At 66.5% G+C, this 57,440-nt stretch carries 52 protein-coding genes and 2 pseudogenes (2 of these 54 cut by a window edge); 26 read left to right on the plus strand and 28 right to left on the minus strand.

Annotated elements, in window-relative coordinates; genetic code table 11:
- From DPV79_RS03410 to DPV79_RS03420, 3 genes are all read left to right on the plus strand, one after another.
- Positions 1-578 carry the 3' portion of a hypothetical protein gene (locus DPV79_RS03410; RefSeq protein WP_208866700.1) on the plus strand. The gene continues 211 nt to the left of window position 1, outside the view, so only the last 578 of its 789 coding nucleotides appear in the window; the start codon falls outside the window, past its left edge; the stop codon is at positions 576-578.
- Positions 579-781: 203 nt separating this feature from the next.
- Positions 782-1,762 carry a helix-turn-helix domain-containing protein gene (locus DPV79_RS03415; RefSeq protein ID WP_113044781.1) on the plus strand — a complete coding sequence of 327 codons (981 nt, stop codon included), beginning with the start codon at positions 782-784 and terminating at the stop codon, positions 1,760-1,762.
- 145 nt (positions 1,763-1,907) lie between these two features.
- Entirely contained in the window at positions 1,908-3,473 is a 1,566-nt protein-coding gene (locus DPV79_RS03420) for a GMC family oxidoreductase (RefSeq protein WP_059863580.1), read from the plus strand.
- 93 nt (positions 3,474-3,566) lie between these two features.
- On the opposite strand, the gene DPV79_RS03425 is transcribed toward DPV79_RS03420, so the two are convergent.
- The gene (locus DPV79_RS03425) at positions 3,567-4,547 is read right to left on the minus strand and encodes a helix-turn-helix domain-containing protein (RefSeq protein ID WP_059489722.1); all 981 of its coding nucleotides are present in this window, start codon (positions 4,545-4,547) and stop codon (positions 3,567-3,569) included.
- A gap of 184 nt (positions 4,548-4,731) precedes the next feature.
- Here DPV79_RS03425 and DPV79_RS03430 point away from each other — a divergent pair, with 184 nt between their 5' ends.
- The 6 genes from DPV79_RS03430 (at position 4,732) to DPV79_RS03455 (ending at position 10,589) form a co-directional block, all read left to right on the plus strand.
- The gene (locus DPV79_RS03430) at positions 4,732-5,265 is read left to right on the plus strand and encodes a 2,4'-dihydroxyacetophenone dioxygenase family protein (protein WP_021157568.1); all 534 of its coding nucleotides are present in this window, start codon (positions 4,732-4,734) and stop codon (positions 5,263-5,265) included.
- A gap of 18 nt (positions 5,266-5,283) precedes the next feature.
- On the plus strand, positions 5,284-6,588 hold the full coding sequence (locus DPV79_RS03435; protein ID WP_113044782.1) for an MFS transporter: 1,305 nt from the start codon (positions 5,284-5,286) through the stop codon (positions 6,586-6,588).
- 1 nt (position 6,589) lies between these two features.
- Positions 6,590-7,711: a 2,3-butanediol dehydrogenase gene (locus tag DPV79_RS03440; protein WP_113044783.1), complete on the plus strand. Its 1,122-nt coding sequence runs from the start codon at positions 6,590-6,592 to the stop codon at positions 7,709-7,711.
- Positions 7,689-8,411: an SDR family NAD(P)-dependent oxidoreductase gene (locus tag DPV79_RS03445; RefSeq protein ID WP_113044784.1), complete on the plus strand. Its 723-nt coding sequence runs from the start codon at positions 7,689-7,691 to the stop codon at positions 8,409-8,411. Before DPV79_RS03440 ends, DPV79_RS03445 begins: the two co-directional genes overlap by 23 nt.
- A 174-nt stretch (positions 8,412-8,585) precedes the next feature.
- Positions 8,586-9,677: a porin gene (locus tag DPV79_RS03450; protein WP_113044785.1), complete on the plus strand. Its 1,092-nt coding sequence runs from the start codon at positions 8,586-8,588 to the stop codon at positions 9,675-9,677.
- 372 nt (positions 9,678-10,049) lie between these two features.
- The gene (locus DPV79_RS03455; RefSeq protein ID WP_021157562.1) at positions 10,050-10,589 is read left to right on the plus strand and encodes a cytochrome b; all 540 of its coding nucleotides are present in this window, start codon (positions 10,050-10,052) and stop codon (positions 10,587-10,589) included.
- Positions 10,590-10,638: 49 nt separating this feature from the next.
- On the opposite strand, the gene ansP is transcribed toward DPV79_RS03455, so the two are convergent.
- The 3 genes and pseudogenes from ansP to DPV79_RS03470 all read right to left on the minus strand — a co-directional run bounded on the left by ansP (position 10,639) and on the right by DPV79_RS03470 (position 16,434).
- Entirely contained in the window at positions 10,639-12,129 is a 1,491-nt protein-coding gene (gene ansP / locus DPV79_RS03460) for an L-asparagine permease (RefSeq protein WP_048021232.1), read from the minus strand.
- A gap of 436 nt (positions 12,130-12,565) precedes the next feature.
- A pseudogene (locus DPV79_RS03465) lies at positions 12,566-15,436 on the minus strand (TOMM system kinase/cyclase fusion protein); the annotation flags it as partial.
- Entirely contained in the window at positions 15,433-16,434 is a 1,002-nt protein-coding gene (locus DPV79_RS03470) for an FHA domain-containing protein (RefSeq protein ID WP_059863575.1), read from the minus strand. The gene DPV79_RS03470 and the pseudogene DPV79_RS03465, both read right to left, overlap by 4 nt.
- 1,079 nt (positions 16,435-17,513) lie before the next feature.
- Between DPV79_RS03470 and DPV79_RS03475 the strand changes: the two genes are divergently transcribed.
- On the plus strand, positions 17,514-19,025 hold the full coding sequence (locus DPV79_RS03475) for a DNA-3-methyladenine glycosylase 2 family protein (RefSeq protein ID WP_113044786.1): 1,512 nt from the start codon (positions 17,514-17,516) through the stop codon (positions 19,023-19,025).
- A 67-nt stretch (positions 19,026-19,092) separates the two neighbouring features.
- A complete protein-coding gene (locus DPV79_RS03480; protein WP_113044787.1) occupies positions 19,093-19,743 on the plus strand; it encodes an alpha-ketoglutarate-dependent dioxygenase AlkB in 651 nt (216 codons plus the stop codon).
- A 156-nt stretch (positions 19,744-19,899) separates the two neighbouring features.
- Here DPV79_RS03480 and DPV79_RS03485 read toward each other — a convergent pair whose 3' ends face one another.
- Positions 19,900-20,298 (minus strand): nuclear transport factor 2 family protein, encoded by a 399-nt coding sequence (locus tag DPV79_RS03485; RefSeq protein WP_208866702.1) that lies wholly within the window; start codon positions 20,296-20,298, stop codon positions 19,900-19,902.
- An 82-nt stretch (positions 20,299-20,380) separates the two neighbouring features.
- Between DPV79_RS03485 and DPV79_RS03490 the strand changes: the two genes are divergently transcribed.
- Positions 20,381-21,322 (plus strand): LysR substrate-binding domain-containing protein, encoded by a 942-nt coding sequence (locus DPV79_RS03490; protein ID WP_060049878.1) that lies wholly within the window; start codon positions 20,381-20,383, stop codon positions 21,320-21,322.
- 29 nt (positions 21,323-21,351) lie between these two features.
- On the opposite strand, the gene DPV79_RS03495 is transcribed toward DPV79_RS03490, so the two are convergent.
- From DPV79_RS03495 to DPV79_RS03545, 11 genes are all read right to left on the minus strand, one after another.
- The gene (locus DPV79_RS03495; RefSeq protein WP_113044788.1) at positions 21,352-21,789 is read right to left on the minus strand and encodes an Lrp/AsnC family transcriptional regulator; all 438 of its coding nucleotides are present in this window, start codon (positions 21,787-21,789) and stop codon (positions 21,352-21,354) included.
- The gene (locus DPV79_RS03500) at positions 21,786-22,715 is read right to left on the minus strand and encodes a homocysteine S-methyltransferase family protein (RefSeq protein WP_113044789.1); all 930 of its coding nucleotides are present in this window, start codon (positions 22,713-22,715) and stop codon (positions 21,786-21,788) included. The genes DPV79_RS03495 and DPV79_RS03500 overlap by 4 nt, the downstream gene beginning before the upstream one ends.
- Positions 22,716-22,819: 104 nt before the next feature.
- Positions 22,820-23,989: a trans-sulfuration enzyme family protein gene (locus tag DPV79_RS03505; protein WP_048021219.1), complete on the minus strand. Its 1,170-nt coding sequence runs from the start codon at positions 23,987-23,989 to the stop codon at positions 22,820-22,822.
- 43 nt (positions 23,990-24,032) lie between these two features.
- Complete coding sequence (locus tag DPV79_RS03510; RefSeq protein WP_021157540.1) at positions 24,033-24,728, minus strand: ABC transporter permease; 696 nt, start codon at positions 24,726-24,728, stop codon at positions 24,033-24,035.
- A gap of 13 nt (positions 24,729-24,741) precedes the next feature.
- Positions 24,742-25,419, minus strand: a complete 678-nt coding sequence (locus tag DPV79_RS03515) for an ABC transporter permease (RefSeq protein ID WP_059586411.1) — start codon at positions 25,417-25,419, stop codon at positions 24,742-24,744.
- A 71-nt stretch (positions 25,420-25,490) separates the two neighbouring features.
- The gene (locus tag DPV79_RS03520) at positions 25,491-26,270 is read right to left on the minus strand and encodes a transporter substrate-binding domain-containing protein (protein ID WP_113044790.1); all 780 of its coding nucleotides are present in this window, start codon (positions 26,268-26,270) and stop codon (positions 25,491-25,493) included.
- 31 nt (positions 26,271-26,301) lie between these two features.
- The gene (locus tag DPV79_RS03525; protein WP_021157537.1) at positions 26,302-27,099 is read right to left on the minus strand and encodes an ABC transporter ATP-binding protein; all 798 of its coding nucleotides are present in this window, start codon (positions 27,097-27,099) and stop codon (positions 26,302-26,304) included.
- 78 nt (positions 27,100-27,177) lie between these two features.
- A complete protein-coding gene (locus DPV79_RS03530) occupies positions 27,178-28,608 on the minus strand; it encodes an aldehyde dehydrogenase family protein (RefSeq protein ID WP_113044791.1) in 1,431 nt (476 codons plus the stop codon).
- Positions 28,605-29,684 carry a homoserine dehydrogenase gene (locus DPV79_RS03535; RefSeq protein WP_113044907.1) on the minus strand — a complete coding sequence of 360 codons (1,080 nt, stop codon included), beginning with the start codon at positions 29,682-29,684 and terminating at the stop codon, positions 28,605-28,607. Before DPV79_RS03535 ends, DPV79_RS03530 begins: the two co-directional genes overlap by 4 nt.
- Before the next feature lie 151 nt (positions 29,685-29,835).
- A complete protein-coding gene (locus tag DPV79_RS03540; protein WP_113044792.1) occupies positions 29,836-30,333 on the minus strand; it encodes an Lrp/AsnC family transcriptional regulator in 498 nt (165 codons plus the stop codon).
- Positions 30,334-30,364: 31 nt separating this feature from the next.
- Positions 30,365-31,045, minus strand: a complete 681-nt coding sequence (locus DPV79_RS03545; protein WP_113044793.1) for a hypothetical protein — start codon at positions 31,043-31,045, stop codon at positions 30,365-30,367.
- A gap of 36 nt (positions 31,046-31,081) precedes the next feature.
- Here DPV79_RS03545 and DPV79_RS41950 point away from each other — a divergent pair, with 36 nt between their 5' ends.
- Entirely contained in the window at positions 31,082-31,297 is a 216-nt protein-coding gene (locus DPV79_RS41950) for a hypothetical protein (protein WP_133295612.1), read from the plus strand.
- Here the strand turns inward: DPV79_RS41950 and DPV79_RS03550 are convergent.
- Positions 31,273-32,193, minus strand: coding sequence for a LysR family transcriptional regulator (locus DPV79_RS03550; protein WP_042973576.1), 921 nt, complete (start codon positions 32,191-32,193; stop codon positions 31,273-31,275). The genes DPV79_RS41950 and DPV79_RS03550 overlap by 25 nt on opposite strands.
- A gap of 132 nt (positions 32,194-32,325) precedes the next feature.
- On the opposite strand from DPV79_RS03550, the gene DPV79_RS03555 reads away from it, so the two are divergent.
- The 11 genes and pseudogenes from DPV79_RS03555 (at position 32,326) to dctA (ending at position 42,276) form a co-directional block, all read left to right on the plus strand.
- Entirely contained in the window at positions 32,326-33,276 is a 951-nt protein-coding gene (locus tag DPV79_RS03555; protein WP_027790148.1) for a ketopantoate reductase family protein, read from the plus strand.
- Complete coding sequence (locus DPV79_RS03560) at positions 33,273-33,665, plus strand: VOC family protein (protein ID WP_059553860.1); 393 nt, start codon at positions 33,273-33,275, stop codon at positions 33,663-33,665. Before DPV79_RS03555 ends, DPV79_RS03560 begins: the two co-directional genes overlap by 4 nt.
- Before the next feature lie 2 nt (positions 33,666-33,667).
- On the plus strand, positions 33,668-34,126 hold the full coding sequence (locus DPV79_RS03565; RefSeq protein WP_048021204.1) for a MaoC family dehydratase: 459 nt from the start codon (positions 33,668-33,670) through the stop codon (positions 34,124-34,126).
- Positions 34,126-35,346, plus strand: coding sequence for a CaiB/BaiF CoA transferase family protein (locus DPV79_RS03570; protein ID WP_021157527.1), 1,221 nt, complete (start codon positions 34,126-34,128; stop codon positions 35,344-35,346). The genes DPV79_RS03565 and DPV79_RS03570 overlap by 1 nt, the downstream gene beginning before the upstream one ends.
- Positions 35,346-36,179, plus strand: coding sequence for a shikimate dehydrogenase (gene aroE / locus DPV79_RS03575; protein WP_113044908.1), 834 nt, complete (start codon positions 35,346-35,348; stop codon positions 36,177-36,179). Before DPV79_RS03570 ends, aroE begins: the two co-directional genes overlap by 1 nt.
- Before the next feature lie 19 nt (positions 36,180-36,198).
- On the plus strand, positions 36,199-36,642 hold the full coding sequence (aroQ, locus tag DPV79_RS03580; RefSeq protein WP_021157525.1) for a type II 3-dehydroquinate dehydratase: 444 nt from the start codon (positions 36,199-36,201) through the stop codon (positions 36,640-36,642).
- 205 nt (positions 36,643-36,847) lie between these two features.
- Positions 36,848-38,275 carry an MFS transporter gene (locus DPV79_RS03585; RefSeq protein WP_059586403.1) on the plus strand — a complete coding sequence of 476 codons (1,428 nt, stop codon included), beginning with the start codon at positions 36,848-36,850 and terminating at the stop codon, positions 38,273-38,275.
- 144 nt (positions 38,276-38,419) lie between these two features.
- Positions 38,420-39,622, plus strand: coding sequence for an MFS transporter (locus DPV79_RS03590; RefSeq protein ID WP_113044794.1), 1,203 nt, complete (start codon positions 38,420-38,422; stop codon positions 39,620-39,622).
- A gap of 69 nt (positions 39,623-39,691) precedes the next feature.
- Positions 39,692-39,973, plus strand: a pseudogene (locus DPV79_RS03595) (helix-turn-helix domain-containing protein); the annotation flags it as partial.
- 17 nt (positions 39,974-39,990) lie between these two features.
- Positions 39,991-40,914, plus strand: a complete 924-nt coding sequence (locus DPV79_RS03600) for a LysR family transcriptional regulator (RefSeq protein WP_027790154.1) — start codon at positions 39,991-39,993, stop codon at positions 40,912-40,914.
- Positions 40,915-40,947: 33 nt separating this feature from the next.
- On the plus strand, positions 40,948-42,276 hold the full coding sequence (dctA, locus tag DPV79_RS03605; RefSeq protein WP_113044795.1) for a C4-dicarboxylate transporter DctA: 1,329 nt from the start codon (positions 40,948-40,950) through the stop codon (positions 42,274-42,276).
- A gap of 24 nt (positions 42,277-42,300) precedes the next feature.
- Here the strand turns inward: dctA and DPV79_RS03610 are convergent, their stop codons facing one another.
- The 3 genes from DPV79_RS03610 to DPV79_RS03625 form a co-directional block, all read right to left on the minus strand.
- Positions 42,301-43,083: a substrate-binding domain-containing protein gene (locus DPV79_RS03610; protein WP_042973569.1), complete on the minus strand. Its 783-nt coding sequence runs from the start codon at positions 43,081-43,083 to the stop codon at positions 42,301-42,303.
- A gap of 54 nt (positions 43,084-43,137) precedes the next feature.
- The gene (tcuC, locus tag DPV79_RS03615) at positions 43,138-44,433 is read right to left on the minus strand and encodes an MFS transporter (protein ID WP_113044796.1); all 1,296 of its coding nucleotides are present in this window, start codon (positions 44,431-44,433) and stop codon (positions 43,138-43,140) included.
- A 337-nt stretch (positions 44,434-44,770) separates the two neighbouring features.
- The gene (locus DPV79_RS03625; protein WP_048021188.1) at positions 44,771-45,304 is read right to left on the minus strand and encodes a winged helix-turn-helix transcriptional regulator; all 534 of its coding nucleotides are present in this window, start codon (positions 45,302-45,304) and stop codon (positions 44,771-44,773) included.
- Positions 45,305-45,535: 231 nt separating this feature from the next.
- On the opposite strand from DPV79_RS03625, the gene DPV79_RS03630 reads away from it, so the two are divergent.
- Together DPV79_RS03630 and DPV79_RS03635 are read left to right on the plus strand one after the other, a co-directional pair.
- A complete protein-coding gene (locus DPV79_RS03630) occupies positions 45,536-46,630 on the plus strand; it encodes an NmrA family NAD(P)-binding protein (protein ID WP_113044797.1) in 1,095 nt (364 codons plus the stop codon).
- A 69-nt stretch (positions 46,631-46,699) separates the two neighbouring features.
- On the plus strand, positions 46,700-47,218 hold the full coding sequence (locus DPV79_RS03635) for a hypothetical protein (protein WP_113044798.1): 519 nt from the start codon (positions 46,700-46,702) through the stop codon (positions 47,216-47,218).
- Positions 47,219-47,396: 178 nt separating this feature from the next.
- Here DPV79_RS03635 and DPV79_RS03640 read toward each other — a convergent pair whose 3' ends face one another.
- From DPV79_RS03640 to DPV79_RS03675, 8 genes are all read right to left on the minus strand, one after another.
- Positions 47,397-48,686, minus strand: a complete 1,290-nt coding sequence (locus tag DPV79_RS03640; RefSeq protein WP_113044799.1) for an acyl-CoA dehydrogenase family protein — start codon at positions 48,684-48,686, stop codon at positions 47,397-47,399.
- A gap of 173 nt (positions 48,687-48,859) precedes the next feature.
- The gene (locus DPV79_RS03645) at positions 48,860-49,534 is read right to left on the minus strand and encodes a TetR/AcrR family transcriptional regulator (protein ID WP_208866703.1); all 675 of its coding nucleotides are present in this window, start codon (positions 49,532-49,534) and stop codon (positions 48,860-48,862) included.
- Positions 49,535-49,698: 164 nt separating this feature from the next.
- The gene (locus DPV79_RS03650) at positions 49,699-51,183 is read right to left on the minus strand and encodes an NAD(P)/FAD-dependent oxidoreductase (protein WP_113044801.1); all 1,485 of its coding nucleotides are present in this window, start codon (positions 51,181-51,183) and stop codon (positions 49,699-49,701) included.
- An 11-nt stretch (positions 51,184-51,194) separates the two neighbouring features.
- Positions 51,195-52,436, minus strand: coding sequence for a thiolase family protein (locus DPV79_RS03655; RefSeq protein ID WP_113044802.1), 1,242 nt, complete (start codon positions 52,434-52,436; stop codon positions 51,195-51,197).
- Positions 52,437-52,461: 25 nt separating this feature from the next.
- Positions 52,462-54,015: a class I adenylate-forming enzyme family protein gene (locus DPV79_RS03660; protein WP_113044803.1), complete on the minus strand. Its 1,554-nt coding sequence runs from the start codon at positions 54,013-54,015 to the stop codon at positions 52,462-52,464.
- A gap of 42 nt (positions 54,016-54,057) precedes the next feature.
- Positions 54,058-55,188 carry a saccharopine dehydrogenase family protein gene (locus DPV79_RS03665; RefSeq protein ID WP_027790166.1) on the minus strand — a complete coding sequence of 377 codons (1,131 nt, stop codon included), beginning with the start codon at positions 55,186-55,188 and terminating at the stop codon, positions 54,058-54,060.
- A 173-nt stretch (positions 55,189-55,361) separates the two neighbouring features.
- Complete coding sequence (locus DPV79_RS03670) at positions 55,362-56,033, minus strand: c-type cytochrome (protein WP_113044804.1); 672 nt, start codon at positions 56,031-56,033, stop codon at positions 55,362-55,364.
- Positions 56,034-57,440: the 3' portion of a flavin monoamine oxidase family protein gene (locus DPV79_RS03675; protein WP_113044805.1), read on the minus strand. Its footprint extends 75 nt past the window's final position; the window shows 1,407 of its 1,482 coding nt (coding positions 76-1,482); the start codon falls outside the window, past its right edge — the gene reads right to left on this strand; it ends in the stop codon at positions 56,034-56,036.

Below are 57,440 nucleotides of genomic sequence, written 5' to 3' on the forward strand. Positions count from 1 at the left end.
GCTACTACTACGACGCGCATCGCAAGCCGATCCCGTTGCAGGGCCGCCGTGAGCCCGATGGCCGCATGACGCTGTGCGAAGCATCGCCGCCCGCGTCGAACGCCGACTCGCCGGTCGTACCGGCCGCGTCGCCGTCGCGGCCGAAGCCCTGCCCGATCGCGCTGAACGTCGCCGGGAAAACGGCAACCGGCACGTGGGACGACGGCCGCAAGACGCTGCCGATCACGCTGGACGAAGTCGGCCGGCTGAACGACACCGACGACCAGCACCCGCAGCTGGACGGCAACGTCGATATCCCGATGTGGTATCGCACGAAGACGCACATGCTGGTCGGCGTCTACGCGCTGTCCGACAAGTGCGGCGTGGCGATGCAGTCGCTGCGGGCCGTGAACATCGCGACGGGCCGCGTCGACCGCACGATCGCGCTCGACTGCGACGCGGGGATGGTGATGACGTCGATCTACGCGAACGTCACCGACGCGCGGCGGGCCGGCCAAGTTAGCGTCGAGTACCGAGGCGGCAAGATGGGCTACGAGCAGGACGTGTCGCTCGGGCTGCCGTCGTCTTCGTCGAAGTAAGCCGGCCACGCTTAGCCCAAAGCCGCATCCGTGTCTTGACTCGCACGGCCGCTTTCGTTGATCCGAACGGACATCGATCGCGCAATCGCCCGCCGCGCCCCGCTGCAAGCGCGTCACGCGCGTGCCCCGGGTCTTTCACGGATTGACCACGCGCTCCGGCGTACCCGAGACTGCGCCGCTCAGGCGGTCATCGGGAGAACGTCATGCCGGACACCAGCACGGAGATCGCCACGATCTCGACGCGCGCCGTGCGCGGCCACGAACGCGTCGACTACTGGGTCGACCATGTCGCTCGCACGCTCGTGCGGATCGAATGCAGCGGCAAGTCGTCCGAAGGGATCGATGCGTCGCTGCGCAAACGCGATCTCGGACTGTTCCGCGCGTGCGACATCGTCGCGAACCGGCACGCGGTCGTGCGCACGCCGCACAACATCCATGCGGACCAGCGCGACGCCGTGTTCATCTGCCTGATGCACGCAGGGCAAGGCTACACGTTCCAGGACGTCGACTGCATGCAGCACGGGCCCGGCGACCTCGTGCTCTACGACACGTCGATGCCGTACGGCCACGGTTTTCCCGCCGACATGGCGATGACCGTGCTCGACGTGCCGCGCGACGTGTTCGAGGCGCGCGTCGGCCCGTGGCGCTACCGCAGCCTCGTCAAGATCGACCGTGACGACGGCGTCGCATCGTGGGCCGTGCGGCAGGTGTATGCGCTGCTCGCCGCGCCGCAGGAGCCGACGCCCGGTGCGCGCGAACGGCGCGCCGCCGCGATCCTCGATCTCGTGCAGTCGATGCTGCGGCTGCGCGACGGCGACGCGTCGCCGACCAGGTCGATCGTCCACACGCTGTCGCGCGCAAAAGCGTTCATCGACAGCCATCTCGCCGACGATGATCTCGACAGCCGGTCGGTGAGCCGCGCGATCAACCTGTCGCCACGCCAGCTCTCGCGCGTCTTCGAGCTCGAAGGAACGCCGCTCACGCGCTACATCCTTGCGCGGCGGCTCGAACGCTGCCGCGCCGACTTACGCGACCGGTCGCTGAAGCACTTGACGGTCAGCGAAATCGCGTTCCGCTGGGGCTTCAACAACAGCGCGCACTTCAGCCGCACCTATCGCGCGCGCTTCGGCGAGACGCCGAGCGAGTCGCGCGCGTCGGCGCCGGCGCCGGCCGACGCGCGCTAGCCCGCCACCGTCCACCCGCCGCCGTGTCCCGGCGAGGCAAACACCCCGTCCGTCCCGGTCAAACGGGGCCGCATGGCGGCCGCTAAGCTGGCTTCCTGCGCGGCGGCACTCGTTTCGCCGCCCGACAGCAAGGAGAAGAAGCGGGATGGAGACGTACGACCATATCGTCGTCGGCGGCGGCTCGGCCGGCTGCACGGTCGCGCACCGGCTGGTGAAGGCCGGCAGGCGCGTGCTGCTGCTCGAGGACGGCCCGAAGGACGACAGCCTGTTCATCCGGATACCGGCGACGTTCATCCGCGTACTCGGCACGCGCCGCACGGTCACGTTCGAGAGCGAGCCGCAAGCCGGTGCGGCGGGCCGCAAGACCTACGTGCCGCAGGGCCGCACGCTCGGGGGCGGCAGTTCGGTCAACGCGATGCTGTACGTGCGCGGCACGCGCGACGACTACGACGACTGGGCCGCGCTCGGCTGCACGGGCTGGGGCTGGGACGACGTGCTGCCCGTGTTCAGGCGCGCCGAATCGCACCTGCGGCTCTCCGAGCCGTTTCACGGCACCGACGGGCCGCTGAAGGTCGGCGACACGCGCTTCAGGCATCCGCTGAGCCTCGCGTTCGTGAAAGCCGCTCAGGAAACCGGCATCGCCTACAACGACGATTTCAACGGCGCCGCGCAACATGGCGTCGGGTTCTACCACACGACGATCTTCGACGGCCGGCGCGGCAGTACCGCGGCCACCTATCTCGCCGACGCGCTGCGGCATCCGAACCTGCGCGTGCTGACCGGCTGCCGCGTGACGCGCATCCTGTTCGACGGCCGGCGTGCGACCGGCGTCGAATGGCGGACGGCAAGCGGCGCGACGGGTTCGGCCGCCGCGCGCGCCGACATCGTGCTCGCAGCCGGTGCGCTTAGCACGCCGAAGCTGCTGATGCTGTCGGGCATCGGGCCCGGCGCGCACCTGCACGCGCACGGCATCGACGTGCGGCACGACAGCCGCGACGTCGGCGCAAATTACCAGGATCATCTCGAAGTCTCGATCTACGGCCGCAGCCACGCGCCCGTGAGCCTGCTGGGCGAGGATCGCGGGCTGAAGGCATTGCGGCACGGGCTGCAGTGGATGCTGTGCCGCACGGGCCTGCTGACGTCGAACGTCGTCGAATCCGGCGCGTTCGTCGACACGACCGGCAGCGGCCGCCCGGACATCCAGTTCCACGTGCTGCCGACGCTCGTCGGCGACGTCGATCGCGAGCCGCTGCCCGGCCACGGCCTGTCGATCAACCCGTGCCTGCTCAGGCCGCGCTCGCGCGGCTCGGTGCAACTGCGCGGCAACGATCCGGCCGCGCCGATCCTGTTCGACAGCGGCGCGCTGTCCGACCCGGCCGATGTCGACGGTCTCGTGCGCGGCGTCGCGCTCGCGCGGCGGATCATCCGCGCGCCGTCGCTCGCGCGCATCGTGCGCGAAGCCGAGACGCTGACCGAGTCGGCACTCGCCGACTACGTGCGGCGCCGCGCGAAAACCGTCTATCACCCGGCCGGCACCTGCCGCATGGGCAACGACGAACACGCGGTCGTGACGCCGCGCCTCTCGGTGCAGGGCGTCGACGGCTTGCGGATCTGCGATGCGTCGGTGATGCCGCGGATCGTGTCCGGCAACACGAACGCGCCGACGATCATGATCGCGGAGCGCTGCGCCGAATTCATGCTGGCGGAATGACGCGGCGCGGCGCATCTGCGCCGTCGTTCACTGCGCGAAAAAAAACGGCGCGTGGGACACGCGCCGCCGCTCCATCCGCATCGACTGCCGGTATCAGCGGCCGGCCGCGTGCGCCGCATCGCGCAACGCCATCGGCGACGCGCCGTAGCGCTCGCGAATCGCCCGGCTGAAGTGCGCCTGGCTCGAGAAGCCCCAGCGAAACGCGATCTCGCCGATGCTCGTCTTGCGCAGCCGCGCATCGGTCAGCTCGCGATGCGCGTGCGCCAGCCGCTCCGACCAGATGTGCTGCGTGATCGACTCGCCTTCGGCCGCAAAGAGCCGGCTCAGGTGGCGCAGCGACAGCCCGACCGCGTCGGCAACCGCCTGCGGCCCGAGCTCCGGGTCGCCCAGGTGCGTCGCGACGTACTGCTTCGCGGTCAGCAGGTACGACAACGACGCGCGCGACGCGCCCGCGCCGTTCACTTCCGCGTCGACGAGTTCCGCGATCAGCGTGCGCGTGTGCTCGGCGAATCGCGCGGCATCGCGCTCGAGCGGGTCCTTCATGAACCGCTCGACGCTCGCGCGCAACGTTGCGCCGAGCATCGCGCCCGCGCCCGGCTTCGGCGCGATCCGCAGCGGCAGCGCCGCCAGTTCCGCATCGAGCCGGTCGTCGAGCGTCGTGACCGGGATATCGATCAGCAACTGCCGCATCGGTGTCAGGAATCCGAACAGATAAGGCACACGCGTGTCGTAGACGACGACATCGCCGGCTTCCGCGAGCAGGCACCGGTCGTGCTGGATGAAATACGCACGCCCGCTCAGGATCTGGCACGCGAACAACGACTCCTTCGGCAACTGGCGCACCAGCGCGGGGCTGCGTTCGATCACGTGATCCTGGCCGCTGATGTCGGCGATGCCGAGGCCCGGCAGCGCGATGTCGGTCTTCTCGACCTCGAGCCCGGCCGGCGACAGCGACGAGCAGCGCAGGCCGACCAGCGTCTCTGCATTGAACGCGTCCCAGTACGCCATCCGGTCGCGCACCGGCACGTCGGCCGTCGAGCCTCGCGTGCGTGAAAAAACGGTCGAATTCGTCACGTCGCCTCCTGCTGGCGCCCGTCGTGCGGAGCGCCATGCATTGCGGAATTGGGGGATGGATCGTTTAAACGTCGTGCGGTGCGATGTCCGGCCCGATCAAGCAATTCGTCCAGCCCAGTCAAGAGCGGCGCGCACCTGCTGGCTAAAGTCGAGCCCACGACACTCATACACAAGGAGACGAACCGTGGTCGACCAAGCCGTAGCCGAATTCTGGCAAAACATCCCGCCGATTGCCAATCCGTTCAAGCCCGATGCGCTTCCGGAAGCCTACATCGCGAACGCGGCCACCGACGACGAGCGCTATTACGTTCCGTTCACCGAAACGGTTTCGTCGCGGCCGCTGTGGATCTCGCCGTCGCAGAACAAATGGTGCGACATCCTGATGGCAAAGGAAGCCGGGCTCGTGAACCGGCACTATCACCCGCACGAGGTGTTCGCTTACACGCTGTCGGGCAAGTGGGGTTACCTGGAGCACGAATGGACCGCGACGCGCGGCGATTTCGTATACGAGACGCCGGGCGAGGGCCACACGCTCGTCGCATTCGATCACCCCGAGCCGATGCGCGCGTTCTTCATCGTCAAGGGGCCGCTGATCTGGCTCGACGACGAAGGCCAGCCCGACGGCTATTTCGACGTGCACTCGTACATCGCGATGTGCAAGGCGCACTACGAGAAGGTCGGCCTCGGCGCGCAAGCGATCGAGAAGCTGTTCCGCTGACGCGCGGCGAGGCTCACCATGACATCCCCTTCCTCCTCCAGGCCCGCCTGGACGTACGAGAACAGGCTGCTGCTGATCCTGTTCATGACGTTCGGCTTCGTGTTCTTCGACCGCCTCGCGCTGTCGTTCCTGTTCCCGTTCATGTCCGCCGAGCTGCACCTGACGAATGCGCAGCTCGGCATGGTGTCGTCCGCGCTCGCGCTCACGTGGGCGCTGTCGGGCGCCGCGACCGGCGCGTGGTCCGACGCGCGCGGCACCCGCAAGCCGCTGCTGATCGCCGCCGTGATCGGCTTTTCCGTGTGCTCGGCGCTGTCGGGGCTCGTCGGCGGTTTCGCGAGCCTGATCGCGTTCCGCGCGCTGATGGGCATCGCCGAAGGCCCGGTGCTGCCGCTCTCGCAGTCGCTGATGGTCGAGAGTTCGACGCCGAGCCGCCGCGGGCTGAACATGGGCCTGCTGCAAGGCTCTGCCGCCGGCCTGCTCGGCGCGATGATCGGCCCGCCGGTCGTGATCGGCATCGCGACCGCGCACGGCTGGCGCCACGCGTTCTTCGTATCGTGCATTCCCGGCTTCCTGATCGCGTTCTGCATCTGGCGCTGGGTGCGCGAGGTGCCGCCCGGCGGCGCACGGCATGCGCAGGCCGACACCGTCGGCGCACCGGCCGCGGGCGGCGCGGCGATCAGCCGCTGGGCGCTGCTGAAGGAACGCAACATCCTGCTTTGCGTGCTGATCAGCTGCTTCTTCCTCACGTGGTTCGTCGTGGTCATCTCGTTCGCGCCGGTGTTCCTCGTCGACAGCCGCCACCTGTCCCCTGCCGACATGGGCGTCGTGATGACCTGCCTCGGCGCCGCGTGGGTGTTCTGGGGTTTCGCGGTGCCTGCGATCTCCGACCGGATCGGCCGCAAGCCGACGATGATCGTGTTCGCGCTGATCGCCGCCGCGTGCCCCGTCGCGATGATTCACGCGAATTCGCTGTGGGCGCTCTGCGCGCTCGTGCTCGCGACCTACACGGGCCTCGGCTGTTTCACGCTGTTCATGGCGACGATCCCGGCGGAAACGGTGCCGCCGCGCGCGATCGCGAGCGCGCTCGGGCTGATCATGGGCGCCGGCGAGCTGATCGGCGGCTTCGTCGCGCCGACCGTCGCCGGCTTCGCCGCGGACAAGTACGGCCTGCAGTTCGCGATGTGGACGTCGGCCACCGGCGCGATCCTCGCGTGCGTGCTGTCGTTCGGCCTCGTCGAAACCGCGCCCGCCGTGCTGCGCAAGCGCGCGCTCGCCGGCACGGCCGCGAACCGTCTCGATACACAGAACCTCGGAGGACGCTGACATGCGTGCACTTCAATGGCATGGCCCGCGCGACGTCCGTCTCGTGGAAATCGATACGCCGCGCCCCGGGCCGGGCGAGGTGCGCATCGCGGTCGCGTATTGCGGCATCTGCGGCAGCGACCTGCACGAATACGCGGACGGCCCGCACGCGATTCCGGTCGAAACGCCGCATCCGCTGTCGCGCCGTACCGCGCCGCTGACGCTCGGCCACGAATTCTGCGGCACCGTCGTCGAAGTCGGCGAAGGCGTGACGACGCTGAATCCGGGCGATTGTGTCGCCGTCGAGCCCGAATATCGCTGCCACCAGTGCGCGTACTGCCGCTCGGGGTCGTACAACCTGTGCGTGTCGATGGGCTTTGCCGGGCTGATGGGCGACGGCGGGATGGCCGACTTCGCGGTCGTGCCCGCCTACATGCTGCACCGGCTGCCCGACGGCGTGAGTCTCGAGCAGGCCGCCGTGTTGGAACCCGCGGCCGTCGCGCTGCATGCGCTGCGCCGCGCCGAGCTCCGGCTCGGCGACACGTGCGCGGTATTCGGGCTCGGGCCGATCGGCCTGCTGCTGATCCAGCTCGCGAAGCTGCAAGGTGCGACGACCCTCGTCGCGGTCGACGTGTCGACCGAGCGCCTCGCGGCCGCCGCGCGCTTCGGCGCGACGCACACGTTCAATGCGCGCACGCTCGACGCGTCCGTGCTGCGCGACGCGATCCACGAGGCATCGGGCGGGCTCGGCGTCGACGCGAGCTTCGAGGCGGCCGGCTTGCCCGCCACGTTCGAGGCGGCGATGCAGGCGCTGCGCAAGGGCGGCCGCGTCGTGATGGTCGGCCTGATGCCGCAGGCGGGCTTCGACGCGTTCCGCGCGGTCAACGACGAACTGACCTTCACGGCGAGCGTCGGCTACCGGCATGCGTACGAGGACCTGCTGCGCATCGTCGCGTCGGGCGCGCTCGATCTCACGTCGATCGTCACGCGCACCGTGTCGCTGGAGGACGCCGTCACCGACGGCTTCGACGCGCTGCTCGCCGATCGTACGCAGATCAAGATCCTGGTTTCCCCCGCGCAGCGGCATGCGCGCGCCACCCACGCCGTCGAGAGTGTCCAACATGAGTCGCCAGTGGTTATTTGAGGGGAAAACCGTCGTTGTAACCGGCGGCACATCGGGCATCGGCGCAAGCACGGCGTGGCGTTTCGCTGAAGCCGGCGCATCGGTCGTTGCGCTCGGGCTCGACGCTACCGGCCCGCATGCGCCGGTGCATCCGCGTGTCCGGTGCGTTGAGCTCGACGTGACCGACAACGCGGCGCTGACGCGCACGATCGCCGCATTGCCGCGGCTCGACGTGCTCGTCAACGGCGTCGGCATCAGCCGGCACGCCGACGAATACCGGATGGACCAGTTCGAACTCGTGCTGAACGTGAACCTGACGTCGGTGATGCGCGCCTCCGACGCCGCATTGCCGGCGCTGTCCGTACAGGGCGGCAGCATCGTCAACGTCGCATCGATGTACACGTACTTCGGCAGCAAGGACCGCCCCGCGTACAGCGCGAGCAAGGGCGGCATCGCACAGCTCACGCGCTCGCTCGCGCAGGCGTGGGCCGATCGCGGCATCCGCGTGAACGCGGTCGCGCCCGGCTGGATCGACACGCCGCTCAGCAGCGGCCTGATGGCCGACACGCTGGCGTCTCGACGCATCCTCGAACGCACGCCGCTCGGGCGCTGGGGCACGGCCAACGAAGTCGCGGACGTGATCCTGTTCCTGTGCTCGCCCGCTGCGTCGTTCGTGACAGGCGCGGTCGTGCCGGTCGACGGCGGGTATTCGACGGTCTAGCGCGCGCTCGACAGGCATAGGCGGGTACGCGGTTCCAGTGGATGCCTGCCGCGCACCGGCTCGCTCCGGTTGCCACCGAACCGGGAATCGCCCGGCTCGGGTTTGTTCATATCAATCAGTAGTCCAATCAAAAATATCCGGCCTGACCGGAAACATGTGAGGAGCACATTGGAGATGACGAAAAAGACCCTTGTGGCGCTCGCGGCATGCGCCCTTCCCGCCGTGTCGTTCGCGCAGAGCAGCGTGACGATGTTCGGGCTGATGGATGCCGGCATCAGCTACGTCAGCAACGAAGGCGGCCACGGCAACGCGAAGTTCGACGACAACATCTTCTTTCCGAACCTGCTCGGTTTCGAAGGCAAGGAGGATCTCGGCGCGGGCACGCGCGCGATCTTCCGGCTCGTGGACCAGTATTCGCTCGGCAACGGCTCGATCATCGGCGGCGGGCTGTTCGCACGGCAGGCCTACGTCGGGCTGGAGAACGACCGTTACGGCAAGCTCACGCTCGGCAACCAGTACGAGTTCATGGTCGATGCGCTCGCCGCCAGCGGCAACGAGATCGCGCAGGATCTCGTCGGCCTGTACGGCTTTCGCAACGGGCCGTTCGACAGGCTCGCGTTGCCGAACAACCCCACCGGCGCATTCGACTGGGATCGCGTCGCGGGCAGCAATCGCGTCGCGAATTCCGTCAAGTACACGAGCCCGTCGCTGTCGGGCCTGACCTTCGGCGCGTTGTACGGCTTCGGGAACGTCGCGGGGTCGGTCGGTGCGAACAACACGGTCAGCGTCGGCGCGAGCTACGACAACGGCCCGTTCGGCGCGGGCGCGGCCTATACGAACCAGAAATACGGCGCGTCGGCGGGGCTCCCGCCGACCAGCGTGCGCAACTGGGGCGCAGGGGTGCACTACACACTCGGCACGGTCACGGGGAAAGCGCTCGTGACGACCGTACGGAACTCGGCGAACGACGCCGGCGCGTGGTCGGCGGAAGCCGGCGCGTCGTGGCATCCGTCGCCTGCGTGGGTGGTCGGCGCGAGCTACACCTACATGAAAGGCAACGACACACTCGACAATGCGCACGCGCACCAGTTCCTGGCGGCCGTCCAGTACTGGCTGTCGAAGCGCACGATGGTGTACGTGGCAGGCGTGCATCAGCGCGCGAACCACGGCAGCAATGCGCAGATCAACGGCGTGATGGACGCGAACGGCGCGTCGAGCGGCGCACTGCAGTCGATCGCGCGGGTCGGATTCAGTACGCGGTTCTGACACGCAAGGCGGCCGGCCGCGCGACCCGCGTGGCCGGCCCGAAGCTTTCGTTGCGGCACACGCTCGACTGCAACGACTTCGGTACGACGAGGGTCGGCTTCACGTAGAAGCCATCGCGCGCATCGCAGCCGCGCCCCCGGGCCTGTCGCCCGACCGGCTGGCAAGCGCATCGAACGTATCGAGGCGCACTCGCCGCAACCGACCATACGCCGCAGAACTGGGTGCGGGAATACGAGCTACAAGCGAAACACGGCGGTCGACACATGCAACGGGAATAAATCCGGGCCGGCTCCGGTATATCGGAGGTCGCCACGCCGTTCGCGCCCCGGACGTGCGGGCGGGCGAACCCCACCCGAAACAGCGAGACCGCTCATGTCACAGCCCAACCACCCCACCTACGCACGCTTCGCGATCGCCCTGCACTGGTCGATCGCGATCCTGATCCTGTCGAACCTGTCGATCGGGCTCTACATGGATACGTTCCCGCACAGCTCGCCGCAGTTCAACGGCATCCTGTTCTATCACGCGTCGATCGGCAGCCTGATCTTCATGCTGACCGTGCCGCGCCTCGTGTGGCGCGCGACGCACACGCCGCCGCCGCTGCCTGGCAGCGTTCCTGCATGGCAGGCGCGGATCGCCGGCGCACTGCACGGCGTGCTGTACCTGCTGCTGTTTCTCGTGCCGCTGACCGGCTACGTGCACCGCCTCGCCGGGGCGCATCCGGTCAGTTTCTTCGGCATCGCGGACCTGCCGATGCTTGTCGGCCGCGACGAACCGTTGCGACTCCTGACCGACGCGCTGCATCGTGCACTGGTGCTGACGCTCGGCTTGCTGCTGGCCGTGCACGTCGCGGCCGCGCTGAAACACAAGTTCGTCGATCGCGACGGTGTTGCCGCGCGGATGGGTATTTGAGCGGACGCGCCGCAATCGAGCCGGCTCCCGCCGCTTGTCGCGCATCCCGTCAGTCGCCGTCCTTCTCGAGCACGTTCTGCGTGAGCGCGACCGATGGAATCGTCGGCTTGAGCGACGCGCGGTGCGCACGGCCGCTCAGCCACTTCCAGCCGGCCACGAGCAGCAGCGCGACGAGCGGGATCGACGCGATCGTCCACGTGCCGTTCGGATAGTCGAATGCCATCAGGACCAGCACGCCGAGCAGGAACAGCAGCGTCAGCCATGACGTCACGGGCGCACCGGGCATCCTGAACGACACGTCGTCCACCTCGCCGCGCGCGACCGCCGCGCGGAACTTCATCTGGCACACGACGATGAATGCCCACGTACTGATGATGCCGAGCGACGCGATGTTCAGCACGATCTCGAACACGCTCGACGGCACCAGGTAGTTGAGCAGCACGCCGACCACGTAGATCGCGACCGTCACGAGAATGCCCGCGTACGGCACGGATTGCCCGCTCATCTTCCCGAGGAACGCCGGGGCCGAGCCGCCCATTGCGAGCGAACGCAGCACGCGCCCGGTCGAATACAGTCCCGAGTTGAGACTCGACAGCGCCGCGGTCAATACCACCAGGTTCATCACCGAGCCGATGCCGGGCACGCCGAGCGCGCCGAAAAACGTGACGAACGGGCTCTGGCCCGCCTTGTACGCGCTCCACGGCAGCAGGCAGACCAGCAGGACGACCGACGCGACGTAGAAGATCGCGATGCGCCAGATCACGTTGTTGATCGCGCGCGGCAGCACCTTGCGCGCGTCCTTGCATTCGCCGGCGGCAGTGCCGACCAGTTCGACGCCCGCGAACGCGAACACCACGCCCTGCACCAGCACCAGCGCCGGCATCAGCCCGTGCGGGAAGAACCCGCCGTTGTCGGTGATCAGGTGCATGCCCGTGTCATGGCCTGCGACATGCCCGCCGGTGCCGAGGATCGCGCTGCCGATCACGAGAAACAGCACGATCGCGGCGACCTTGATCAACGCAAACCAGAATTCCATCTCGGCGAACCACTTCACGCCGATCAGGTTCATCGTCGCGACGATGCACAGTGCGGCGAGCGCGAAGATCCACTGCGGCACGCCCGAAAACGGCGCCCAGTAATGCATGTAGAGCGCGACCGCGGTGATGTCGACGATGCCGGTCATCGCCCAGTTCAGGAAATACATCCATCCGGCGACGAACGACGCCTTCTCGCCCAGGAATTCGCGCGCATACGACACGAAGCTGCCGCTGCTCGGGCGATGCATCACGAGCTCGCCGAGCGCGCGCAGGATCAGGAAGGAAAACACGCCGCACACCAGATAGACGATCGCGAGCGACGGCCCGGCAGCCTGCAGGCGCGCGCCCGCGCCGAGGAACAGGCCGGTACCGATTGCGCCGCCGATCGCGATCATCTGCACCTGTCGATTGCCGAGGGTCTTGTGATAGCCGGCCTCGTGGGATTCGAGCCAGTTCCGTTTGCTGGTGTCGCCGGTCGGCGCGGGTTCGGGAATCGATGCCATGACTGCATCCTCATGTGCTTGCGTGATCTCGTTCGGACCGTACCGCGATCCGGGCCCGTCGGCGCCCGCAGCCGTGCGACGCGCCGTCACGCCGCGCATCGAGGCCGCTGCGCGCCGGACATGGCGCGCGGCACCGTCAACCGCGAACGTATGCAGCCGTAATTCCGTTCACAAACGCTATGCAAATTTCGACTGTCCCGGCATCGAATCGCGCATGCGGCATGGATGGAAAGCATTTTGAAATACGTCAGGATTTCGAAAGACGAAAGCGGGAGCACGAGATGAAACTACGCCACGCCCGACGTCGCGCCCGGCACCCGGCGCCGCTGGCTGACGACCGGTCAGGTCACGGAAACAGCCGTGCCGGATTCAACTTCGCTTCGCTGCGTGGCCGGGTGCACCACCCAGGTTCCACCGGCACCGGGTAAAGCCGTCGTGCACCAAAACGCAGCCAGAAATGAGCGACGCCAAACGCATGCGCACCGGCGCCGCGAGCGGCTCACGCAACCCGCGCGCGGCCGACGCGCGCATGGTTGCCGCGCCGCAGGTCGGGCGGCATCGACGCATACGCCGCATCGCGAATCAACGCATGGCGGAACGAATAGACCACGCGATCGCGCCGATGTTGCGCGTACAGGATCCGTTCCTCGAGCAGCAACTGCAGGTGCGCGTCGAGCGTCGCGCGATCATGCGGCGAAGCCGCGACGAGCAGTTGCGCATCGACCTCGAGCCCGATCGTCGCGGCGAGCTGCGCGGTGTCGCGCGCGTCGTCGATCCGGTCGAACGCTCGACCGAGCATCCCGCCGAGACTGAGCGGAAGCGGGCGGGGTTCCGTCGTCAGCAGCCCGGCGAGCGTGTCGTCCGCGCCGCCCATCGTCAGCTCGCGCGCGACGGCCTCGATGAACAGCGGAATGCCCGCCGTGCGCCGGGCGAGCGGGTCGAGCCAGAGCGGATCGAGCTCGCCCGGGCCCAGGCATGCCGACATCAGGCGCTGCGCGTCGTCGCGCGGCAGGCGGCGCAACACCAGGCGCTTCGTCGCGCCGCGCCAGCGCGCGAGCTTGTCGGGGCGCGACGTGAGCACGATGCCGAGCGCCGCCGCGCGCGGCGAGCGCCGCAGGTACGCAAGAAAATCCTCGGTCGTGCGGTCGATCCACTGGACATCCTCGACGACGAACAACACCGGCGCGCCATTGCCGAGCGACACGATCAGCTGCTCGAGGACGTCGAACAATTCGAGGACGTCGAACAATGCGTGTTGTTCGCGCGCACTCGACCATGGGGCCCTCGTCCCGTCGCAGGGCACCCCCAGCCAGGTCGCGAGTGCGGCACGGGCCGCCGCGTGATCGCATTCGAGCGGCGCGATCATGGTGTCGATCGCCGCGAGCGCGAGACCCGCCGGGTCGTCGGCGTCGATATGCCAATGCGCGGCGATGAATCGCAGGACCGGAAACAGTGCGTGATTCTCCCGCTCGGGCAGGCACCCGCAATACGCGCACGCAGAACCCTCGCCCCGGACGGCCTCGCACAACTCGTGTACGAGGCGCGATTTGCCGAGCCCCGCGTCGCCGACGACCAGTCGAGGCACACCGTGTGGCACAGGCTCGCCGCGCACCACGCGACGATGTCGTGCCAGCGTTTCATGCCATGCGCGCAACAGCACGTCGAGTTCGCGCGCGCGGCCGATCATCGGTGCCCGCATGCCGGCGTCGAGCGAATCGAACGGCGTATCGGCGCGCCGCTCGCCGAGCAATTCGTGAACCGGCTGCGGCACGAGGCCCGCCCGCGCGAGCCGCAACGGCGTCGGCCGACAGTCCGCATGCCGTTCGAGCGCCAGCCGCGCATCGTCGCTGATCAGAATCTGTCCGGGCCCGGCAAGCCGCAGCAACCGCGCAGCCGCGGCAGGCGTCGATACGCCCGACATATGCGACGCATGGGCGAGAACCTGCCCGACGTGAATCGCGGCAGCCACTTCGACGCGCCAGCTTGCGCCACCGGCGTCGCCGCCGGCCGCCGCGGGCACCGGCAGCCGTGCGCGCCCGGCCACCCGCACCATGTCGAGTGCCGCGCGCGCCGCGCGACGCGCCGGCCGATCGATGTCGCCTTGCAGGCCGAAGTGGAACAGCAGCGTGTCGCCGAGCCGTGCGTCGACCTGCGCGCCGTAACCGACGGCGATATCCGCACACTTCGTCTGCCATTGCTCCTCGTAGCCGTCGAGCAAGGCGTCGTGATCGACTTCGGCGCGGCGTCGCCGGCTTTCCCCGGTGATCGTCACACAACAGCACAGCGTGGTGATCTGACGGTACCCGCCCGCCGTTGCGATCGGCTCGCCGTGCGGCGCGAACGGGCGCGGATGCGTCGGTCCGCTTGCGCGGCCGGCATCGAACTGGCCGACGAGCGCCGCGAAGTTGAGCGCGCGAAAAGGTTCCGCGAGTTCGTCGGCCGACGCGGCGCGCTGCTCCGGATTCTTGCTCAGCGCGCGCCGCAATACCGCGCCGAGCGGATGCGATGCGATCGGCGGAGGGAACGCGACATTCACCGGGCTGAGCTGCTGATAGAGAATGTCGGCCACGCTCGCGCCGCGCATGACGACCTCGCCCGTCAGGCATTCGATCACGACCAGGCCCCACGCATACAGGTCGCTTCCTGGCGTCGGCGGCTCGTTGCGCAATTGCTCGGGCGCGCAATAGGACGCCGAACCAAGCACCTCGGTCGCCAGCGTCAGGGTCTGGCGCCCGATGTCTTCCGCGCCCGGCAGCAACGCACCGATGCCGAAATCGAGGAGCTTCGCGTGCGGCCCGTCGTCGGCCATCGCGATCACGATGTTCTGCGGCTTCAGGTCCCGATGCACGATGCCCCGGCGATGCGCGGCCGCGAGCGCGTCGAGCACCTCCGCCATCAGCCGGCCCGTGTCGACGGCCGACAGCGGCCCCTGTGCCGCGAGCCGGTCGCGCAAGGTCCGGCCCTGCACCAGCTCGAATACGGCGAACAGCCGGCCGTCGGGCGCTTCCCCCTTGTCCAGCAATGCCACGATGTTCGGGTGCCGCAGCGCCTCGCACAGGCTCGTCTCGCGCTGGAAGCGCGCACGCTGGCGCGCGCGCTCCGTCGCGGTCCGCGCGGCGTGATCCCGCATCAGCTTGATCGCGACGGCTTGTCCCGTTTCGCAGCAGGTCGCGCGAAACACCACGCCATTACCGCCTTCGCCGAGCAACGAACCGAGCCGGTAACGCCGCTTGCCGGCCAGTTCCGCAAACGGCGCGAAGGGCGCGCGGGGCACCGCCGGTGCCGAGACCGGTTCTCTCGCGTTCATGAGCAATGGACTGCCGGGGCCGGCGCCGGACGATGCACGCCGATGCGCGGCTGAGCGGGCGGCACCGACTCGCATTCGAGATGCGCGCCGCGCATGACGCGGAACGGGAAATCGCCGAACCTGACGCTGCCGCGCCGGCGCTCGACGAGCTGGCTCGCGCCCAGCCCCGGCAGGGCCGCGAACTGGCTCCGGGCGCGGTGAATCTGCACGTTGACATGAGACGTATCGATGCCGAGCATGCGCGCCAGCCGGTCGAGTTCGATCCAGCCTTGCGTGGCGGCGTCGTAGCCGGCCTGCATGTCGGCCGAACGTGCACGGGCAAGCGTGACGAGACTGTAGTGATGCGCGCGCTCGCCGAGATCGACCACACCGCCGCGAACATGCAGCAGCATGCGCACATGCTCTTCGTCCCGGCTGACGAGGAATTCGAGCAGTTGTGCCGGCACGGCCGGATCGGCGGGCGCGGCGAGCCTCATCGTCGAACCGTTGCGCGCGAGTGCCAGGCGCCACGTGGCGTCGCCGGTCGATACTTCGTCGCCGTCGTGGAGCGCGCGCGGCGGCAACGTGTCGTCGCACAGCCATTCGCCGGCCGGCGACCGGACGATCGTGACCGGCTGCGCGGCGCGTGCGGCCAGGATCTGACGCGGCGCGAGCACGATCGGATGCGCAGCACCTCGTATCGGCCACAGCGTATCGGCCGGATCGTCGAGCGCTTCAACGCGCCACGGCGCGATGCCGGCCCTGCCGAACCGGATCACGTCACCCGGCTGCAGTACCGCGTGATCGCCGTGGCGCAACGGCACGCCGGACAGCGACGTGCCGTTGCTGCTGTGATCGTGGAGTTCCCACAGCCCGCCCACCCAGCGGATATGGGCGTGAACACGGGACACCGACGCATCCCGGATGACCGTATCGCAACGCGCGGCGTCCCGGCCGAACACGTGATACGCGCGGAGCAGGCACGCTTCCCCGGAAGAATCGTTCATGAGTATCGCCATGGCTGCCCCGTATCGAATCCGCCCGGGTCGCTCGAGTGACGCATCGAGGCCCAGGCAAACGATTGCTTCAATGAACGCGAACGATGTCGCCCGTTCGCCGCCTCGTTACCCGTTTCTTCGTCAGCTTCCTTTCGGATCGTTGCTCATCCGGCACGCGTTGTTTCGACTGATTGAATGGCCGGCTGTATTGTTGTCTTTAAATCGAGCAACCTGATGAAAATCCTGCCAAATAAAATCATGCATCGCAATCGAAACGCTCAAATTATTCCTTGATATTGCAATGCTTTACATTTTCGACCGATTTTCAGGTCGCATATAAAGGGGCGTAAATTTGAATCACCCACAGAGCCCCGCCAGGCTTATGCGGAGCGGAAGCAGTCACATTGAATGACGAGGCGAACTTAAATACCTTTGCCGGCACGGATGTTTTGTTTGATTAAAAGGAAATAAATTAAATAGTTTCTTCCGCTTAAATAATTCCATCCGATGTTTTGGCGGATTGCATTAAAAGAGTTACTGCGGGGTTAAGGTGTCGCATCCGATATTTCGGCGGGTGTCGGCGGGCAAGCGGGTACCGGCACGCCGCCGCGTCACGATCGATTGCCGGCAACGGCTGGAAGCAGGCAAGACGTCGACGATCCCATCGCCGTGATCGCCCGGCCAGAAGGTCGATGGAACGCATCGGCAACAACCGCCGCTGCAAGCGGCAGGCTCGCAAAAAACGGGGCCGCTATCGCCCGTGCAACTCACGGCTTGATCATCCGGCCTGCGCGTAGCGACACTTTGTCGGGAAGAAGTCGCGCGGCAACTCCGATTCTTGCGATGGAACGGGAATGCGCCATCGTGAGGGCCGGTCCGTTTTATGAGCGCACCGCACTGCCTCACGCACGATCCAGCTTCCCGATCAACTTGAAGTCAAGCGCATACCGCGCTCCGTGAGGTTGGCGGGGCCGAACCGCGCAATCATTCCCCGCCGTCCCGGACGCTCGAGATGCCCGGTGTTCGGCGGCGCAAAGCCGACAGACCACATGTCCGAAAATGGCGCACGTCGCGGGCGCCCGGGATATACGATGTCACCCATGCCTACCCCCATCGACACCCCCGACAGCGACGCCTGCTACCTGGCGCTGAAGGCGCACGACGCGCGCTTCGACGGCTCCTTTTTCGCGGCCGTCACCAGCACCGGCATCTACTGTCGTCCGGTGTGTCGCGTGAAAACGCCACGTCGCGAGAACCTCCGCTTCTACCGTCACGCGGCAGAAGCAGAAGCGGCCGGTTTCAGGCCCTGCTTGCGTTGCCGCCCCGAATTGGCCCCGCGCGCCGCATCCTGGAGCACGGAGGACGCTTCGCGCATCCTGGCCCTGCAGGCCGCAAGGTTGATGGATGAACCCGACGCATGGCGGCACATGACCTCCGCGCGCCCGACCTTCGGGCAGTCGAGCGGCGGCTTGATGCCGCGCATTGCGCAACGGCTGGGCGTGACCGACCGCCATCTGCGCCGCATTTTCGACGCACACTTCGGCGTGTCGCCGCTTCAGTACCTTCAAACACGCCGGCTGTTGGCAGCCAAGCAGCTGATTGCCGACACCCGATTGCCGATGAGCCAGGTGGCGGCGTCCAGCGGCTTTTCCAGCGTCCGACGCTTCAACGATGCATTCTCGCGCCACTACGGCCTGAATCCCAGCGCCTTGCGCCGGGCCAGATCCACGTCCGATGGACAAGGCGTGACCGTGCGACTCGGCTGGCGACCGCCCTATGACGTACAGGCAATGGTGGGCTTCTTGCGCCTGCGCGCGTTGCCCGGCGTGGAGCAGGTCGCGGGCCTGGAATACACGCGAACGCTGCGGCTTGTACAAGGTGCGCAGGCGCGCAGCGGCTGGTTGCGCGCTCGCTTCGACGAAGATCGCGCGCAGGCCATGCTGACGATCAGCGATTCATTGGCCGCCGCCCTGCCAGCGCTGATCAACCGTGTGCGCGCCGCGTTCGATCTGGACGCCGACCCGATCGCCATCCACGCGGCTCTGCACGCCGCGTTCCCGTTGGGCGAAGGCTTGCGCGTGCCGGGCGCACTGGACGGCTTCGAGCTGGCGGTGCGCGCCGTGCTGGGCCAGCAGGTCACCGTGGCCGCTGCACGCACACTGGGCGCGCGACTGGTTGCGGCCTTCGGCGATCCGATCGAAACGCCTGTCGCGGGTCTGGATCGTCTCTTTCCCACGCCTGCTGCCCTGGCGGCCGCCACCGGCGACGAGCTCGGCCGCCTGGGCATCACGCGGCAACGACAGACCGCGCTGCATGCGCTGGCGCACGCCGTGCAGGACGGGCGCATCGCTTTGCATCCCGGCGTAGACGTCGCTGCGACTTGCGCCGAATTGTGTGCGTTGCCCGGCATCGGCGACTGGACGGCGCAGTACATCGCCATGCGCGCGCTGCGTTGGCCCGACGCCTTTCCCGCCGGCGACGTCGCGTTGCAAAAAGCCCTGGGTGTGGGTAGCGCCCGTGCCGCGGCACAAGCCGCCGAGAAATGGCGGCCCTGGCGCGGCTATTCGGTGTTGCGTGCGTGGCATGCAATGAATCACGGTGCTTCTGCCTGACGACGACTCATATCGACATCTTTCCCGGCCGCGTGACTCGTCACACCGGAAGCGATCAACTTGCACGATGAATTCAATCACACGGCTCCCGAGCACGGTACCTGCTCAGAGCGATTTGTTCGGAAGCAGCGACGCCGAATTCTCGATAGACGAGTCCTTTCGATCGGCAAGGCGTTTCGATCTCGACGCCCATTCCTGGATCGACATCGTGCCCGGATGGATTTCGGGGGCTTCGCTGCTCTATGAGCAGTTGCGCAACGGCGTTCCGTGGCTCGAGCACGATCGGCGCATGTTCAACCAGGTGTTCCGCGAGCCGCGCATGACGGCGGTCTACAAGCATGTCGCCGACGTGCCCGACGCGCGCCTGCTGGAGGCTGTGCGCGCGCTATCGCGTCACTACGGCGTGGAATACGACGGCATGTGGATGAACCTCTATCGCAACGGGCAAGACAGTACAGGCTGGCATCGCGACCACGGGTCGTGCCGAAAGCTCGACTGCATCGTGCCCGTCCTGACGCTCGGCACGATACGCCGGTTCCTGATCAAGCCGATCAAGGGCGGCCGCTCCATGACCTTCAAGCCGTCTTCCGGAGACCTGGTGGTGATGGGAGGGCGCGCGCAGCAAGACTGGGTGCACTGCGTGCCCAAGGAACCGGAAATCGACGGCACGCGGATCAGCGTCAACTTCATGAGCTCGGCGCAGGGCGTGAGGGATTAGCACACGAAGCTGCCGAGATCTGGCGGTGTGACGCCTCTCGATACCAAGGCAATCCGCATGGGTATTCATCCGGGCCGCGTGCGCGTGGATGCCGCCGGAAGCTTGTCGGCGACCTCCCCGCAAACCAGCCTTCGGTATTGAGCAACATCGATTCCGCTACGCGTACTTGTCGCCGACCGTACTACGAATCGGATGGGTGTCGTAGACGATGATCATCCGTTCGATGAGGCCCGCGATGTCGAACTCGAACACGTCGACGCACTCGAAGCGCGCCGCCGAGCCGTCTTTCAGGCCCCAGTCGTAGATGAAGTAACCTGTCGCACGTCGAGCCCCGCTCGCGCTGACGCAGATATCGATCGGTGTAATCTTGCTTTCTCCCGACGCGGCAGCGACCTTCGAAAAGAAGGGCTCAGGGTGCATCCAGCCGAGAAATGGCGAGAAAATCTGCGCGTCCGGCGTAAATAGCGCGCAGATGGCACCGATATCGCCTCGCTCCAGTTCCCGAAGGTACGCGCGAACCTGTTCCGTATATAGTGATCCCGACGTTGAGTCCAAGATTATCCTCCGATCATTCGTCGACAACCCCGTTCATTCGCAAGAACAGGGCATCCGGTAGACGCACGATAGCGACGCACCGATGACCGAACAATCGAAAAATATGCAATCCGGGTATGCAGCGCATGCATATCCGCTGGCTGACCTGACGCGGCCCCTCCCACCGCTGGCAGCGATTCAGTCATTCGTCGCCGCGGCGCAGCTTGGCAGCGTCAGCAAGGCTGCGGCTCATCTATGCCGTACGCAAGGCGCGGTGAGCCGCCAGATACAGCAGCTGGAAACGCATTATCGATGCGCGCTCTTTGTGCGCCATGTATCGGGGCTGACGTTGACGGCGGAAGGAAATGGACTGCTGACGGTCGCGGTCAACGTGCTCACGCAATTGGTTCAGCACGCGGACATCCATGCACGGACGACCTCGGTTCTCACCTTGACGTTGCCGTCCACGTTCGCCATTCGCTGGTTGCTCCCGCGGCTGCCGGACATTCATCGCGCCATGAGCGGGACGGAGCTTCGTATTTCGACATCCGCGGACGATACGCCAGATTTCACTACGTCCGACGTCGATGCCATCATTGTGCGAGGCACGGGACAGTGGACCGGTATGGAAGCGCTACCGCTGTTTTCCGAGACGCTCACGCCGATGTGCGCGCCCGCATTGGCAACATCACTGCGATCCGTTGCCGACCTTGCGCATGTCGATTTGCTCCATCCCGGGCCCAGCCACGCGGAGTGGAGATGCTGGCTCGATCATGTTGGGGCGCTCCAGATCGATGCGGAACGTGGACTTGTATTCGATACCCTCGAATTGACGCTCGCGGCATCGGCGGAAGGACACGGAATTGCAATCGGCGACCCACGAATGGCACGAGACCGGCTCCGTGCCGGATCGCTGGTGACGCCGTTTGAGGAGGTGGTTCACGACGGCCTCTCCTACTTCCTTGTATATCCGTCCCAACGTGCGGCACAACCGAAAATTCGAGCCCTCGCCGACATCTTGCTGCGGCTTGCGCGAGAAGACTGACCTGCTCTTTTCCCGTCGCGCCGGTTTGGTCAACGCTTGTGGACAACCGAGTCGAGCACGAAGCTGGTCGTCATGTTCTGCACACCGTCCATCGCACTGATCGTCGCCCAGATGTCGCTGATGCGCTCGTGTGTGGCGGCCTCTATCTGTACGAGCAAATCGACCTCGCCGCTGAGCACCGCGCAATCGCGCACCTCGGCGATCCGCTCGAGTGCGGCAAGCACGTCCGCACCGCGCATCCGGTCCTTGCGGTAAACCAGCATCACGGCGCGCACCGGCACGACCTCGTCGGGCAATGCGAGCCGCACCGTATAGCCTGCAATGATGTTCAGCGCTTCGAGCCGGTCGATCCTGTTCCGGACCGCCTGCCTGGACAGACCGATCCTGTCGGCCAGCACCGCGAGCGGAATCCGCGCATCGGCACACAACGCGTCGATTATCTTCTGGTCCAGGCTGTCGATCTTCATTCGCCGAACCCGGTATGCCGGGCACCGCGTGCATCGACCGCGTCGCGTAATGCCGCGATGTGGCCGGGGCCGATTCCGCAGCATCCGCCGACGATCTGCGCGCCCAGCGCGAGCCACTGCTCCGCCCATCTTGCATAGCCGGGCGGATCGATGTCGCCGCGCAAACCGTGGAGTTCCTCGTTCGCACGCGCATCGGCGCGCTGAGGCGGAAACGCGTTCGCATAGGCGCCGATCACGAGCGACGTTCCCGTTTGCGCAAGCCCGCGCTGCACCGTCTCGATCGCCGCGCCCATCGCCTCCGGCTGGCTGCAGTTGAACAGCAGCGCGGTCGCGCGCGCGGACACGGCGGCGTCGATCGCTTCGTCGAGCGTCTGCCCCGATCGCAATACCGGCGTGGCGCCTGCTTCGACGTCATCGCGCAGCGTGAACGAGACCCAGAGCGGCTTCGGATTCTCACCCAGCGCTCGCCGGACCGCGCCGATCTCGTCGGTCAGGCTCTGCGTCTCGGCCAGCCACAGGTCGACGTAGGGATCGAGCCCATCGACGAGCGTCGCCAAGATAGCATCGGCGCGCGCTGCGTCGAACAGGTCGGGGCGGTAGGAACCGCCCGTCGGCGGAAGCGATCCTGCGACGCGCACGGGCCGCCCTGCGCGGTCCGCCGCTTGCCGAGCGAGTTGCCCGGCAAGGGCCGCGAGCGCGACTCCGTCACGACGGAACCGCTCGTCGCCGATATGGAACGGCACGACCGCATAGCTGTTCGCGGTGATCACGTCGGCACCCGCCGCGACGAATGCGTCGTGCGCAAGGCTGACGTAATGCGGCGCTTCCATCAGCGCGAGTGCCGACCACTCCGGCTGCCTGAACGGCGCCCCCATCCGCGCCAGTTCGCGCCCCATGCCGCCGTCGAGTACTGTGATGTCATGCATAGTCCGTGCTCCGTCGTTGCAATCCGCGCATCTCGTGCCCGAATCGATTCAAAGGTTGGCGCGACGCGCGCGAGTCGTCGATCGAGCGTGCGCGCTGGTCCGTGTCAGATCTGCTCCAATGCTTGCGCGACATCGCTTTTCAGGTCGTCGATGTGCTCGATGCCGACCGAATAGCGGATGAAATTGAGCGGAATGTCGGCAGCGCGCATTTGCTCCGCCGACATCGTGCCCGCCCACATGGATGCCGTATGGATCGCGAGCGAATCGACGCCGCCGAGATTGCCTGCATTCAGGGGCAAGCGCAGCGCCTCGACAAAGCGCTGCGCTTCGCCGTAGCCTCCCCGCACGCCGAACGCCACCACACCGCCGAAGCCGCGCATCTGCCGGCAAGCGAGTGCATGCTGCGGATGGCTGCGCAGGCCCGGATAAAACACGCGTTCGATCTTCGCGTGCGCTTCGAGGAATTCGGCGAGCGCCTGGGCGTTCGCGTTGATCCGCTCGACCCGCATCGGCAGCGTGCGCAGCCCGCGCAGCAGCAGCCACGCGTCCATCGGGGACAGCACCGAGCCGAGCGTGATGTGCGTATGCCAGATCTGCTCGGCGAGCACGCGGCTCGTACAGATCACGCCGCCGGTCAGGTCGTGATGGCCGCCCAGATACTTGGTCGCGCTGTGCACGACGATGTCGACCCCGAGCCGGTGCGGCTGCTGGTTGACCGGCGACGCGAACGTGTTGTCCGCGAGCGTCAGGATGCCGCGCGCCCTTGCGATTTCCGTCACCGCGGCGATGTCGGTCACGAGCAGCAGCGGATTGACCGGCGACTCGAGCACGATCAGCCGCGTGTTCGGCCGGATCGCACGATCGAACGCGCCCACGTCGGTCTGGTCGACGAACGTCACCTCGACGCCGAACCGGCGCAGCATGTCGTCGAGCATTTTCGTGGTGCTCATGTAATGACGCGTCTGGCCGACGACGTGATCGCCGGCCTTCACGACACTGAGGATCGCGGTCGCGATCGCGCCCATTCCGGATGCGGTGACGAGCGCGGTCTCGGTGCCTTCGAGCTCCGCCATGACCGCCTTCACGCGCTCGTGAACCGGATTGCCGTAGCGGGTGTAGTTGCGCGGATGCTGCGGCACGCTCGACATCTCCGCAAACTCCTCGCTGCCGGCTGCCTTGAACACCGCCGAATAGTGAATCGCCGGCGCGACCGACTTTTCGTCGGTCACGTCGCGGTCCGCAGCCAGCGCCAGCGTTTCAAGCTTGTATCCCATGTCGTCCTCGGATCGTTCGTTGTGTCGCGTTATGCAGCGTCCGTCACGCACGCGCGCTGCCCAGATGGCGATTCAGCAGACCTTCGACACGTTTGAGCACGGTCGAAAGTACCGCAGTGATACCGACGTACACGATGCCGGCCAGCATCAGCGCGTCGGTCGTATAGGTTTCGATGGAGATGCGGCGCGCGACACCGGTCAGGTCGAGCACGGTGATCGTGCTGGCCAGCGCGGTCGACTTCAGTTGCAGCACGATCTCGTTGCCGAGCGTCGGTGCGACGATGCCGATCGCGCGCGGCACGATCACGAACCAGGTGAGCATGAAGCGGCTCATCCCGAACGCGAGCGCGGCTTCCTTCTCGCCGGCGGGGACGCCGGCAATCCCGCCCCGGATGTCTTCGGCCATGTACGCCGCGAGATTGAGCGTCAGCGCGCACAACGCACACGAGAACGATCCGCCGACCAGCAGCCACAGAGGCGACGCACGCACGACCGAGAACTGCGCAAGCCCGTAATACAGCACGAAAATCTGCACCAGCAGCGGCGTGCCGCGAAACACCGACATGAACAGGCGGCTCGGTGTCGACAGCCACGGGCGTGCCGACGTGCGCGCGACCGCCAGCGGCACCGCGAGCGCGAATGCAAGCGTGCACGACAGCACCAGCAGTTCGAGCGTGATCCATATGCCGCGCGCGATGTCCGGGCCGGACTGCACGATGAGGGAAAGAAAGTCGTTCATCGCATGGCCCTCCTCAGGTGCGTTTTGCGTAACCGCGGCCCGCGATGCGCTCGAGCCACGCGAACACGGGGTTGGATGCGGCGAGAAAGCCGAAATAGACGATGCCGACCGTCACGTAGAAGACGAATGGCTGCTTGGTGAACTGCGCGGCGATGTTGGCCTTGCGCAGCATGTCCTCGAGCCCGACGATCGACACCAGCGAGGTGTCCTTCAGCAGGTTCTGCCACATGTTGTTCAGGCTCGGCAGGCAGATGCGCCACGCCTGCGGCAGGCGCACATGCCACAGTGTCTGCGCGCGTGTCATTCCATACGCGCGCGCCGCCTCGATCTGTCCGGCCGGCACCGCGATGAACGCGCCGCGAAACATCTCCGACGCGTAGGCGCCGAACACCACGGCGAGCGCGATCACGCCGGCGGAAAACGGGCTGATGACGATGGCGCCATCGAATTGCGCGTTGAGCAGATGCGACAGCCCGAAGTAGCAGATCAGCAGGATCAGGAACTCGGGAATGCCGCGCAGGAAATTGGTCAGCGCATAGGTCGCATGTCTGAGCCACCCCAGGCTCGACAGCTTTGCCGATGCGCCGGCGATGCCGAGCAGCATGCCGACGCACAGCGCGGCGACCGCGAGCTCCAGCGTGACGAGCGCGCCAGCCGCGATCTGCGCGCCGTAGTTCACCAAGATGTCCATCGTTATATCGCTCCTTGTGAGCCCGATTCGCGCGGGCCGCCGTCCGGCGACCGCGCGGTCCCGATGCGCGGTTATTGCGGCGCGATGCTGAACGGGAAATAGCGCTTGTTGGCTGCGGCGAACGTGCCATCGGCCTGCACCTGCGCGATGCCTTTGTCGAACAGCGCCTTCAGCGGCGCGTCGCCCTTGCGTACCGCGATCGCCGTACCGTCGCCGAAGATCTCCGCATCGGCAATCGGCTTGCCGACGAAGTCGAAGCCTTCCTTCCTGCCGGCCTTCGTCAGCCAGTCGTACGCGACCGTGTTGTCGGCGAACACCGCATCGACGCGCCCGGCCTCGAGATCGAGCCAGGCCTCGTCGAGCGTCTGATAGACCTTCACGTTGACCCCCGACTTGCCCGCCGGCAGGCGGCGGCGCAGATAGGATTCGTGCGTCGAGGCCGTCTGAACGCCGATCGTCTTGCCGCGCAACGTGGCGGCGTTGTCCGTGATGCCCGAGCCCTGCTTCGCGACGAGTTGCACGGGTGCCGTCGTGAAAATGCGCGTGAAGTCCACCGACTGCTCGCGCTCCGGCGTCTTCGACATCTGCGCGAGCACCGCATCGATCTGTTTCGCCTTGAGCGCCGGAATCAGCGCGTCGAAATCCATCGTCACCCACTGGCACTTGACCTTCATCGTGTCGCACATCTTCTTGCCGATGTCGATCTCCATGCCCTGCAGCTTGCCGGATGCATCCTTGTATTCGAACGGTGCGTAATCGGCGAGCGTACCGATCCGCACGACCTGCTCGGCATGCGCGATCGATCCGAGCAGTGCCGCGCCCACGCACAGCGACTGAAGCAGCTTCTTCATGGTTTCCTCTCCGGTTGACAACGAATCCGCATCAGATGATGCTGGACAGAAACTTCTGGAAACGCGGCGATTTCTGGCTCGCGAACACCTCATCGGGACTGCCGTCTTCCTCGATTCTTCCCTGGTGGACGAACACGACGCGGTTCGCGACTTCGCGTGCAAACCCCATCTCGTGCGTGACGACGAGCATCGTGCGTCCCTCGTCGGCCAGCGAGCGCATCACCTTCAATACTTCGCCGACGAGCTCGGGATCGAGCGCGGACGTCGGCTCGTCGAACAGCATCACGTCGGGGTCGGTCGCGAGTGCACGTGCAATCGCGACGCGCTGCTGCTGGCCGCCCGACAGCTGGTTCGGATAGTGTTCGCACTTGCCGGCGAGCCCGACCCGTTCGAGCATCGCGATCGCCTTGTCGCGTGCGTCGCGCTTCGGCACGCCGAGCACGCGCGCCGGCACGAACATCACGTTCTGCAGCACGGTCATGTGCGCCCAGAGATTGAACTGCTGGAACACCATCGCGAGCTTGCGGCGCACGCGCATCACCTGCTGAGCGTCGGCCGCGACGAGCGCGCCGTCGCGGCCCGCCGGCTTCAGCGCGAGCGTTTCGCCGTTCACGCAGATCCGGCCGCGGTCCGGCATTTCCAGCAGGTTGATGCATCTGAGGAACGTACTCTTGCCTGACCCGCTGCTGCCGAGGATCGATACGACCTCGTGATTCCTCGCGGTCAGCGAGATGCCCTTCAGCACCTCGACACCGCCGAACGACTTGTGAATATCCTCGACCACCAGCGCGTCCGCCGCCGGTTTGCATGCAGGAATTGCTGCTGGCATCCTCGACTCCTTCTTCGATACGTTGCTCACCACACCGCTTCGGTTCGCGCCGGCCCGCCAGGCGCCGGCGCTTGCGCATCAGCTCGACAGCCGCCGGTTGCGCCTGAAGCACACCACCTTCGGCTGTGTCATTTCCGTCATCGCGAACCGAACGCCTTCGCGGCCCAGCGACCCATGCTTGAATCCGCCGAACGGCATGCCGTCGAAGCGGTAATCGGACGAATCGTTGATCATCACGCCGCCCGCCTGCAGTCGCTCGGCCGCGCCGAGCGCCACCTCCAGCCGGCTGGTGAACACACCTGCATGCAGGCAGCTCTCCGACGCGTTGGCCGCATCGAGCGCCTGCTGCAGGTCGGTGAATTTCTCGATCGTCACGACCGGCGCGAACACCTCGTCGGTCCATACGCGCGCGTCGTGCGGCACATCCGCGAGCACCGTCGGTTCATACAGCGCCCCGCGTCGCCGATGACCGCTCAGCACCGTCGCACCGCACGCGACCGCTTCGTCGACCCAGCGTTCGACGCGGATCGCCTGTTCCTCGCCGATCATCGGCCCCATGTCGGTCGCATCGTCCAGTGGATCGCCGACGACCATCCTGCCGGTCAGCTCGACGAAATACCGGACGAACGGTTCGTATGCCGCCTCGGCGACGAAGATCCGCTGTGTGCCGATGCAGTTCTGTCCCGCCGCCCAGAACGCACCCGACACGCAGGATTCGGCGGCATCCTTCAGGTCGCAGTCGGCCATGACGATCACCGGCGCATTTCCACCGAGATCCATCGCGACCTTCTTGAGTCCCGCATCGCGCGTGATGGCTTCGCCGGTCTGCGGGCCGCCGGTAAAGGTCACCATCCGGATCCGCCGGTCGCGCACCAGAGCCGACGCGATATCCGCGCCGCCGTGCACGATCTGCAGCGCGTCGCGCGACGCCCCGGCTTCCCACAGAACATCGACGAGCGCCTGCGCGGACAGCGGCGCGAGCAACGAGGGCTTCAGGATGACCGCATTGCCGGTCGCGAGCGCCGGCCCGAGCTTGTGTGCAACGAGGTTCAGCGGGTCGTTGAAGGGCGTGATCGCGAGAATCACGCCCAGCGGCTCCAGCGTGTAGTAGCCGCTGCGATCCTCGGAGCCGGGATACCCGTCGAACGGGATCGTCTCGCCGACCAGTCGCTTCGCTTCCTCGCCCGACAGGCGCAGCGTGTTCACGCAGCGCGCGACTTCCTTGCGGGCCTGCCGCAGCGGCTTGCCCGCTTCGAGCGCGATCGTGCGTGCAAATGTCTCCGCTTGTGCCTCCACGCTCGCGGCCGCGCGGAACAGGATGTCGGCCCGCCGGCTGCGTGGCAGGGTTGCGGCCGAGCGCGCGCCGTCGAGCGCGCGCTCGACGAGGACCGGCGCCGCATCCGCAGGTGACAGGCGAACCTGGCCGACGATCGAGCCGTCATAGGGCGACCGGACATCGGCCACGCCGGCTCCCGTGCAGTCGGTCATCACCGCATCGCGCGCGCTCATGCCGCCACCTCATGCGAGGCTGCGCCGATTCTGTCCGCGAGTTCGATCAGGTCGGAGAGAATCGCGAACGCCGTTTCCTCACGGCCGGCACCCGGCCCGCTGATCGTCACGCCGCCGAGCACGTCGGTGTCGAACGTGATCGCGTTCGTCACGCCGCTCGCAGCAAGCAGCGGATGGCCGGCCGGGAGCTTGCGCGGTTCGACGCTCGCGGTCACGGTGCCGTCCGGATGACGGACGGCAGAACCGATCAACCGCCACGACATGCGCTCCGCCGCCGCCGCGCGCACGTCGTGCTCGGTCAATTCCACGATGCCGCGGCACGTCACGTCGGCACGCTTGAGGCCGGCATTCCACAGCGCGTTCGCCAGAATCACGACTTTCAGCTGTACGTCCGAACCGTTGACGTCGGCCGCCGGATTCGCCTCCGCATAGCCGCGCTGCTGCGCATCCCGGATCGCCGCATCGAAGCTCGCGCCGGCCTCGACCTCACCGAGCACGTAATTCGACGTGCCGTTCAGGATGCCGGCGAAACCGTTGATGTCGCAGCCGCGCAGCGAGGTCGCGAGCTGCCGCAGCACCGGTGTGCCGCTCATCACCGTGCCCTCGTACATCACACAGGCACCCGATTGCGCGGCGATCCGCGCCAGTGCCGGCTGCGCGAGCGCGATCGGCCCCTTGTTGGTCGTGATCACGTGCTTGCCGCATTCGAGCGCGGTACGGCAATGCGACAGCGCGGGCTCGCCGGTGTTCGGATCCGTGAAGGTCGCCTCGATGACGACATCCACGTGGTCCGACGCGATGGCCTTCAGCACCGCACCGAGGCCGACGTCCGGCGACACCAGCGTACCGGGATCGCGGCGCAGCGCTTCCGCATCGACGCCCCGCCGCGCGGTTTCGTCGAGGACGTCCAGCGCGATACCGCGAGGATTCGTCGCGATCCCGAGCCGCAGGTCGGCGACCATCGTCACCGATGCGTCGAGTCCCGCCGCCCCCAGCATCCCGCGCTTCTTTTTGAGCAGTTCGACCAGTCCCTGATTGACTCCGCCGAAACCGACCAGTGCCAGTTTGAGTTCCATCTCGATCATCTCCTGTTCATTGACCACACGACACAGGTTAGTTATGCGAATCGATTTTCAAATTAGTCGTTTCGCCCGATTCAGGTCGTCATCCATTGCGGTTTGTCATGCGGGACGGACGGATCGCCCGTTCCCGCGCGAAACAGGTACGTCAGGCAGCCGGCGGTTCGTCGTCGCCGTCCTTGTCGACCGGCACGAACAGCCCGACCTTGACCGCACTCAGCACGACATTCGTGTTGATCCGGCGGATCATCGGGTTGCTCTGCATGATCCGCGCAGACAGCCGGTCGTACGCCTCGACGTCGTGCGCGGTGATGATCGCGATCAGGTCGACGGAGCCGGTCACGTAGTAGATCTGCTGGATTTCGTCATGCGCCTTCGACCACTCGCGGAACCTGGCGACCGTCTCGTAGTTTTCGCGTTCGATCTCGATTGCCGCAATGAACGTCATCGGCCTGCCGACCGCCGCGCGATCGACCACCGCGATTTCCGCCGAAATGATCTTTTCGGTGCGCATGCGCTTCAGGCGCTTCTGCACGGCCGAGGTGGACAGGCCGATCCGTTCGGCAATGGCGTCCGCCGTCGCGGTGCAATCGCGCTGGACGATATTCAGGATCTTGCGGTCGAAGGAGTCGAGTGCGTCGGTCATGGCGTGGCCTGCCGGAGAACGGGTACTTGCGTCAAAGATAAAAAGGGCGGGCCGACCTGAGCCCGACCAGATGCCGGACACGGTCGAACGCGGTAACCAGCGTTTCGCGCCACTGCGCGACTGGCCCGCGGATGCATACGGGTTCGAAATGGATCGTGTCCACTCCTGCAGGAATACGGAACGGGCGCTCGATGCCATCGTCCGATTCGGTCACGAGTGCGGTGCCGTCGACTTCGGTCAGGCTCATCAACAGATGGGCGGGCGCAGTCGCGCCAAGCAGGTTGCGCAGAGGCGACTCGTTCGCGGACAACTGTTCGAGCAACGGCAGCTCGTACGCGCCGGGCCACCAGGTGTCGTGCTCGTCGAGCCACGGGCCGACGCCCGGCATGCCGACCATCTCGAGGATCCGGTTCGCACCGAGATGCGCATAGGCTCGACACCGGCCCGCCTCGTCGGTCGAAGCGCGCGCCAGCCAGCCGCCGGCGCTTGGGACAGGGTCCGTCAACGCGACGTTCGCAGGCTTCAGTCGGCCGAGCATTTCAGCCGCGCTTGCAGCGGATCGGCGCCCTTCGCAGGATCTCTGTGCGTGATCCGGAACGATACGGCACACCCACTTGGGACCCTCCTGCAAGGCGGCGGGGACGTCGCCGGACCGGACTTGGGCGGTTCGCCTGCGGGCGTGTTCAACGATGACGATTGGCGTGTCCGGCATACAACTCTCTCGTGCTTGCGGGGCCGCGTCGCAGCGATGCTGGCGCGCTTCATGGATCGGCCGACGGTGTTGGGGCTGGAGAAATCATATCGCCTCGATGCGACTGAAAAAATCTCAACCGAATCGAACGTCGACGTAAAACGTCGAAAAATATGGCTTTCAGGACGTTTCGCATCCAACCCGACGCCGGCCAGTCCGGCATCCATCGCGAACGCCAAACCCGCAGGTCAATCCGATGCACCGAACAGTTGAATCACGACACCACGCAGCCATCGATTGCCCGCCTCATGGTGATATCGCGCATGCCAATGCTGCCGTACCGCAAACCCGTCGACCGGGATCGGGCACGCATGAACCGCCAGATCGCTCGCCTGAGCCAGTGTCTGGCCGATATGACGGGGTAGCGTCGTAATCAGGTCGGTCGTCTGGACGATCGCCCCCAGTCCCAGAAAACCCGGCAGCTCCAGCACGACGTCGCGCTCGATGCGCGCCTGCCGCAGCGCCTGCTCGAGGAGTTGCGCGCCCGTTCCCGCCGTAATGGCGACATGTCCTTCGGAACGATACTGCTTCGCCCCGAGGCGACCGCGAATCCTCGGGTGATGCCGGTTGGCCAGGCATACCCAGTCCTGGTCGTACAGCTTCTGCTGATAAATGCCGCCGCCGAGCCACGGCACATAGCCGATCGCGAGATCGGCTTCGCCGGATTCGAGCGCGCGCTCCGTATTGCCGTCGATCCGTGCGGCTTCCAGCCGGACGCCGGGCGCCTGCGCCCGGACATGGGCCAGCAGCCGCGGAAGCAGCGTGATGTGGCTCGCGTCGGTCATGCAGATGCGAAACCGTCGCTGGGCCGTCGCCGGATCGAACGCGATCTCCCACGCGGTGAAGCGCCGCAGGGATTCGAGAATTTCCCGGCATGGCCCGATCAGCGCGTCGGCTTGCGGTGTCGGCGCCATGCCGCCGGGCGTCCGGATGAAAAGCGGATCGTGCAGGTGTTCCCGCAAGTGCCCGAGCCAGATGCTGACCGTCGGCTGGCTCTGGCCCAGTTGCTCGGCTACGCGCGTGACGCTGCGCACGTCGTACAGGAGATCGAAAAGCTGAAGCAGCTTCAGGTCGGGCAGGTCGGCGGGCATCGCGGCGTTATTGTCGATGGCAATGACGCCATTGTATCCATTGCATTGGCGGCATGAGCGGCAACGCCTATCGTGATGCCATACGTCAGCTTTGCATGGAACCCGAGTAAGGCGCCAAAGCGCCAACTCCGGTCGACACAGGAGAATCCATTGAAAATAGCAATTCTGGGCGCCGGCGCACTGGGCTGCGCGATCGGCGCCACCCTCACCCAAGGCGGCCATGAGACCTGGCTGATCGACCGCTCGCCCGCGCACGTCGATGCGATGAGCCGCGACGGCCTGCGCGTCGACGATGCCGGCGGCACCCGCCACGTGCGCGTCCACGCGACGACCCGGGCTGCCGATGTCGGCGTGGCCGACCTGGTGGTGGTGCTGGTCAAGTCGTTCCACACCGATGCGGCCATCCGCGGCGCCCAATCGCTGGTGGGGCCGGATACCGCCGTGCTGTCGCTGCAGAACGGCCTCGGACACGAGGACATCCTGATCGACGTCGTCGGCCGCGAGCGCGTCCTCGCGGGCAAGACCTACGTCGGCGGCGTGCTGCGGGGCGCGGGCCATATCGAATCCGGCGTGATCGGCAAATACACCTACATCGGCGAACTCGACGGCCGCATCACACCGCGTGTCGAGGCGATCGCCGCGGCGTTCAATGCCGCCGGCCTCGCCACGACGATCAGCGACAACATCGTCGGCACGATGTGGGACAAGCTGCTGGTGAACGTCGCGACGGGTGCGCTGACGGGCCTGACCGGCCTCACCTACGGGCAGCTTTACGACGAGCCGCTGCTGAAGGCGACGTCGCTCGCGGCCGTGGCCGAGGCGATCGCGGCGGCGCAGGCTGCGGGCGTGAAGCTGTCGATGACCGATCCCGAACAGGCATGGACGCTGGCCGCCGAGGGGCTGCCCGCGACCTTCAAGACGTCGATGCTGCAAAGCCTGGAGAAGGGCTCGATCACCGAGATCGACTTCATCAACGGTTCGGTCGTGCGCTGGGGCCAGCGCTACGGCGTGCCGACACCGGTCAATGCGACGCTCGTCGCGTGCATCAAGGGGCTGGAACGCGCGATGGCCGACCGCCAACGGCAGGAGGCGGCCGCATGAATGCCAAGAAAGCCTATCTCGAACACGTCGCGATCTGGGTGAAGGACATCCGCTGGCACATCCGTTTCTTCGAGGACGTGCTCGGCATGACACTGCGCGAAGTCGACGGCACGCTCGACGCACCGCGGCAGTACTGGACGCTCGGCGGCCTGCAGTTCATTCACGCGCCGGAATACGAAGGCCCGGAAGGCCGGCTCGCCCATCTCGGCGTGATGTGCGAAGACCTGGAGGCCGCGCTGGCCGCGGCCCAACGATTCGGCGTGACGGAAATGCCGCAGGGGCGCAACTGGCTTCGCCTGCCCGACGGGCTCGCCGTCGAACTGATCCAGGCCCGGCCGGCTTCCTGCGTCGCACAGGCGCTGGCAATCAACCCGCGCGCGGAGGCGTGACCATGACGATCGTCGAAAAATACTGGGACGACGCCCGCGAGGGTGACACGTGCACGAGCCCGAACTACGTCGTGACCAAGGAGCGCATTCTCGCGTACGCCGACCTCACCGGCGACCATACGCCCGTCCACGTGGACGAGGAATACGCGAACGCGAGCCATTTCGGGTGCCTCGTCGCGCACGGGCTGTTCGGCCTGTCCATCGCCGACGGCCTGAAGACGCAGAGCGACTATCGCTTTCTGCCGGGGATGTCGCTCGGCTGGACCTGGGATTTCCTGCTGCCGATCAAGGTCGGCGACGTGCTGCACGTGAAGTTCCGCGTCGGCTCGATGCGGGCGAGCAAGAGCCGCCCGGACTGGGGCATCGTCGTGCTGCCGTCGGAGCTGATCAATCAGGACGGTCAGGTCGTTCAACGCGGCGAGCATCGCCTGATGGTGCCGCGCCGCCCGGAGGCACTGTAATGCAGGCTCGCCCACTCGAAGGCATTCGCGTCGTCGACTACAGTCACTTCCTTGCCGGGCCGTATGTCGGGCGCTGTCTCGCGGCGCTCGGCGCCGAAGTCATCAAGGTCGAGCGGCCCGGGTCCGGTGACGCCGGACGGCAGCACGCGACCGTGCTCGACGACCAGCAAAGCGGCTACTTCCTGCAGCTCAACATGGGCAAGCGCGGCGTGAGCGTCAACATGAAGGACGCGCGCGGCAAGGCGTTCATGCAGCGGCTGTGCGACTCGGCCGACGTGTTCATCGAGAACTATCGGCCGGGCGCGCTGGACAAGCTCGGGCTCGGTTATGCCGAACTGTCGGCGCGCAATCCGGGCCTCGTCTACTGCTCGATTTCGGCCTACGGGCATACCGGCCCCGACGCGCATCGCGCGGGCTTCGGGCTGATCGCGGAAGCCAAGAGCGGGATCATGCAGATGGTCGGCACGCCGGGCGAGCGGCCGCCGCTGCTGCGCATCTCGCTCGGCGACATGTACACCGGCATCCATGCGGTCGCGGCCATCAATGCCGCGCTGCTGGGACGCGTGAAGAGCGGCCGCGGGCAACACGTCGACATGGCGCTGTACGACACGCTGGTATCGATGCACGAATACGCGGTGCAGTGCTACACGCTGCAGGGTGTGCTGCCCGAGCAGACCGGGCACGACATGCCGACCTCGACGCTCTACGGCGTATTCCGCGCCGCGGACGGCGATCTCGTGATCGCCGCGCAAGTCGACGACGCGTGGAAGCGCTTCGCCGAGCTGATCGCGACGCACGGCGGCCCGGCGGGCTTCGGCGCCGACACGCGGTTTCACGACAGCACCGGCCGCAATGCGCACCGCGCGGAAATTCTGTCGGTGGTCGAGCCGTGGGTGGCCGCGCGTTCGGTCGCGTCGGTACTGGATCTGCTGGACGGCATCGACGTTCCGTGCGCGAAGGTGCAGCGCATCGACGAGGTGTTGAACGATCCGCAGATCCAGGCACGAGGCATGGTCGTCGAGCAACAGCATCCGCGCTACGGGACGCTGCGCCTGCCCAACCTGCCGTTCCGGTTTTCCGATTGCGATACGACGATTCGCGACGTCGCGCCCGATCTCGGGCAGCACAACGCGGAGATCGCGCGCTCCCTCGGGTTCGATTCGGCCGAAATCGACGCGATGCAGGCCGACGGCGTCCTCTACTCAAAGGCGAGCCAATGATGACCGACCAATACGCGGTGATCGGCAATCCGATCGGACACACGAAATCCCCGTTGATTCACGGCCTCTTCGCGCAGGAGACGCGGCAGGACCTCAGCTATACGGCGATCGAGGGGCCGATCGAACCGGCAGGCGCCTTCGCTGACGCGGTTCGCGCGTTTTTCGACGGCGGCGGCAAGGGCATCAACGTCACCGCGCCGTTCAAGCTCGACGCGTTCGCGATGTCGGACGAACGCAGCGAGCGCGCGCAGCTCGCGGGCGCGGCCAACGCGCTCAAGTTCGAAGGCGGCCGCATCCTGGCGGACAACTTCGACGGCATCGGGCTGGTGCGCGATATCGAAACGAACCTCAATCTGCCGATGGCCGGCAAGCGTGTCCTGGTGCTCGGTGCCGGCGGCGCGGCACGCGGCGCGCTGCTGCCGTTCCTCGAAGCCGGCCCGGCGGAACTCGTCATCGCGAACCGCGACGTCGACAAGGCGCGCGCACTGGCCGCGCAGGTTGCCGGACGCGGCCCGCTCGTTGCCAGCGGTTACGCGGACCTCGCACGCATGGGGCGTTTCGACCTGGTCGTCAATGCCACGTCGGCGAGCCTGACCGGCGACCTGCCGCCGGTTCCGCCGAGCGTGTTCAGTCCGGCCGGCACGGCCTACGAACTGGCATACGGCAAGCGTCTGACGCCGTTTCTCCGGCTCGCGAAAAACGCAGGCGTACATGGAATCGCGGATGGCGTCGGCATGCTGGTCGAGCAGGCGGCCGAAGCGTTCGCGTGGTGGCGCGGCGTACGCCCCCGGACCAGCGCGGTGATCGATCGCCTGGCCGTGCCCTTTGATTGAACACGCAACGGAGATTCGCATGAAGAAGATCCTGATGCTGCACGGCATCAATCACAACATGTTCGGCAAGCGCGATCCGGCGCAGTACGGGACGATCACGCTCGCGCAGATCGATGCGCGGCTGCAAGGGCTGGCGACGGAACTGGGTGTGCAGGTGGAATCGTTCCAGACGAACCACGAAGGCGCGATGTGCGAGCGCATTCATCGCGCTTTCGAGGAACACCAGGACGCGGTGCTGATCAACGCGGGCGCATGGACGCATTACAGCTACGGCATTCGCGATGCCCTGGCGATCCTCACGTGCCCGATCGTCGAACTGCACATGTCCAACATTCACGCACGCGAGCCGTTCCGGCATCACTCCGTCCTGGCCGAGATCGTCAGCGGGCAGATTTGCGGTTTCGGTGTCCAAAGTTATCTGCTCGCGCTGAGGGCCGCGGTTTCGGCGCTCGGCGACGAATAAGCCGATTCCCGCATCGGCTGCCGATGCGGGACCGACGCGCATGCGCAGCCGTCGCCAGGACGCGGCGTTGCGCACCGCGCGTGCTCGCCGCGCGCCGTATCGACGGGCCGCGGTCAGGTCGCACGACGGGGTCGACACATCGGGCAGTGACGACTCCCCGCATCACCGCCTTGCCCGGCACACATATCAATATCCGGAGACGACGATGACCACGACCTTGCGAGACGAGCCCAGGGGCAGGCACCAATCGAGAAAAGCCGCGATCAGCGGCTGGATCGGATCGGTGCTCGAATACTACGATTTCTTCATCTACGCCACGGCATCGGCGCTGATCTTCCCGCAGATATTCTTTCCGCACGGCAGCCCCACGACGGCCATCATCGCGTCGCTGGCCACTTACGGCGTCGGCTACGTGTCCCGCCCGATCGGCGCGTTCGTGCTGGGCCATCTCGGCGACACGCGCGGACGGAAAACCGTCCTGCTGTTCTGCATGTTCCTGATGGGCATCTCGACCGTCGGCGTCGGTCTCCTGCCGACCTATCAGCAGGCCGGGCTGATCGCGCCCGCCTTGCTGGTGACGCTGCGCCTGCTGCAGGGTTTCGCCGTGGCCGGCGAGATCACCGGCGCGAGCTCGATGATCCTGGAACACGCGCCGTTCGGCCGGCGCGGCTACTTCGTCAGCTTCACGCTGCAGGGCGTGCAGGCCGGGCAAGTGCTGGCCGCCGCCGTGTTCCTGCCGCTCGCCTACTACATGCCGTCCGCGCAATTCGATAGCTGGGGCTGGCGCATTCCGTTCCTGCTGAGTGCGCTGGTCATCGTGGCGGGCCTGATCATTCGCCGCGAGGTCGACGAGTCGCCGGCCTTCGACGAAGCGGTACGCAACCGGTCGCAAGCCGGCTCGCCGGTGGCCGACGCTTTCAGGCACCACTTTCCCGACATGCTGCGCGTGGCCTGCATGTCGATGATGAACGTGATTCCGGTCGTCGCGACGATCTTCGGCGCGGCCTATGCGGTTCAGCCTGCATATGGAATCGGATTCCAGAAGGATGTCTATCTCTGGATCACGGTGGTCGGCAATATCGTTGCGATGATCGTGATTCCGTTCGTCGGCAACCTGTCCGACCGCGTCGGCCGCCGGCCGCCGATCATCGTCGGCTCGCTGGCCGCCGGGCTGCTCGCGTTCGCGTACCTGTATGCGATCAGCATCCGGAACGTGCCGCTCGCATTCGTGATGTCGATGCTGATGTGGGGCGTGGTGTACCAGGGCTACAACGCGGTATTTCCCGCCTTTTACCCGGAACTCTTCCCGACCCGCACGCGCGTCTCGGCGATGGCCATCGCGCAGAACCTCGGTACCGCGGCCACGGCGATGCTGCCCGCGCTGTTCACCGCGGTCGCGCCGCCCGGCGCCCGTCACGTCTGGCTGATCGTCGGTGCGATCGCGTTCGGCATCACCGTGATCGCGTCGCTCGCGGCCTGGAGCGCACGCGAGACCAGTCGTGTCCATTTGAACGACCTGGGCCGCGCGAACGCGCAACCGGTCGGCAAGGCAGAATACGACCTGCTGCGCGCCGAGGCGCTGTCGCACGATCGCATCGCGCGCGAACCCGTGCCCGGATCCGTCGGCAGCTAGCCGGCGTTCGGCGGGGCGCCGGGTTCGGCGCCCCTGCCGCCCAGCCATTTCAGCTCGCCGCGGCCGCCCTCGCCGGGCGAGCAACGTGGCGTAACCGCTGCCCTTACTCGAAGCACGATGCCCGATACCGTGTCGAAAACCGCCATGCCGGACTCCACGCGACCCGCTCGCCTGAACTTCGCGCTCATGTTGCCGCTTCTGCTGGCGGCCCAGCCGGTGGCGACCGACAGTTACCTGCCGGCGCTGCCCGAAATCGCCGCCACGCTGGGCTCCGCCAGTGTCAGCCTCACGGTTTTCGCGCTGATATTCGGTGTCGGGCAATTGCCGATGGGCAGCCTTTCCGACCGGTTCGGCCGCCGCCCCGTCCTGCTGGCCGGCCTTGCGCTCTATGCGCTGTCCGCACTGGCCGCTGCGCTGGCCTCGACCGCGGCGATGCTGGTGGCCGCTCGCGCGATGCAGGGGCTGGCCATGGCCGCGATACTGGTATGCGCCCGTGCGACAGTGCGCGACCGGTATTCGGCGGGCGACGGCCCGTACGTGATGGCGCGCGGTTTCATGGGAATGGGAATGATGGCGTTCTTCGCCCCGATCCTCGGTGCGTATGTCGCACAGCAAGCCGGATGGCGATGGGTGCTCGCGGGGATGAGCGTGTATGCGTTCGGGCTGCTCGTCATGTGCTGGTACGGCTTCGAGGAAAGCTTCGCGCGAAGCGCGCCGAGCCGGGACTCGACCCGGGAGGTCCGCGAGATATTCGGCAATGCCCCGTTCAGGGTATGGACACTGCTGGCCGCGTCGACGTACACCGGCATGTTCTGCTTTCTGCTGCTGTCTCCGGCCATCTACATCGGGCAGTTCGGCATCTCGCCCCAGCGTTATGGCTGGATACCGGCGAGCGGTACGCTCGTCTATGTCCTGAGCACGTTCGGCTGCCGCGTGCTGCTGCGCCGTCAGAGCATGTTGCGAACGGTGCGGCAAGGCGCAACGCTGAGCCTCTGCGGCGCGGTGATCCAGGCATTGGGGTGCGCGCTGCTTCCCGGCAGCATCTGGCCGCTGCTCGTCGGGCATGGCGTGTATTGCCTCGGCCACGGAATCCATCAGCCGTGCGGGCAGGCGGGGGCGGTCAGCGGCCTGCCTCAACTTGCAGGCCGCGCCGTATCCTGGTCCGGCTTCATCATGATGTTCTTCGCGTTCAGCGTAGGACAAACGGCAGCGGGATTCGCCGATCCGCGTTATCAAGCTGGCGCGTGGCCGATGGTTGTGCCGATGCTCGTCGTCGGCGTGACGCTGGTAACGATTGCGTATGCGTGGCTGCCAAAAGTCATCCACGCGACCTTGGTCGCCAGGTAATCTCCTCGAAATCTCCTCGATTTCCGCGATCCGACGATCTGCCACGGCGCAAGGATCACACGCCTCTAAGAGACCGGACTCTCACCGGCCCGTTACGTGCCGGCTGCGCGGGTCGGGCGTGCGAAGGCACGGCTGGAGCGGGCCGACCGGCCGCTCGAACGGATAGCCGAACGATCGGGATCCGGAAGCGTGGACGCGTTGCAGCGTGCGTTTGCAACATGCATCGGCGGATCACCGCGGGACTATCGGGCGCGGTTCGGGCAACCACGGCGGGCAAACCCGAAGACATCGGTTTCAGGCGACGCAACGCGCATGGCGCCGGCAGAATCATGCACAATGCACCGCATCTGAGTGGCGGAGACTTGCCTGTGGGGATCAACTTCGATTTAACCGACTTGCAGGCATTTCGCGCCGTCGTGGAAACGGGCAGCTTCCGAAAGGCCGCCGACGCAGTCAACATCTCCCAGCCGGCCTTGAGCCGCCGTATCGACAAGCTCGAGGAAGCGCTCGGCGTGCGACTGTTCGAGCGCACCACGCGCAGCGTCTCGCTCACCACGGTCGGGCGCGTGTTCGCGCAGAGTGCCGAACAACTGCTCGACGATCTCGATGCCGCCCTGCTCGGCATTCGCGACGTTTCATCGAGCCGCCTGGGCCATGTGACGATCGCGTGCGTGCCGTCGGTCGCCTACTACTTTCTTCCCGCCATCGTCGCGCGCTATCATCAGCGCTTTCCGCGCATCCGGGTGAAACTGCTCGATGCAAGCGCCAACGAGGTGCTCGGGGCTGTAATCAGCGGCGAGGCGGATTTCGGCGTGAGCTTCATCGGCAGCCAGGAGGCTGAGATCGAGTTCAAGGTGCTGCTCCAGGAACGCTTCGTTGCCGCCTGTCGCCGCGACCACCCGCTCGCGCGCAAGAAGCGCGTGACCTGGAACGAGCTTTACGAGCACGATTATGTGTCGGTCGACAAGACTTCCGGCAACCGTCTGCTGCTCGACCAGGCGCTGACCGCCGTCGCGCCGCGCGCGCCGAGCGTCTGCGAGACACGCCACGTGACGACCCTGCTCGGATTGATCGAAGCGGGGCTCGGCGTCGCCGCGGTCCCGTCGATGGCGATGCCTGGGCATGACCACCCGATTCTCACGAGCGTGCCGCTCGTCGAACCGGTCGTCAAACGGCGCGTGGGAATCGTGAAGCGGCGCGGACGACCGCTCACACCGGCCGCCGAGGCATTTCATCGGATGGTCATCGAGGCGAAGCGTGGCGGGACCGCAAGCAGTGGCGCATCGGCATAACGACGACAGAGAGACACGAAGGAAGACCGGACAGTGAGGTTGGCCAGGCCGCTTGGATCGCTTTACGTGCAGGTTCTGCTCGCGATGATGCTCGGCATGGGCATCGGTCACGCATGGCCCGCGGCGGGCACGATGCTCAAGCCCCTCAGCGATGCGTTCGTCGGCCTGGTCAAGATGACCATCGCCCCGATCGTCTTTTGCACGATCGTCTCGGGCATCACGTCGCTGGCGAACGGGAAGGCGATCGGCCGCACGATCGTGCGGGCACTGGCGCTCTTCTATCTGTTGACCGCCGCTGCGCTCGCGCTCGGACTCGTCACCGCATATGTGCTGCAGCCCGGCGCCGGCATGCACGTCGATGTCCACCACCTGGATCCAGGCATCCTCGCTCCGTATGCGAAGCATGCGGAGCCGCGGGGGCTTGTGGAGTTCGGGCTGAGCGTGATTCCGGACACGATGCTCGGCGCGTTCGCCAAAGGCGAAGTGTTGCCGGTGCTGCTGCTGTCGCTGTTGTTCGGTTTCTCGCTGAATGCGCACCCGCGGGCCGGCCGGCCCGTTCTTGCGCTGATCGACGGTGTCGCCCAGGTCGTCTTTCGTGTGCTCGCGATGATCATGCGGCTCGCGCCGCTCGGCGCATTCGGCGCGATGGCGTTCACGGTGGGCCGTTTCGGCATCGGTTCGGTCGGCTCGCTCGCGAAGCTGATGGCATCCTTCTACGTGGCCTGCGTGCTGTTCGTCGCGCTGGTGCTCGCACCGCTCGCGCGACTGCATGGTTTCGCGCTGTGGCGGCTCCTGCGCTACATGCGCGAAGAATTGCTCATCGTCCTCGCGACATCGTCCACGGAGCCGGTTCTGCCGCGTCTGATCGTCAAGCTGGAGGCACTCGGCTGCGACAAGGGCATCGTGGGGCTCGTGCTGCCGGCCGGCTATTCCTTCAATCTGGACGGTACCGCGATCTATCTGACGCTCGCGGCATTGTTCATCGCCCAGGCGTGCGACGTGCCGCTCTCCGCGTCGCAGATCGCGGTGATGCTCGCCATCATGCTGCTCACATCGAAGGGGGCGGCCGGTGTTTCCGGTAGCGGGCTGGTCGCGCTGGTCGCCACACTCGCCGTCATGCCCGACCTGCCCGTCGCCGGCGTCGCACTGCTGGTCGGCATCGATCGCTTCATGTCCGAGGCACGCGCGCTAACCAGCGTGATCAGCAATGCGTGCGCGGTGATCTTCGTTTCGCTGTGGGAAGGTGCGTGCGATCGTACGCGTCTTGCGCAGAGGCTCGCGGCGGGCGGGCCGGCCTCGCCGGACGGGGCCGATGAAAACGGTGTCGCGGGAGACGGCGGCGGTGACGGGAAGACGGTCTGACACCAGCCTTCCCGTCGATCAGGCTCAATGAGCGGAAGCGGAATCCAGCCCGGTCGATTGCACGTCGGCCTGCACGTCGGGCGACGCCAGATAATCGAGCAGCGCCTTCGCTTCCTTCGGATGCTGCGCGCCGACGGGGATGCCGGCAGCGAAGCGCGTGACGGACTGCAGCGATTCGGGAATCTTGCCGACGAAGGTCGCACCGTGGACGGGCAGCAGCTCGCTGACCTGCTGGAAGCCGATTTCGTAGTCGCCGTTCGCGACGACAGACGCCACCGGAATCCGCGGGATCATCTTCGCCTTGGACTTCACCTGCTCCTCGATGCCGAGCTTCTTGAACAACTCGCGTTCGATATACACGCCGCTCGCGCTGTCCGAGTAGGCGATCGACTTCGCGTGCAGCAGCACCTGCTTGAGACCTTCGGTGGTGCTGATGTCGGGCTTTGCCGCGCCGTCGCGCACGACCATGCCGATGCGCGAATCGGCCAGCTCGACGCGGGATCCCGGGATGACCTTGCCTTGCTTGATCAGTTCGTCCAGCGCGTAACCGACCATGATGACGGCGTCGGCGGGCTCGCCGCGCGCGAGCCGGTTCGGAATCGCTTCGGGCGACTTGCCCATCGACGGGCCGAGCGCGGTGTCGAGCGTATTGCCGGTCGTGGACGCGAACCGCGGGCCGAGCAGTTTATAGGCGGCCGTGAAGCCACCCGAGCTCATCACGTGGAGCTCGGCCGCCTGCACGTTGGCCGCAAACGCCGCGGTGGCGACGAGCGCGGTCGCGCAAAATTTCAGGAGCTGATTTCTCATGGTCGTGGTCATGCGAATTCGTGTGGATGGGTGAGGTTTCGGATGGGCTGAACATCAATGCGCCGGCGTGAGCGTCGCCGTGCGGTGACGGTAGAGCGCGAACGTCGCAAGCAGCGCGCACACCGCGGCGAAACTCATCCAGTAGCCGGGTGCGGCCTTGTCGCCCGTCATGTGAATGAGCCCGGTCGAGATCGCCGGCGTGAGGCCGCCGAACACGGCCGTCGCGAGGCTGTAGGCGAGCGAGAAGCCCGCGACGCGCACCTGCACCGGCATCACTTCGGTGAGCGCGACGACCATCGCACCGTTATAGATCCCGTACATGAACGAGAGCCAGAGCAGGACGAGCAGCATGTTGGCGAACGACGGCGCGTGAGCGAGGAACGACAGCGCCGGATAGGCGGTCAGGACGGTGAGCATCGTCATGCCGACCAGCAGCGGCCGACGGCCGAACCGATCGGACAGCGCACCGCCGATCGGCAGCCACACGAAGTTCGACACGCCGACGCAGAGCGTCACGAGCAGGCTGTCGGCGGTGCTCAGATGCAGCACCGTCTTGCCGAAGGTCGGCGCATAGACGGTGATCAGATAGAAGCTCGTGGTGGTCATCGCGACCAGCATCATGCCGGCGACCACGACGCCCCAGTTCTGAACCAGCGTGCCGAACACTTCCTTCATGCCCGGGCGATGCTTGCGCGCCTTGAATTCCTGGGTTTCCTCCAGGTTGCGGCGCAGCATGAAGATGAACGGCACGATCATGCAGCCGACGAAGAACGGCACGCGCCATCCCCAGGTGGCGATCTGCGATGCGCTCAGCCACTGATTGAGCGCAAAGCCGAGGCCCGCCGCGATGACGATCGCAACCTGCTGGCTGGCCGATTGCCAGCTGGTGAAGAAGCCCTTGCGGCCGGGCGTTGCCAGCTCGGCGAGATAGACCGATACACCGCCCAGCTCGGCGCCTGCGGAGAAGCCCTGCAGCAGCCGCCCGATCAGTACGAGCACGGGCGCCAGCAGCCCGATCGACGCGTAGCCCGGCACGAACGCAATCAGGATGGTGCCGCTCGCCATGATGGACAGCGTGACGATCAGGCCCTTGCGGCGGCCTACCTCGTCGATGTACGCGCCCAGCACGATTGCGCCCAGCGGCCGCATCAGGAAGCCGGCGCCGAACACGGCGAAGGTCATCATCAACGAAGCGAACTCGCTTTGCGCAGGGAAGAAGACATTGGCGATCTGCGTGGCGTAGAAGCCGAACAGGAAGAAGTCGAACTGCTCGAGAAAATTGCCGGCCGTGACGCGAAAGATCGCGGCGGCCTTCGAACGTTCGGCCGGAAGGCTGGACGAGGGGTGCATCGAGGTGTCTCCTGAAAATCCGGAAATATGCGGGGCGGGACGATTGTCGTTTTCCGGAATGTTCTCCCGGCGTCGATCAAACGATAAGTGCGATTTTTGGAAGAATTGATGCACTGAGGTTATCAATCGACACGGCGTCGCCTGTTTCGATCAGCGCCTGCACGCCGGGCGACGTCGGTGGGCATCACGAGATGTCGAGCTGATCAAGCGAAACACTCGGCGAGGGCCGAGGATGCGCGGCTTGCCAGGATCGCCCACGATCGCCGGCGCAGCATGCTGCCTGACGAGGTGTCCGGGAAGGACCTGATGAAGTTCTACGGAGAAACCCGGGCGACCATCAAGCAGGCGCTCGTCCGCCTGGCGGATCTGCTTTTCGGCGACGCCGGTTACCGTGCGACAGGCGCCAGCGGACCAGCTCGTCTGCGCCGGGACCTTCCTGGACCTCCAGATCCGCTGCGTCGGTCCGCTCCCCCGTCTCCTGGTCGATAAAGCTCCACCGCACCTCGGCGCCTGTCTTTCGATTCACGAACTTCATCGGAGGCGCCGAAGCGCCGGAAACGTCCAGACTGTCCCCAATCTGGGCAAGTACCGGCATCACCGGGGCGATCTGCCAGCCCTTGTGAGTCAGGAGATATTCAAATCGCTCCGGATTCACCTGATAGCGCCTACGCTCAACGAGGCCGTTGGCCTCCAGATGCTTGAGCCGGTCGCTGAGCGTCGCGTTGGTGATGCCGGACGACTGGCGAAACTCGTCGTACCGGCTGAGCCCGCAGACAAGGTCGCGCAGTATCAGCAAGCCCCATCGGTCGCCGATCGCCGCCATGACGCCGGCAATCGGGCACACCATTCCGTCAAAACCCTTCGAGCGCATGGCCGTTTCCCTGATTAGCCCCGGCGATCGTCGCCGAGAGTGAGTCTCATTATAAGAGTCGCACGAGCGTCGACAGGACGTTTCCCCCCAAAGAGCCGGTCGCCTTCCCAGTTCAAGTGCCGAAAAATTCTTGTCTTGTGGGACACTCACTCTTATTATAAGAGTGAGTGTCCCACTTGTTGACCGATGTCGTCAGTGAGCGTCCGTAGCATCGAACTCCAGGAAACCATCATGCCTCCCCATGCCCCTTCCAGAATCTTCGTCATCGGTGGTACAGGCGCGCAGGGCCTGCCTGTCATCAGCGCGCTCGTCGCGGACGGCAAGTATTCCGTTCGCGCGTTGAGCCGGGATCCCGATTCCCGGCGCGCCAAGGCGCTGCTCGCACTCGGCAACGTGTCGATCGTGAAAGGCACGTTTGCCGACGAAGCCGTTCTGCGGGCAGGCTTTCGCGGCTGCGACGGTGCATACGTCAATCTGGACGGGTTCAACACCGGCGAGAAAACGGAGATCTACTGGGCGATACGATGCTACGAAATCGCGCTGGAAGAAGGCATCGAGTTCTTCGTGTATGGCAACCTCGACTACGCGCTCAAACAGGCCGGCTACGATTCGCGCTTTCGTGCTGGCCACTACGACGGCAAGGGCCGCGTAGGCGAATGGATCCTGTTCCAGAACCAGACGAACCGGGACCGCATGGGCGCGGCCGTGTTCACCACCGGGCCATACATGGAGATGGCCATTTCGGCGAAGACGCCGATGATGCCCTTCGTCGAGGACGGAGTCGTCACCTGGCGCGTGCCGCTCGGCAACGGCGCGGTGCCGCATGTCGCACTGGAGGATTGCGGCTACTACGCGCGCTGGCTGTTCGATCACCCGGAGCGCGCGAACGGCATGGATCTCCAGGTCGCCATCGAGCACGTCGAGTACGGGAAGCTGGCCGAGGCGTTCGAACGGGTAACGGGGCATCCGGCGCGCTACATCGACACGGATCTGGACACTTACTGGAACGGCCCGCTCAAGATGGCGGCGAACTCGCCCGCCGGATACAACGCGGACCCGAATGACAAGAGCACGATGAGTTTCCGCGACAACTTCACCGGATTCTGGAACATCTGGAAGCACGGCGTCATCCGCCGCGACTACGCGCTACTCGACGAAATCCATCCGAACCGCATCCGGACCGTCGAGCAATGGCTTCGACGCGAAGACGAGCGTGGCCGGCAGCAAGGCAAAGGAAGTCTCTGGGAGCGGGTGCAGCCGGAAACCCTGCTCAAGTCGGTGCCGCTTCTGAAGCTGTCCGAAGACGGCAGAAAAGGCGCGCTTTAATCTACGGCGTCACGTCCAGTCGATACCGGTAATTCGATCAATGCTTAGTTAACCTAATTGGATTCGGAAATGAATCAGATCGTCGAGATCCGGAAGAACGGCGGGACGGGCTTGCTGGGTGTGCTGATCGTCTGGGGACTGGCCGTTGCCGCGGCGGCCGAAGCGGGGGTTTATCGAGCGATCTACCCGCTGGGGCTCGCCTGCCTCATTGCCCTCGGTATCGTGGCGCCGGTTGCCGTTTATTCGATGTCCCGGGGCGTTCGCACATACATCGCGACCATCGGGCTAAGAACGCTGACGGCGTTTCATATCTGGCGGATTGCGGCCGCGCTGGTCTTCCTCTGGTACCCTTATGCTTCAGCCGGTCTAGGGCCGGCGACAAGAAACAGGGTGCTGGGCATACTGGCTTGGACGTTGTTCCGCAGTAAGTTTCCTGCCCCAACTCTTCAAATGCCCGCCCGCAGAGCGGGCGTTTTCCTTTTCGTTCTCGTTGACAGTAGAGCCGCTCGAGACTGTGCGCTTCGGACACACTCGAACATCATGAACAAGAGTAGTCACGCGCTCCTAGGTGGATTAGTCGGCGCCTGAATTGCGCAACTCCCAGCGATGATTGACAAAGCCGCATCGCCGGGATCTGTTTCGTTCGTATAGATCCTGGCGGTTTGAATCGAAGATCGTAGACGATGACGCTGCATGCGGCGCATGCCTGCAATGGGCAACGCGTGCCCCTGCCGATCCGGCGCACGCCCTGGCCTATCGGACGGCCTTACTCACGCGCCCATCCATTCTGATAAAGCTGTCCGGCCAGCACGCCGAGGCGCGACGCGAGTACGTAGTTCTCGCCGTCCTCGATCAGCGCCGAACGCACGTCGCGGAACAGCTTCTCGATCGGGAATTCGCGCGTGGTGCCGTTGCCGCCGAACAGCTGGAACGCCTCGTGCGTGATCTTCATCGCTTCCTCGGTCACGCTGACCTTCGCCTGCGCGGTCGCATAGGGATGACTCTGCGGCGACATCCGCGAGAACGCGAGGCTGCGGCGCGCGATCGCGCGCGCCATCTCGAGCCGACGCAGCATCTCGCCGATGCGCAGGTGCGTCATCTGGTGATCCATCAGCAGCGCGCCGCCCTGCTTGCGCTCGTGGCAATACGCGAGCGCCAGTTCGAACGCGGCCCGCGCCGCGCCGACGAACACTTGGCACATGTGCGTGCCCGCATACGACCACGTCGACGCAAGGTTGCCGAGATAGTCGTCCTTCAGCGCGACCGCGAAGCGCTTCGGTACCTTCACGTTGTCGAAATAGATCTCGCCCTGCGGCAGCGAGCGCTGGCCGATCTTGTCAAGCGGCTTGCCGCGCGACACGCCGGGCAGATCGAGCGGCAGGATCATCGCGATGCCGTTCGTGAACGCGCTGCGCTCGCCTTCGCCGTAGAAGCCGTCGCCGTAGTCGGCCGCCATGTACGCGAGCGCGACCTGCGCGACCGAGCCGTTCGAGATCCACGCCGAGCTTTGCCCGTTGATCACGATCTCGTCGACGCCGACCTTCGCGGTCACGTTGCCGACCGGCTGGCGGCCGTTTCCGGCGAGTTCCTGCCGATACAGGATCGCCGCGTCCGAGCCGCGATCGGGCTGCGTGTTCATCCAGCAGCCGACCTTGCCCGCGCACATCTCGACCAGCTCGACGTTGCCAACCGTGTGCGCCATCATCAGCGGCATCGTGGCCGCGCCGATCGACACGGCGAGGCCCGAATCGCCCCAGCCGAGCTCCTCGCCGATCAGCGACTCGATGCGCACGGCAGTCTCCGGCGGAAACTGCGCGATCAGTTGCGGATCGAGGCCGAGCTTCGCGCTCTCGACGATCGCGGCCCAGTACGGCGAGCCCGGCGCGATCACGTCCTCCGCCGTCATCCGGTCGAGCTCGCGGCCGATCGGCCGCAGCACGTCGCGCGCAAAACGATGAACCGTGTGCTGGATTGCGCTTTCCTCTTCGCTCAGCGGCGTCTCGAAGCCGGTCAAGCCGACCACGGGCAGCGCTGCGGACTTGTTCAGACGAATCATCTCCGTTCTCCTCCTGGACTCGAATCATGTCGGCCCGGCAGCGGACGCGCCCGGCCATCCCACATCTAGTAATACATACCAAACATAGGTCATCATGACAAACAAAGGAAGCAAAAAAAAGACAGGGTATTCCCCTGTCTCCGTTCGCATGGCCGCGGCGGCGGATCGCGCCGTTATTTGCCCGCGGGCGCCGTCAGTGTGCCGTAGGCGATCGCGCGCGACGTCGCGATGAAATACGCATCGAGCGCCTGCGTCTGCCGGCCGGTGCCGTACTGCATCGCGAGGCCGTCGGCCAGCGCGATCAGCATCGTCGCCGCATGCCGGCTATCGGCCGCGCTGAATGCCGGATTGACGGCGCGCAGCAGTTGCGCGAGGTCGCGCGTGAGCGTCGCGTACCACTCGTCGTAGAGCTTGAAACACTCGGCATCGGTGGCCGCAAACGACAGCAAATGCCGGAACAGTGCGTTGTACTTGGCATCCTTCGCATCGGAAACCGAGCGCTGCATGATCTCTTCGAACACGTCGCGCGGCGACGCATCGCTGCTGATCGCGCGCTTCATGTCGTCGAGATACGCCTGGATGACCGGCTCGATGACGGCCCGCAACACGGCGATCCGGGTCGGGAAGTAGTACTGCAGATTGCTGACGCTGATGCCCGCGGCCGCGGCAACCGCGCGCTGCGAGAATTCGAGCGGGCCGCCTTCGAGCAGCAGCTTGCGTGCGACGCGAATGATCGTGTTGCGCGTGCGCAGGCCTTGCGCCCGCAAGCCGTCGGTATTGCTCGCTGCGGCGGTGGCAGTCGAAGTGCGCCGCTTTCGGGGGCTGCGCTGCTCGTTGGACACTGTCATCGTGTTCGTCGTGAAGATGGCGTTTCGGCTTCGCCGAATGGACACTCCTTGCCTTACGGAGCGCCAACGACTATACCCGATGCGCGCTGCATTTTCCATCGAGCCGCCCTGCGTCAGGCGACCCGGCCGGATCCACGTGTGCGTGTCGCGACGATCGCATGCCGCTACACCGGCCGCACCTTGCGGTTCACGCGTTCGTCGAGCAGGTTCGCGACGCCGAGCATCGCGGTCATCGCACACCACCGCAGCGGCTCGGGCGGCACCGACGGCGTCTTGTGCGTCAACGTGTCGAGCAGCGGCGATCGCCCATCGTGAATGCGCTCGGCCAGCACGCGCCCGATCAGCGATTGCGTGCCGACGCCATGCCCCGAACAACCGGCCGTGTAGAACACGTTGCCGTGCGCGCCGGCCACACCGACCACCGGCAACGCATCGCCCGCGAACGAGATGTAGCCGCTCCAGCATGCGCGCACCGGCACGTTGCCGAGTTGCGGAAAGCGCGCGTGCAGCGCCTTCAGCAGCGCGCGATACGCGTCGTCGTCCGGCACGTTCGGCGTCTGCGAGCCATACACGTAATGCAGCCGCTTGGTCGTCAACAGCAGCGTGTTGCGCGCGGTCAGGCGATGGCTCTCCATCGTCAGGTGCGACGTGACGATGCCCTCGCGATTCGGCCAGCCGAGCGCCGCGAGCTGCGCGTCGGACAGCGGTTCGGTTTCGAGCGCCGACACGCGCAGCGGCATCACCTTGTCGCCGAGCAGGCCGAGCTGCGGCGTGTACGCATTGGTCGCGAGCACCAGCATCGGTGCACTCGCGCTGCCGCGTGTGGTGCGCACGCGCACCGTCTCGCCCGCGTCGAAATCGAGCAGCGCGGTGTTCTCGTACAGCTTCACGCCGGCCGCGAGCGCCGCGCGCCGCAAGCCCGTCACGTACTTGCCGGGATCGAGCGTGCCGCCGCCCGGCACGTACGCGCCGAACAGGAAGGCCGGCGGAATGCCGCGTTCGCGCATCGCCGCGCCGTCGAGAAACTGCGCGGGCGAACCGAGTTCGATGCCGGTGGCCATGCTCTCGCGCAGGCGCTTCTCCTGCGACGGATGCACGCCCGCGCGAATGATGCCCGACGCACGGTAGTCGCAGTCGATCGCGTATTCGACGAGCTTGCGTTCGACGTATGTGACGCCCTCGTCGTAGAAACCGACGATCCGCTTGGCCTGTTCGTGGCCGACCCGCTTGAGAAACAGCTCGTATTCGAGTCCCTGGCCGCCGGCGAGATAGCCGGCGTTGCGCCCGCTCGCGCCGAAGCCCGCGAATTCGCGTTCGAGCACGACGACGCTCGCGCCGCGCGCCGCGAGTTCCAGCGCGGTGGACAGACCGGCGAAGCCTGCGCCGACGACGATCACGTCCGCCTGCATGTCGCCTTCAAGCTCAGGTTGCGCGCGCTCGGGCGCGTCGATCCAGCCGCCGACGGGACGATACTTCCGCAACGCGGCGTCGGCGCGCATTTCCTCGCCCCAGCGCGCGAGCGGCCCGGCCGCGTCGGCGCCCGCCGCCTGCATCGACGCCGCCGCGCCGACCCCGCCCGACGCCTGTCGCGTCGTCTGCCCTGCCTGCGCTCCCTGCCCGAGCGCGATTGCGCCGTGTGCGTCGCCCATGTCCGCCTCCGTCAGTCCTTGCTGAGAATGTGAATCGCCAACGCGGCCTCTTCGACGCCCTGCAAGCCGCCGCCGTTTTCCTGGATCGCATGACGCGCGCCGTCCACCTGCCGCGCACCCGCTTCGCCGCGCAACTGCGTGACCAGCTCGTACAACTGCCCGATGCCGGTCGCGCCGAGCGGATGGCCCTTCGATTCGAGGCCGCCCGACGTGTTGATCGGGATGCGCCCGCCGAGCGTGAACTCGCCGCGCTCGGCGGCCGGACCGCCTTCGCCGAGCGGCACGAAGCCGAGGTTCTCGGCCTGGATGATTTCGCCCATCGCCGACGCGTCGTGCACTTCGGCCACGTCCATGTCCTCCGGCCCCACGCCGGCCTGCTCGTATGCCTGCAACGCGGCGAGCCGGCCGATGTGCTTGTGCGGCTCGTCGATGCGACGCCGCGTGAAGCTGCGGATCACGCTCGCGGCGATCCGGATGCAGCGGCTGCGATCGGCGCCGATGCGCTCCAGCCCTTCCTCCGTGCATAGAATCGCGGCCGCCGCGCCGTCCGACAGCGGCGCGCACATCGGCAGCGTGATCGGGTACGTGATCGGCGCGGCCGCCAGCACCTCGTCGATCGTGAACGGCTGGCGGAACTGCGAATACGGGTTGTGCACCGAGTGCCCGTGGTTCTTCGCCGACACGGCGGCGATCTGCCGCTGCGTCGTGCCGTACGTGTGCATGTGGTGCCGGCACATCGCCGCGTAGATCTTCATGAAGCGGCTGTACGGGCGCTCGGACTCCGAGCCTGGCGGCGGCTCGATCCCTTCGCCGAGCCGAGCGAGCGTCGCGAAATTCTCGTCGACACGCGACACGTCCCAGCCGGCCTCGAACAGCGCGAACGATTTCGCCTTGTCCGCGACGTTCATCTTTTCCGCGCCGAGCGCGAGCGCGACGTCGCATGCGCCCGACTGCAACTGCCGCACCGCGAGGTGCACGGCCGTACTGCCGGACGCGCACGCGTTCTCGACGTTGAACACCGGAATGCCTTCGAGGCCGATCTTGCTGAACACGACCTGGCCGGGGATCGACAGTTGCCCCTGCAGCGGGCCGTTGGTGATGCCCGCGTAGAACGCGGCGCGGATCGCGTCGGCGTGGCAGCCGGCGTCCCGCAATGCGCGCTGCAGCGCCTCTCTCGCCAGATCGTCGAGGCTGCGGTCGAGATGCCGGCCGAACACGGTCATCGCGATACCGGCGATGTAGATGTTGCTCATCGTATGGAATCCGTATGGAGCAGGTTCAGATCCTGCGTTGCTGGCCTTGCCAGTACTGTTCGCGCAGGTCCTTCTTCAGCACCTTTCCGGCCGTGCTGCGTGGCAGCGCGGCGACGAAGTCCACGCTCTTGGGCGCCTTCACCGAGCCGAGCTTCTCCTTGCACAGCGCGACGAGTTCCTCCGCGCTCACCTGCTGCCCGGCGTTGAGCTCGACCACGGCCTTCACGGCCTCGCCCCATTTGTCGTCGGGCACGCCGATCACCGCGCAATCCTGCACGGCCGGATGCGCCCAGATCACCTGCTCGATCTCGCTCGGATAGACGTTGAAGCCGCCGCTGATGATCATGTCCTTCTTGCGGTCGGTGATGTGCAGATAGCCGTCGCGATCGAGATGGCCGATGTCGCCGGTGTGCAGCCAGCCGTCGACGATCGTCTCGGCCGTCTTGTCCGGCGCGCGGTAGTAGCCCTTCATCACGAGGTCGCCGCGTACGCAGATCTCGCCCGTTTCGCCCTGCTTCATCAGCTCGCCGCGCTCGCCGACGATCTCCACGCGCACCAGCGGGTTCGGGCGGCCGACCGACGCGAGCCGTGTGTCGGACGCGAGCTTGCCGTCGACAAAGTGCTCGGCCGGCGTCAGGTACGAGATCGACGCGGGCGCCTCGGTCTGCCCATAGCCGCCCGTCATCACCGGGCCGAACACGTCGATCGCGCGCTTGAGTTTCTCGACCGACATCGGCGCGGCGCCGTACAGGAAATAGCGCAGCGACGAGAAGTCGACCTGCTCGATGCCGGGGATGTCGAGCAGCCGGTAGATCACGGTCGGCGGCAGGAAGAACTCGGTCACGCGGTGCTTGACGATCGCACCGAGCAGCAGCGCCGGGTCCGGCTTCGGCAGCACGACCACCGTGCCGCCGCGCGCGGTGCACGGCAGCGACATCATGCCGGCCGTGTGCGTCATCGGTGCCGCGGCGAGATTCACCGGGCGCGCATCGTCGTACGTCATCGCGATCATGAATTGCGCGAAGTACGTCTGCAGCGAACGATGCGTGTTCATCACGCCCTTCGGCGCGCCCGTCGTGCCGCCCGTGGCCGACAGCGCGACGACGTCGTCCATCGCGTAATCGACGGCCGGCGGCGTCGCCGGCTGGCGCTCGCTCCACGAAGCCAGCGACGGTGCCCACGGCAGGTCGGCGTCCAGGCACACCCACAGCCGGATCTTCGGCAGGCTCGGCCGCAGCGCATCGATCGCGGCCGCGAACGCCTGATGGAAGAACAGCACTTCGCAGTCGAACGCATCGAGCACGTACTGGTTCTCGGCCACCGCGTTGCGGCCGTTCACCGGGATATACGCGAGCCCGGCGCGCCACATCCCGAGCGCGCAGCTCCAGCCGATCACGTCGTTGTCGGCCCACACCGCCGCCTTCGCCTCCTTCGCGAAGCCGGCGGCGAGCAAGCCGTTGGCGATGCGGCACGACAACTCGCCGATCTCCTGGAACGTGTAGTTGCGATCGTCCTGGATGTACGCGATGCCGTCGGGATTGAGCCGCCAGCCGCGGTCGTAGAAATCGATAATGGCCATGTCACAAGTTCCGTTGGGTCTGGTCCGGTGCGGCGGCGGCCGTCACAGTTGCGTGACCGTCGCGCGCGCGAGCCCGCGCTGTTCGAGGAAGCCGAGCAGGTAGCGATGGCCGAATGCCTTCGAGCCGGACGCGAAGCCGGTGCGCGCGGTATCGCCGTCGAGCAGCTTGAGCACGCCGGCCGCGTGAATCGCGCCCGTCGAGATGTACGGCGTGACGCCGTGCACGGTCGCGCGCACCGCCGCGAGCTGGCCGCGGCCGATCGCGACATCGACGCTGCGCTGGATCGTCGTGCGCTCGCGCGGCGGCATCGTCGGCGTGGTCGACGCGACGACCTGCTTCAGCACTTCGTCCTGCTGTTCACGCGGCAGGTGCTTGTATTCGGCTTCCCACTTCTGTCCGAACTGGTGCACCAGCTTCATCACGTTGTTGTCGTAGAAGCCCACGCACGAGATGCAGCTGCGCACGCGCGCATCGTGCTCGAAATAGACAGGCAGCGACGTGCCGCCCCACGGCAGGCAGAACACCGGCTGCATCAGCTCCGGCGTCGCGACGGTGAACGACGCGTCCGCGGCGTGCGGCACGAGCGCCTTCTCCCACAGGTAGCAGGACTCGTGGCGCGCGCCGTCGAAGATCGTCGCGGTCGAGCCGATGCTCACGCCGGCCGCGCCGCGCGGGCCGCGCGTCAGCGTGGCCGTCTCCAGCGCATCGATGCCCGGCGTTTCGAGCGCGAGCTCGGCGGCGATCTCGGCGAACGTGTACATGTACGCGTTCGACGACGACACCAGCAGGCCGGCCTGGCGATACTGCTCACCGAATTCGTCGCGCACCGCACGGATATACGACTGTTCGCCGGTCGTATCGAGGTGGTGACAGCCGGCCTTCAGCGCGGCCTCGACGCCGACGAGCCCGAAGCTCGAGAACGGCCCGACCGTGTTGCACACCACCTTCGCCCCGCGGAAAGCCTTCACGAGCGCATCGACGTCGTGCTCCGCCTCGATGATTTCGTATTGCGCGGATTCGAGCCGCACGACGCGCTGCGCCATCATTTCCTTCGCGCGGCCCGCATTGCGCGCGACCGCCGTGAAAGGGATGTTCTGGTCGATCAGCCAGTCCATGATCAACATGCCGGTGTAACCGCTTGCGCCATAAACGACGACGGGGTGCTTAGCCATGGTTGTCTCCTGAAACGTGAATTGTCGAGAACCGGTTCGGTTCGAGGTCGGGTACTGCTGCTTCGTATCCAGCGCGTTCTTTTGTAGAACACATTACCAATCTTAGGTCACTATGACAAAGTAAAGCGTAAAGAAAAAGGCAGGGTATTCCCGGGCCTGGCGCGTTTCGCACATCACTTCGCCGCTCCGTCCGGCGACAGGCCGGCCAGATAGTGCGCAACCGCACGCGTGTCGTCGCCCGACAACGTCGCGGCCAGCGCGTTCATCGCGCCGGTCGGATCGTGCCGCTCGCCCGAGCGGAACGCCGCCAGTTGCGTTTCCAGGTAAAGCTGCCCTTGGCCGGCGAGGCGCGGCGCCGGATCCTTGCCGGTCAGCGCCGCGCCGTGACACGCGCGGCAGCTTCGCGCCTCCACGAGCGCCATGCCCCGCTTGTCGAGCGCCGCGTCGGCCGGCACGGCCTCGTTGCGCGCCGGCGCCTGCCGCGCGAAATAGGTCGCCAGCGCGGCGATCTTCGCGTCGTCGAGTTCGCGCGAAAGCGGCCCCATATACGCGTTGCGGCGCTGGTCCGTGGCGAACGCGCGCAGTTGCGCGGCGATATACGTGGCCGGCTGGCCGGACAGCGACGGATACCACGCGTTCTGCGACTGCCCGTGCACGCCGTGGCAGAAGAAACACGTCTCCTGCGGCCGCGGCCACGCGCCGCCGTTGACCTTGTCGGCTTCGCCGATCGCGGCCATCGACTTCTGGTAACGCATGCCGTCGACGAGGTCGGGTCCGTACAGCGTGCCGGCTGCCGCCACGCCCGCGATCACGAGCGCCGCGCCGATCATCCAGGTTCGTTTCATTCAGGCCTCCCGTCCGCGGCCGGCCAGTTTGCCGAGCGCCTGCAACGCCGCGCGGTGTCCGGAGCGCACCGCGCCGTCCATCGCGCCGGCCCACAGGTCGGCCGTCTCGGTGCCCGACCAGATCAGCCGGCCGGCTTCCGGGCGCAGGAACTTGCCCCATTTTGTCCAGAACCCGGGCGGCAACGGGTGGATGCACTGCAGCGTCCACGGATCGACGCGGCCCCAGTCGTAGTCGTGGAACTGCGTCGGATGCAGCGCCTTGTCGCCGAGCGCGCGCGCAAAGATGGCCGACAGCGTCCGCTCGGCGGCCTTCGGCTCGGCCGGCAGCGCGCCCGGCGCGACGAACGCGGCGAGCACGCCGACCGAGCCGTCCGGCGGCGAGTTGTCGTACGCCATGAACACCGGGCCGCCGACCTCGAAGATCTGTCCGTTGTAGCCGTCGTCGCGCCAGAACGGCCGGTCGTACACGTGCACCGTCTTGCGCATCGGCGCATTCGCCGGCCAGTTCCGCTGCAACTGCGCGCGGCCGTCCGGCAGCGGCGGATCGAACACGATCTGCTGGCACAGCGCCGGATTGAGCGCGACGATCACCCGCCGCGCGCGCAGCACGCCGCGATCGGTCTGCACGTCGACCACGTCGCGATCCCAGCCCGAGATCTTGCGCACCGGGCAGGACAGTTGCACCTTCGACGCGCCGAGTTCGCTTGCCATCCGCATGCTCAACACCTGCGAGCCACCGACGAAACGCGTTTCCTGTGCGCCGCCCTTGGTCGATTCGAGCTTCGCGTAGTCGCAATCGGCGCTGTTGATCATCGACAGGTAGTGCAGCAGCCCGAGCTGGGCCGGCGCGCCGCCGAGCGACAGCTTCGCCGCGAGGCCGAGAAAGTAGCCGTCTTCATAAGTCACGCCCTGCTTGCGCAGCCAGTCGCCGTAGGTCAGCTTGTCGAGTTCCGCCGCGTGCTGCGCGGTCCACGGCTCGCGCGACGGCACGCCGCGGGCGAGTGCGCCGAGCTTCGCGCCGAGCGCGTCGTCGCCGCCCGAGCCGCCGTGGAAATCCTGGGCGACGCGCGCGTCGCCGGCCAGCACGACGGTCTTGCCCGCGTAATAGGTCGGGAACGTATCGACGCCGAGTTCGCGGGCGAGGTCGGCGATCGCCGTCTGCCCCGGGCCGATCCACTGGCCGCCGGCTTCGGACACCACGCCGTGCCCGAGATCGTGGTTGTAGGTCCGCCCGCCGACGCGATCGCGCGCCTCGACCACGACGAACGATTCGCATCCGGCGCGCTGCAGGTCGCGCGCGGCGGTCAGCCCCGCGAGCCCGGCGCCGATGATGACGACGTCGAACACGCCGCGATCGGCGGCTGCCGGCGCCGCGCCTTCGGCGAACGACACCTCGCCGGCCGCGAG

Origin of the sequence: Burkholderia reimsis, assembly GCF_003294055.1 — a bacterium.
In the GTDB taxonomy this organism is placed as follows: domain Bacteria; phylum Pseudomonadota; class Gammaproteobacteria; order Burkholderiales; family Burkholderiaceae; genus Burkholderia; species Burkholderia cepacia.

Coding starts and splice junctions, on each gene's coding strand:
- ansP (WP_048021232.1), bottom strand. CDS start 12,129: ATGGCATCGATTCCCGAACCCGCGCCGACCGGCGACACCAGCAAACGG.
- DPV79_RS03515 (WP_059586411.1), bottom strand. CDS start 25,419: ATGGACATCTTGGTGAACTACGGCGCGCAGATCGCGGCTGGCGCGCTC.
- DPV79_RS03520 (WP_113044790.1), bottom strand. CDS start 26,270: ATGAAGAAGCTGCTTCAGTCGCTGTGCGTGGGCGCGGCACTGCTCGGA.
- DPV79_RS03610 (WP_042973569.1), bottom strand. CDS start 43,083: ATGAGAAATCAGCTCCTGAAATTTTGCGCGACCGCGCTCGTCGCCACC.
- DPV79_RS03585 (WP_059586403.1), top strand. CDS start 36,848: ATGACCACGACCTTGCGAGACGAGCCCAGGGGCAGGCACCAATCGAGA.
- DPV79_RS03480 (WP_113044787.1), top strand. CDS start 19,093: ATGAATTCAATCACACGGCTCCCGAGCACGGTACCTGCTCAGAGCGAT.
- DPV79_RS03525 (WP_021157537.1), bottom strand. CDS start 27,099: ATGCCAGCAGCAATTCCTGCATGCAAACCGGCGGCGGACGCGCTGGTG.
- DPV79_RS03635 (WP_113044798.1), top strand. CDS start 46,700: ATGAATCAGATCGTCGAGATCCGGAAGAACGGCGGGACGGGCTTGCTG.
- DPV79_RS03590 (WP_113044794.1), top strand. CDS start 38,420: ATGCCGGACTCCACGCGACCCGCTCGCCTGAACTTCGCGCTCATGTTG.
- DPV79_RS03670 (WP_113044804.1), bottom strand. CDS start 56,033: ATGAAACGAACCTGGATGATCGGCGCGGCGCTCGTGATCGCGGGCGTG.
- DPV79_RS03650 (WP_113044801.1), bottom strand. CDS start 51,183: ATGGGCGACGCACACGGCGCAATCGCGCTCGGGCAGGGAGCGCAGGCA.
- DPV79_RS03490 (WP_060049878.1), top strand. CDS start 20,381: ATGACCGAACAATCGAAAAATATGCAATCCGGGTATGCAGCGCATGCA.
- DPV79_RS03565 (WP_048021204.1), top strand. CDS start 33,668: ATGACGATCGTCGAAAAATACTGGGACGACGCCCGCGAGGGTGACACG.
- DPV79_RS03655 (WP_113044802.1), bottom strand. CDS start 52,436: ATGAGCAACATCTACATCGCCGGTATCGCGATGACCGTGTTCGGCCGG.
- DPV79_RS03545 (WP_113044793.1), bottom strand. CDS start 31,045: ATGCCGGACACGCCAATCGTCATCGTTGAACACGCCCGCAGGCGAACC.
- DPV79_RS03570 (WP_021157527.1), top strand. CDS start 34,126: ATGCAGGCTCGCCCACTCGAAGGCATTCGCGTCGTCGACTACAGTCAC.
- DPV79_RS03495 (WP_113044788.1), bottom strand. CDS start 21,789: ATGAAGATCGACAGCCTGGACCAGAAGATAATCGACGCGTTGTGTGCC.
- DPV79_RS03415 (WP_113044781.1), top strand. CDS start 782: ATGCCGGACACCAGCACGGAGATCGCCACGATCTCGACGCGCGCCGTG.
- DPV79_RS03660 (WP_113044803.1), bottom strand. CDS start 54,015: ATGGCCATTATCGATTTCTACGACCGCGGCTGGCGGCTCAATCCCGAC.
- DPV79_RS03470 (WP_059863575.1), bottom strand. CDS start 16,434: ATGGCGATACTCATGAACGATTCTTCCGGGGAAGCGTGCCTGCTCCGC.
- DPV79_RS03645 (WP_208866703.1), bottom strand. CDS start 49,534: ATGACAGTGTCCAACGAGCAGCGCAGCCCCCGAAAGCGGCGCACTTCG.
- DPV79_RS03665 (WP_027790166.1), bottom strand. CDS start 55,188: ATGGCTAAGCACCCCGTCGTCGTTTATGGCGCAAGCGGTTACACCGGC.
- DPV79_RS41950 (WP_133295612.1), top strand. CDS start 31,082: ATGCTGGCGCGCTTCATGGATCGGCCGACGGTGTTGGGGCTGGAGAAA.
- DPV79_RS03455 (WP_021157562.1), top strand. CDS start 10,050: ATGTCACAGCCCAACCACCCCACCTACGCACGCTTCGCGATCGCCCTG.
- DPV79_RS03420 (WP_059863580.1), top strand. CDS start 1,908: ATGGAGACGTACGACCATATCGTCGTCGGCGGCGGCTCGGCCGGCTGC.
- DPV79_RS03440 (WP_113044783.1), top strand. CDS start 6,590: ATGCGTGCACTTCAATGGCATGGCCCGCGCGACGTCCGTCTCGTGGAA.
- DPV79_RS03640 (WP_113044799.1), bottom strand. CDS start 48,686: ATGATTCGTCTGAACAAGTCCGCAGCGCTGCCCGTGGTCGGCTTGACC.
- tcuC (WP_113044796.1), bottom strand. CDS start 44,433: ATGCACCCCTCGTCCAGCCTTCCGGCCGAACGTTCGAAGGCCGCCGCG.
- DPV79_RS03510 (WP_021157540.1), bottom strand. CDS start 24,728: ATGAACGACTTTCTTTCCCTCATCGTGCAGTCCGGCCCGGACATCGCG.
- aroQ (WP_021157525.1), top strand. CDS start 36,199: ATGAAGAAGATCCTGATGCTGCACGGCATCAATCACAACATGTTCGGC.
- DPV79_RS03560 (WP_059553860.1), top strand. CDS start 33,273: ATGAATGCCAAGAAAGCCTATCTCGAACACGTCGCGATCTGGGTGAAG.
- DPV79_RS03475 (WP_113044786.1), top strand. CDS start 17,514: ATGCCTACCCCCATCGACACCCCCGACAGCGACGCCTGCTACCTGGCG.
- DPV79_RS03505 (WP_048021219.1), bottom strand. CDS start 23,989: ATGGGATACAAGCTTGAAACGCTGGCGCTGGCTGCGGACCGCGACGTG.
- DPV79_RS03500 (WP_113044789.1), bottom strand. CDS start 22,715: ATGCATGACATCACAGTACTCGACGGCGGCATGGGGCGCGAACTGGCG.
- DPV79_RS03535 (WP_113044907.1), bottom strand. CDS start 29,684: ATGGAACTCAAACTGGCACTGGTCGGTTTCGGCGGAGTCAATCAGGGA.
- DPV79_RS03445 (WP_113044784.1), top strand. CDS start 7,689: ATGAGTCGCCAGTGGTTATTTGAGGGGAAAACCGTCGTTGTAACCGGC.
- aroE (WP_113044908.1), top strand. CDS start 35,346: ATGACCGACCAATACGCGGTGATCGGCAATCCGATCGGACACACGAAA.
- DPV79_RS03530 (WP_113044791.1), bottom strand. CDS start 28,608: ATGAGCGCGCGCGATGCGGTGATGACCGACTGCACGGGAGCCGGCGTG.
- DPV79_RS03435 (WP_113044782.1), top strand. CDS start 5,284: ATGACATCCCCTTCCTCCTCCAGGCCCGCCTGGACGTACGAGAACAGG.
- DPV79_RS03450 (WP_113044785.1), top strand. CDS start 8,586: ATGACGAAAAAGACCCTTGTGGCGCTCGCGGCATGCGCCCTTCCCGCC.
- DPV79_RS03625 (WP_048021188.1), bottom strand. CDS start 45,304: ATGCGCTCGAAGGGTTTTGACGGAATGGTGTGCCCGATTGCCGGCGTC.
- DPV79_RS03630 (WP_113044797.1), top strand. CDS start 45,536: ATGCCTCCCCATGCCCCTTCCAGAATCTTCGTCATCGGTGGTACAGGC.
- DPV79_RS03540 (WP_113044792.1), bottom strand. CDS start 30,333: ATGACCGACGCACTCGACTCCTTCGACCGCAAGATCCTGAATATCGTC.